Origin of the sequence: Sporosarcina contaminans, assembly GCF_042679045.1 — a bacterium.
GTDB lineage: Bacteria > Bacillota > Bacilli > Bacillales_A > Planococcaceae > Sporosarcina > Sporosarcina contaminans.
Map to the genome: position 1 here is coordinate 1 of NZ_JBHTLT010000125.1, position 50,747 is coordinate 50,747.

General features: G+C 41.1%; 45 protein-coding genes, 2 tRNA genes and 1 other annotated feature. Of the genes, 38 read left to right on the forward strand and 9 right to left on the reverse strand.

The annotated features are described in order from the left end of the window. Positions 1-43 precede the first annotated feature (43 nt). Together ACFQ38_RS15550 and def are read right to left on the reverse strand one after the other, a co-directional pair. Complete coding sequence (locus tag ACFQ38_RS15550; protein WP_336824994.1) at positions 44-1,540, reverse strand: catalase; 1,497 nt, start codon at positions 1,538-1,540, stop codon at positions 44-46. Between the two features lie 379 nt (positions 1,541-1,919). Continuing rightward, positions 1,920-2,495: a peptide deformylase gene (def, locus tag ACFQ38_RS15555; RefSeq protein ID WP_336824993.1), complete on the reverse strand. Its 576-nt coding sequence runs from the start codon at positions 2,493-2,495 to the stop codon at positions 1,920-1,922. 445 nt (positions 2,496-2,940) lie between these two features. Here def and ACFQ38_RS15560 point away from each other — a divergent pair, with 445 nt between their 5' ends. The 4 genes from ACFQ38_RS15560 to cydC are packed head-to-tail and all read left to right on the forward strand — an operon-like array spanning position 2,941 to position 8,795. Continuing rightward, positions 2,941-4,344, forward strand: coding sequence for a cytochrome ubiquinol oxidase subunit I (locus ACFQ38_RS15560; protein WP_336824992.1), 1,404 nt, complete (start codon positions 2,941-2,943; stop codon positions 4,342-4,344). Further along, positions 4,331-5,347 carry a cytochrome d ubiquinol oxidase subunit II gene (gene cydB / locus ACFQ38_RS15565; RefSeq protein ID WP_381482047.1) on the forward strand — a complete coding sequence of 339 codons (1,017 nt, stop codon included), beginning with the start codon at positions 4,331-4,333 and terminating at the stop codon, positions 5,345-5,347. The genes ACFQ38_RS15560 and cydB overlap by 14 nt, the downstream gene beginning before the upstream one ends. Further along, complete coding sequence (gene cydD / locus ACFQ38_RS15570) at positions 5,347-7,071, forward strand: thiol reductant ABC exporter subunit CydD (protein WP_336824995.1); 1,725 nt, start codon at positions 5,347-5,349, stop codon at positions 7,069-7,071. Before cydB ends, cydD begins: the two co-directional genes overlap by 1 nt. Next, positions 7,068-8,795, forward strand: a complete 1,728-nt coding sequence (gene cydC / locus ACFQ38_RS15575; RefSeq protein WP_381482049.1) for a thiol reductant ABC exporter subunit CydC — start codon at positions 7,068-7,070, stop codon at positions 8,793-8,795. Before cydD ends, cydC begins: the two co-directional genes overlap by 4 nt. A gap of 163 nt (positions 8,796-8,958) precedes the next feature. On the opposite strand, the gene ACFQ38_RS15580 is transcribed toward cydC, so the two are convergent. After that, positions 8,959-9,444, reverse strand: coding sequence for a DedA family protein (locus ACFQ38_RS15580; RefSeq protein WP_381482051.1), 486 nt, complete (start codon positions 9,442-9,444; stop codon positions 8,959-8,961). 97 nt (positions 9,445-9,541) lie between these two features. After that, positions 9,542-10,321: an archaetidylserine decarboxylase gene (gene asd, locus ACFQ38_RS15585; RefSeq protein WP_381482053.1), complete on the reverse strand. Its 780-nt coding sequence runs from the start codon at positions 10,319-10,321 to the stop codon at positions 9,542-9,544. A 168-nt stretch (positions 10,322-10,489) separates the two neighbouring features. Between asd and pssA the strand changes: the two genes are divergently transcribed. The 4 genes from pssA to recQ all read left to right on the forward strand — a co-directional run bounded on the left by pssA (position 10,490) and on the right by recQ (position 14,530). Continuing rightward, positions 10,490-11,023 (forward strand): CDP-diacylglycerol--serine O-phosphatidyltransferase, encoded by a 534-nt coding sequence (gene pssA, locus ACFQ38_RS15590; RefSeq protein ID WP_336824987.1) that lies wholly within the window; start codon positions 10,490-10,492, stop codon positions 11,021-11,023. Positions 11,024-11,156: 133 nt separating this feature from the next. Continuing rightward, a tRNA-Ser gene (locus ACFQ38_RS15595) sits at positions 11,157-11,247 on the forward strand. 1,037 nt (positions 11,248-12,284) lie between these two features. Continuing rightward, positions 12,285-12,473 carry a hypothetical protein gene (locus ACFQ38_RS15600; RefSeq protein WP_381482056.1) on the forward strand — a complete coding sequence of 63 codons (189 nt, stop codon included), beginning with the start codon at positions 12,285-12,287 and terminating at the stop codon, positions 12,471-12,473. Positions 12,474-12,751: 278 nt separating this feature from the next. Continuing rightward, complete coding sequence (recQ, locus tag ACFQ38_RS15605; protein WP_381482058.1) at positions 12,752-14,530, forward strand: DNA helicase RecQ; 1,779 nt, start codon at positions 12,752-12,754, stop codon at positions 14,528-14,530. Between the two features lie 68 nt (positions 14,531-14,598). On the opposite strand, the gene ACFQ38_RS15610 is transcribed toward recQ, so the two are convergent. After that, positions 14,599-15,759 (reverse strand): MFS transporter, encoded by a 1,161-nt coding sequence (locus ACFQ38_RS15610; RefSeq protein ID WP_381482060.1) that lies wholly within the window; start codon positions 15,757-15,759, stop codon positions 14,599-14,601. 164 nt (positions 15,760-15,923) lie between these two features. On the opposite strand from ACFQ38_RS15610, the gene ACFQ38_RS15615 reads away from it, so the two are divergent. The 3 genes from ACFQ38_RS15615 (at position 15,924) to argF (ending at position 19,502) form a co-directional block, all read left to right on the forward strand. Continuing rightward, a complete protein-coding gene (locus ACFQ38_RS15615) occupies positions 15,924-16,910 on the forward strand; it encodes a diaminopimelate dehydrogenase (RefSeq protein WP_381482062.1) in 987 nt (328 codons plus the stop codon). Between the two features lie 159 nt (positions 16,911-17,069). Next, a complete protein-coding gene (locus ACFQ38_RS15620; protein WP_381482102.1) occupies positions 17,070-18,131 on the forward strand; it encodes a M42 family metallopeptidase in 1,062 nt (353 codons plus the stop codon). A gap of 393 nt (positions 18,132-18,524) precedes the next feature. Beyond that, the gene (gene argF, locus ACFQ38_RS15625) at positions 18,525-19,502 is read left to right on the forward strand and encodes an ornithine carbamoyltransferase (protein WP_381482064.1); all 978 of its coding nucleotides are present in this window, start codon (positions 18,525-18,527) and stop codon (positions 19,500-19,502) included. Positions 19,503-19,714: 212 nt separating this feature from the next. Here argF and sspI read toward each other — a convergent pair whose 3' ends face one another. After that, entirely contained in the window at positions 19,715-19,927 is a 213-nt protein-coding gene (gene sspI, locus ACFQ38_RS15630; RefSeq protein WP_336824979.1) for a small acid-soluble spore protein SspI, read from the reverse strand. Between the two features lie 91 nt (positions 19,928-20,018). Here sspI and ACFQ38_RS15635 point away from each other — a divergent pair, with 91 nt between their 5' ends. The 3 genes from ACFQ38_RS15635 (at position 20,019) to pheT (ending at position 24,578) form a co-directional block, all read left to right on the forward strand. After that, complete coding sequence (locus ACFQ38_RS15635) at positions 20,019-20,783, forward strand: TrmH family RNA methyltransferase (protein WP_381482066.1); 765 nt, start codon at positions 20,019-20,021, stop codon at positions 20,781-20,783. A gap of 49 nt (positions 20,784-20,832) precedes the next feature. Further along, positions 20,833-21,066 (forward strand) — a binding site (T-box leader). A 41-nt stretch (positions 21,067-21,107) separates the two neighbouring features. Next, entirely contained in the window at positions 21,108-22,154 is a 1,047-nt protein-coding gene (gene pheS / locus ACFQ38_RS15640; RefSeq protein ID WP_381482068.1) for a phenylalanine--tRNA ligase subunit alpha, read from the forward strand. Positions 22,155-22,166: 12 nt separating this feature from the next. Further along, complete coding sequence (gene pheT / locus ACFQ38_RS15645; RefSeq protein WP_381482070.1) at positions 22,167-24,578, forward strand: phenylalanine--tRNA ligase subunit beta; 2,412 nt, start codon at positions 22,167-22,169, stop codon at positions 24,576-24,578. A 728-nt stretch (positions 24,579-25,306) separates the two neighbouring features. Here the strand turns inward: pheT and rnhC are convergent. Further along, positions 25,307-26,251 carry a ribonuclease HIII gene (gene rnhC / locus ACFQ38_RS15650; protein WP_381482072.1) on the reverse strand — a complete coding sequence of 315 codons (945 nt, stop codon included), beginning with the start codon at positions 26,249-26,251 and terminating at the stop codon, positions 25,307-25,309. Positions 26,252-26,404: 153 nt separating this feature from the next. Here rnhC and zapA point away from each other — a divergent pair, with 153 nt between their 5' ends. The 12 genes from zapA to uvrC all read left to right on the forward strand — a co-directional run bounded on the left by zapA (position 26,405) and on the right by uvrC (position 39,763). After that, a complete protein-coding gene (zapA, locus tag ACFQ38_RS15655; RefSeq protein ID WP_336824882.1) occupies positions 26,405-26,665 on the forward strand; it encodes a cell division protein ZapA in 261 nt (86 codons plus the stop codon). Positions 26,666-26,674: 9 nt separating this feature from the next. Further along, complete coding sequence (locus ACFQ38_RS15660; RefSeq protein WP_336824883.1) at positions 26,675-27,214, forward strand: CvpA family protein; 540 nt, start codon at positions 26,675-26,677, stop codon at positions 27,212-27,214. A 175-nt stretch (positions 27,215-27,389) separates the two neighbouring features. Beyond that, positions 27,390-29,096 carry a DNA polymerase/3'-5' exonuclease PolX gene (polX, locus tag ACFQ38_RS15665; protein WP_381482075.1) on the forward strand — a complete coding sequence of 569 codons (1,707 nt, stop codon included), beginning with the start codon at positions 27,390-27,392 and terminating at the stop codon, positions 29,094-29,096. A gap of 16 nt (positions 29,097-29,112) precedes the next feature. Continuing rightward, on the forward strand, positions 29,113-31,467 hold the full coding sequence (locus ACFQ38_RS15670; protein ID WP_381482077.1) for an endonuclease MutS2: 2,355 nt from the start codon (positions 29,113-29,115) through the stop codon (positions 31,465-31,467). Positions 31,468-31,564: 97 nt separating this feature from the next. Beyond that, positions 31,565-31,978, forward strand: coding sequence for a DUF350 domain-containing protein (locus ACFQ38_RS15675; protein ID WP_336824886.1), 414 nt, complete (start codon positions 31,565-31,567; stop codon positions 31,976-31,978). Positions 31,979-32,207: 229 nt separating this feature from the next. Further along, positions 32,208-33,905: a long-chain-fatty-acid--CoA ligase gene (locus ACFQ38_RS15680; RefSeq protein WP_381482079.1), complete on the forward strand. Its 1,698-nt coding sequence runs from the start codon at positions 32,208-32,210 to the stop codon at positions 33,903-33,905. A 93-nt stretch (positions 33,906-33,998) separates the two neighbouring features. Continuing rightward, positions 33,999-34,580, forward strand: a complete 582-nt coding sequence (locus tag ACFQ38_RS15685; protein WP_381482081.1) for a TetR/AcrR family transcriptional regulator — start codon at positions 33,999-34,001, stop codon at positions 34,578-34,580. A gap of 35 nt (positions 34,581-34,615) precedes the next feature. After that, complete coding sequence (locus ACFQ38_RS15690; RefSeq protein WP_381482083.1) at positions 34,616-35,389, forward strand: enoyl-CoA hydratase; 774 nt, start codon at positions 34,616-34,618, stop codon at positions 35,387-35,389. Between the two features lie 23 nt (positions 35,390-35,412). Next, a complete protein-coding gene (locus ACFQ38_RS15695) occupies positions 35,413-36,186 on the forward strand; it encodes an electron transfer flavoprotein subunit beta/FixA family protein (protein ID WP_381482085.1) in 774 nt (257 codons plus the stop codon). 278 nt (positions 36,187-36,464) lie between these two features. Next, positions 36,465-37,436: an electron transfer flavoprotein subunit alpha/FixB family protein gene (locus ACFQ38_RS15700; RefSeq protein WP_336824890.1), complete on the forward strand. Its 972-nt coding sequence runs from the start codon at positions 36,465-36,467 to the stop codon at positions 37,434-37,436. A 150-nt stretch (positions 37,437-37,586) separates the two neighbouring features. After that, positions 37,587-37,901 (forward strand): thioredoxin, encoded by a 315-nt coding sequence (trxA, locus tag ACFQ38_RS15705; protein WP_336824891.1) that lies wholly within the window; start codon positions 37,587-37,589, stop codon positions 37,899-37,901. A gap of 74 nt (positions 37,902-37,975) precedes the next feature. Continuing rightward, positions 37,976-39,763, forward strand: coding sequence for an excinuclease ABC subunit UvrC (gene uvrC, locus ACFQ38_RS15710; RefSeq protein ID WP_381482088.1), 1,788 nt, complete (start codon positions 37,976-37,978; stop codon positions 39,761-39,763). 10 nt (positions 39,764-39,773) lie between these two features. Here the strand turns inward: uvrC and ACFQ38_RS15715 are convergent, their stop codons facing one another. Beyond that, entirely contained in the window at positions 39,774-40,187 is a 414-nt protein-coding gene (locus tag ACFQ38_RS15715) for a YslB family protein (protein WP_381482090.1), read from the reverse strand. Between the two features lie 210 nt (positions 40,188-40,397). Here ACFQ38_RS15715 and ACFQ38_RS15720 point away from each other — a divergent pair, with 210 nt between their 5' ends. The 12 genes from ACFQ38_RS15720 (at position 40,398) to ACFQ38_RS15775 (ending at position 49,473) form a co-directional block, all read left to right on the forward strand. After that, on the forward strand, positions 40,398-41,006 hold the full coding sequence (locus tag ACFQ38_RS15720; RefSeq protein WP_336824894.1) for a succinate dehydrogenase cytochrome b558 subunit: 609 nt from the start codon (positions 40,398-40,400) through the stop codon (positions 41,004-41,006). A 53-nt stretch (positions 41,007-41,059) separates the two neighbouring features. Then, complete coding sequence (gene sdhA / locus ACFQ38_RS15725) at positions 41,060-42,814, forward strand: succinate dehydrogenase flavoprotein subunit (RefSeq protein WP_336824895.1); 1,755 nt, start codon at positions 41,060-41,062, stop codon at positions 42,812-42,814. Between the two features lie 5 nt (positions 42,815-42,819). Then, positions 42,820-43,617 (forward strand): succinate dehydrogenase iron-sulfur subunit, encoded by a 798-nt coding sequence (sdhB, locus tag ACFQ38_RS15730; RefSeq protein ID WP_336824896.1) that lies wholly within the window; start codon positions 42,820-42,822, stop codon positions 43,615-43,617. A 565-nt stretch (positions 43,618-44,182) separates the two neighbouring features. Continuing rightward, positions 44,183-44,638 (forward strand): acyl-CoA thioesterase, encoded by a 456-nt coding sequence (locus tag ACFQ38_RS15735; protein ID WP_336824897.1) that lies wholly within the window; start codon positions 44,183-44,185, stop codon positions 44,636-44,638. Positions 44,639-44,711: 73 nt separating this feature from the next. Beyond that, on the forward strand, positions 44,712-44,924 hold the full coding sequence (locus ACFQ38_RS15740) for a helix-turn-helix domain-containing protein (RefSeq protein WP_060204861.1): 213 nt from the start codon (positions 44,712-44,714) through the stop codon (positions 44,922-44,924). A gap of 232 nt (positions 44,925-45,156) precedes the next feature. After that, positions 45,157-45,564 carry a MarR family winged helix-turn-helix transcriptional regulator gene (locus tag ACFQ38_RS15745; RefSeq protein ID WP_336824905.1) on the forward strand — a complete coding sequence of 136 codons (408 nt, stop codon included), beginning with the start codon at positions 45,157-45,159 and terminating at the stop codon, positions 45,562-45,564. Next, on the forward strand, positions 45,561-46,367 hold the full coding sequence (gene racE / locus ACFQ38_RS15750; protein WP_336824898.1) for a glutamate racemase: 807 nt from the start codon (positions 45,561-45,563) through the stop codon (positions 46,365-46,367). Before ACFQ38_RS15745 ends, racE begins: the two co-directional genes overlap by 4 nt. Positions 46,368-46,503: 136 nt before the next feature. Next, positions 46,504-47,262, forward strand: coding sequence for a ribonuclease PH (rph, locus tag ACFQ38_RS15755; protein WP_336824899.1), 759 nt, complete (start codon positions 46,504-46,506; stop codon positions 47,260-47,262). Further along, positions 47,255-47,866 (forward strand): XTP/dITP diphosphatase, encoded by a 612-nt coding sequence (locus ACFQ38_RS15760; protein ID WP_381482094.1) that lies wholly within the window; start codon positions 47,255-47,257, stop codon positions 47,864-47,866. Before rph ends, ACFQ38_RS15760 begins: the two co-directional genes overlap by 8 nt. Continuing rightward, positions 47,863-48,360, forward strand: a complete 498-nt coding sequence (locus ACFQ38_RS15765; protein WP_381482096.1) for a metallophosphoesterase — start codon at positions 47,863-47,865, stop codon at positions 48,358-48,360. The genes ACFQ38_RS15760 and ACFQ38_RS15765 overlap by 4 nt, the downstream gene beginning before the upstream one ends. A gap of 75 nt (positions 48,361-48,435) precedes the next feature. After that, positions 48,436-48,509 (forward strand) — tRNA-Arg (locus tag ACFQ38_RS15770). A 487-nt stretch (positions 48,510-48,996) separates the two neighbouring features. Beyond that, positions 48,997-49,473, forward strand: a complete 477-nt coding sequence (locus ACFQ38_RS15775) for a hypothetical protein (RefSeq protein ID WP_381482098.1) — start codon at positions 48,997-48,999, stop codon at positions 49,471-49,473. A gap of 1,094 nt (positions 49,474-50,567) precedes the next feature. Here ACFQ38_RS15775 and ACFQ38_RS15780 read toward each other — a convergent pair. Beyond that, a partial coding sequence (locus ACFQ38_RS15780; protein WP_381482100.1) for a hypothetical protein occupies positions 50,568-50,747 on the reverse strand: 180 nt, incomplete at its 5' end.

Here is a 50,747-nt window from a genome sequence, read left to right on the forward strand (position 1 = left end):
CCACCTGTTCTATTTTAGGGACTTATTGGACAGCCCCTTTTTTTTATTTGACTAATTCTTCGATTTGCACTTCGCTCATTGGAATGCCCAATGCAGCTGCTACGCCTTCGCCATATGCTGGATCTGCAAGGAAGCAGTGGCGGATATGCTTGATTTTAATTTCTTTTGGCGCGTCACCCATATTGCGGGCAGTATTGCCGAATAGAGCTTCTTTTTGTTCGATGCTCATTAAGTTGAATAGTTTGCCAGGTTGTGTGAAGTAGTCATCGTCATCTTCACGGAAGTCCCATTGAGTAGCGTCGCCATTAATTTTTAGTGGTGGCTCTTTAAATTCAGGCTGCTCTCTCCATTCGCCAAAGCTGTTTGGTTCATAAGATGTTCTTGCCCCGTGGTTGCCGTCTACACGCATTGCACCGTCGCGGTGGAAGCTGTGGAATGGGCATTTAGGTGCGTTTACCGGAATTTGGTGATGGTTGACACCAAGGCGGTAACGTTGTGCATCACCGTATGAGAATAAACGTGCTTGAAGCATTTTATCAGGTGAGAAACCGATTCCTGGAACGATTGCTGCAGGTGTGAAAGCGGCTTGTTCCACTTCTGCAAAATAGTTTTCAGGGTTTCTGTTTAATTCGAACTCACCTACTTCGATAAGTGGGAAATCTTTTTTATACCAAACCTTTGTAAGGTCAAATGGGTTATAAGGCATGTTGTTTGCTTGTTCTTCTGTCATTACTTGGATGTACATTTTCCATTTCGGGAAGTCACCGTTGTCGATGCTGTTCAATAGGTCGCGTTGATGTGTTTCACGGTCTGTTCCGATCAACTCAGTCGCTTGCTCATCCGTTAAGTTTTCAATTCCTTGTTGGGAACGGAAATGGAATTTCACCCATACACGTTCGTTATCAGCATTAATCATGCTGTACGTATGGCTACCGAAACCATGCATATGACGATACGATTTTGGAATGCCCCGGTCACTCATAACGATTGTAATTTGGTGCAATGCTTCCGGTAGGGAAGTCCAAAAATCCCAGTTATTCGTTGCGCTTCTCATGTTTGTGCGTGGATCTCGTTTTACAGCATGGTTTAAATCTGGGAATTGCATCGGATCTCTGAAAAAGAAAACGGGTGTATTATTTCCTACAAGATCCCAGTTGCCTTCTTCCGTATAGAATTTAAGAGCAAAACCGCGAATATCACGTTCAGCATCAGCCGCTCCACGTTCGCCAGCTACAGTAGAGAAGCGTGCAAACATTTCGGTTTTCTTGCCGACTTCAGAGAAGATTTTTGCTTTCGTATATTTTGTAATGTCGTTTGTAACTGTAAAAGTTCCATATGCACCAGAACCTTTCGCATGCATACGGCGCTCAGGTATTACTTCACGATCAAAATGAGCTAATTTCTCGATTAGCCAAACGTCTTGCAAAAGGACAGGACCTCTTGGACCAGCTGTCATGGAGTTTTGGTTATCTACAACTGGTGCACCTGCAGCGGTTGTAAGTCTTGGTTTTTGTTGAGAATGATTCTCATTATTTTTCATTGATAATACCTCCTGATTTATATGTTAATGAACCTTCCATGAACACTATAGCACAGCTGTTTAATAAAAAACAAGCTTATTTATAATAATTATTGATAAAGAATTTCTATCTTGTAGTTATAAGTCGTTTTATCAGATAACTTCAGGAGAAATGTCGTAAATTGTCGAGGGTGGAAAAAACGAAAGATGTTAAGTAATCCGGGGTGTAGCTGTGTGAAAAAATGCTGTGCACTTTTACATCCTTTTATGGAACTCAATTGTTCAATTTACTATATCAGAGTCCGCGGGGACGTCTGCTGAAATGTTAAAGGGCTATGCTCAAAAATCATTTCTCATGACTTTTATGCATAGCCCTAATCTTCAACATTTACATAAACGTTTATGATAAGCTTCTACAGTTTTCCGGTAGTTTAAAAGGGTTTTCTTTGTTAATACGCTCATAAAACATTATTCCATTTAAATGATCAATTTCATGTTGAATTACAATAGAAGGATAGCCTTGAAGTTCAACTACAACTGTTTCTCCTTCTATATTATATCCTTTCACTTTAATCCTTTCATATCTTGGGACAAATCCATTTATTTCCCGATCAACAGAAAGACAGCCTTCGCTTGGCGGTAAATATATCATTGAAACTGAATGACTAATTATTTTTGGATTAATAAGCGTATATTCATGCTCTTTACCTTTCTCATCCGTTAAGTAAGCTACGAACATACGCTTATTCAACCCGATTTGGTTTGCTGATAAGCCAACTCCTGCACGCAATTTATATTTTTGCGATAAAAAAAGATCCTGACTGTTTTTCAAGAAGTTCATCATACATATTAACGTTTCTTTATCTTCTTTAGATAAAGGTATCGTCACTTCTTGTGTTGGTCGATGTAAAATTTTATTGCCATCTCTGACAATATCCTTCATCGTTAACAAATAATTCGAATGAAATTTACTCATAGGTAAAACACTACCTTTACTTTTGGTATTTTGAACATTTGAAAGCAGTGATTGTGTGAAGTCCTATTTATTATATTCTCTATTTCTCGTTATTTTCACTGTCTACACTTTTGAACATACTGCTTTTGGTTAACTATAATTCTTTCAGCAGTTTTTTCGTATTCTATTTTAAAACTTTACTATACGATATTGGACATTATTATAACAACCGCATGTCATATGTCAATAACTACAGGGAGTTCTCAAATGTTTACAGGACGGTTTTGGATATTTGTAGGATTGGCTTTCAATCGCTGCAACTAATTGTGTCCAAACCTTTACTAATTGGTGACTTTCCGTACATAAGTTTGCTGTTTTGTAACAGGAAGTCCGCAAATTGTTCACGAACTTCTTCTCAATACCAGATAGAGTTATAGGTAAGAGAAGAGGAAGGGTGAATGAATGTATGGAAGAAGTTTTATTAGCGAGAATCCAGTTCGCTTCCACAACTTTATTCCATTTCATATTCGTACCATTGTCGATCGGATTGGCATTAATTATCGCCATCATGCAAACGATGTACGTCGTGAAAAAGGAAGAGATCTACATGAAAATGACGAAGTTCTGGAGCGTCTTTTTCCTTATCAACTTTGCCATTGGTGTAGTGACAGGAATTTTGCAGGAATTTCAATTTGGCATGAATTGGTCTCAATACTCCCGGTTCGTAGGGGATGTTTTCGGGGCTCCTTTGGCAATTGAAGCATTATTGGCTTTTTTCCTTGAATCGACTTTCATTGGTATTTGGATCTTTGGTCGTGATAAATTGCCGAAGAAATTACATCTGTTCTCCATATGGATGGTATCGATAGGGACGATACTTTCGGCATTTTGGATTTTGGCAGCTAATTCATTTATGCAAAACCCGGTAGGCTACACATTGCAAAATGGCCGTGCTGAGATGAATGATATCATTGCCTTACTGACAAATGAAAAACTGTGGGTCGCTTTTCCACATACCGTTTTCGGCAGTTTCGCAACAGGTGCCTTTTTCATAGTCGGTGTTAGCGCATGGTATTTATTGAAAAAAAGGGATGTTGATTTTTTCAAACGTTCAATGACCGTTGCGATGGTCGTAGGTTTGCTATCAAGCTTCGGCTTAGCTTTTTCGGGCCACTCTCAAGCACAATATTTAATGCATGCCCAGCCGATGAAAATGGCAGCTGCTGAAGCGCTTTGGGAAGATAGCGGAGATCCGGCGGCTTGGACCTTGTTTGCAAAGATTGACGTGGAAAATAGGGAGAGCCATGGAAGAATTGATATTCCTTATCTATTAAGTTACCTAACATACAATAAATTTTCTGGAAAAGTGGAAGGCATGAATACACTTGAACAGAAAATGATCGAGCAACATGGAGAGGGCAACTATGTTCCTCCGGTGAAAACAACATTTTGGAGCTTCCGTATTATGGCGGCTACCGGAGGCGTCTTAGTGGGGATTAGCTTACTTGGCTTGTTCCTAATCATGCGGAAAAAAATAAAAAATAGTAAATGGTTTTTGCGTATCTTAATACCGGTCATTTTCTTTCCTTTCATCGGAAACTCGTTCGGTTGGATTATGTCCGAAATTGGGCGACAGCCGTGGGTTGTCAACGGATTGATGAAAACAGCAGATGCCGTTTCTCCGAATGTGTCGGCTGGCCAGATTTTATTTTCACTCATTTCATTTTCGACAATTTATACGATCCTCGGAATTATTATGGTCGTGCTATTTGTAAAAGTCATTCAGCGCGGCCCCAATGAAAAGATAGAAGAGGATGTTTCGGCGACGGATCCATTTGAGATGGGAGGCGTTGAGCATGCAGTTAAGTGAAATTTGGTTTTTATTGATCGCGATTCTTTTCGTAGGATTCATCTTTTTGGAAGGCTTTGATTTTGGAGTTGGAATGAGTACAAGGCTATTGGCGAAAAATGATTTGGAAAAACGCATTTTAATGAATACAATCGGGCCTGTTTGGGATGCCAATGAAGTTTGGCTTATTACGGCAGGTGGAGCGATGTTTGCTGCGTTCCCGCATTGGTATGCAACGTTGTTCAGTGGGTACTATTTACCTTTCGTGTTCCTTCTACTGGCGCTCATTGTAAGAGGAGTTGCATTTGAATTCAGAGGCAAAATGGAATCCGTGAGATGGAAAAGAATTTGGGACGGGGCAATTTTCATAGGCAGTGCACTGCCTCCGTTCCTTTTCGGAGTATTATTCACAAGTTTGATCCGCGGGCTGCCGATTGATGCGGATATGAATATGCACGCCGGATTTTTCGATATTGTGAACGTCTATACTGTAATCGGTGGATTGACGTTCGTTGCTCTCTCTTATTTGCACGGTTTACTGTTCATCACGATGAAAACAGTCGGTGAGCTTAGGGAAAGAGCGCATAATGCGACACGGAAGACTTATTTGGTGACTGGTGTACTACTCGTACTATTCATTGGCATGACCGCAATTGAAACGGAAGCATTTACGGTACATCGTGGCATACTATTGCTGGTATATGCGGTGGGCGTTTTGCTTTTTGCTGCACTGTTTTTCTTCTTGAAAAAGAAAAAGGAAGGGCTCAGTTTCACGATGACAGGTCTTTTACTCTCCTTGATCATGTCTTCTTTTTTCATTACATTGTTCCCGAATGTCATGATCAGTTCTATTGATCCGACTTATCATATGTCTATCCATGAGGCTGCCTCCGGAGAATATTCACTTCGCGTCATGACAATTGTGGCGGGCACAATGATACCGATTGTAATGGCCTATACAATTTGGAGCTATTATGTATTCCGGAAACGCCTCACGGGTGAAAAGGAGCATTTGGAATATTGATGGATAAACAATTGCTTCATTATAAGGGAAGCCGTTCGGTAATCGTTTGGATCGGGGTACTGACAGCGCTGCAATCGGTAGCGATCCTATACCAGGCAATCTACCTATCGAAAGCAATTACGCAAATGTTCTTAGGAGATGGGTGGTCTTCTGTGTCCGTATCCTTTGCCTTGTTTGCTGCGGCGCATGTTTGCAGGCATTTACTGCAATGGATGAAGGAAAGAATAGCTGGCCGATTTGCTGAGCGTACAGCGCTCGAACTGCAACAGCAATTGATCCAAAAGATTTTCGGTTTAGGCCCCCGCCGGGCGGTTGGTAAATACGGCTCGGGAAACTTAGTGACACTCTCCCTAGAAGGCGTGCCGAAATTTAAAAAATATATTGAGCTTCTTATTCCAAGAGGACTTTCAATGGCTTTAACGCCAATTGTCATTTTGATTTATACATTTACATTGGATATCACTTCCGGTGTTACTTTGCTGCTCGTCATGCCGATTTTAATTGTTTTCTTAGTGCTCATTGGCCTCGTTACAAAAAAGCGGACAGATGCACAAATGGAAACGTACCAATTGCTATCGAGCCATTTCGTCGATTCGCTAAGAGGGCTTGTAACGCTAAAGTATTTAGGCAGAAGCAAATCGCATGAAAAAGCGATTGCCACAGTAAGTAGAAAATACCGCATTGCAACGAACCGATCGTTGCGTTATGCATTCCTTTCCGCGTTTTCTTTGGATTTCTTTTCAAGCTTGTCCGTCGCGGTAGTTGCCGTTCAATTAGGATTGCAATTAATCGAAGGAAATATGGCGCTTTTCCCAGCATTAACGATTTTAATATTGGCCCCTGAATACTTTTTGCCAGTGAGAGAGCTTGGAAATGATTTTCATGCAACGACGGATGGCAAAGAAGCTGCCGAGCAAATTCAGGGAATTTTGCAGGAGGAAACAATTGATGCTAATGACGCTCCTACATTGGAAGACTGGTCTGCAACGAGCAAATTAAAGTTGTCTGGGATCCAATATAGTTCAGAGGAAGGTCAGAAACTGTTGAGTGATATCAATATGTCTGTGACAGGCTATACGAAAGTTGGCGTAGTCGGAAGCTCGGGGGCGGGAAAATCGACATTGATTGATCTTTTATCAGGGTTTGCAGTTCCACAAACTGGCAAAATCACGATCGATGGCAACGAAGTGGATCATTTATTCATCCCTGACTGGCAACGTCAACTGACGTATATTCCTCAACATCCAACGATTCTGTCGGACAGTATAGAAGCCAATATAAAGCTTTATTCGCCTATGGCAACTGATGAGGAAGTTGAAAATGCAGTGCATAAAGCTGGTCTTTCTCGATTAGTGGCTTCGTTTCCTAACGGCTTAAAAGAAAAAATCGGGCAAGGGGGAAGAGTGTTAAGCGGCGGGGAAGAGCAGAGGGTAGCTGTCGCAAGGGCAATGCTTCAGGAACGTCCTATTCTTTTATTGGACGAACCGACCGCCCATCTTGATATTGAAACTGAGCATGATTTGAAAGAGTTGCTCTTGCCCCTAATGGAAAATAAACTGCTGTTTTTCGCAACACACCGTCTTCATTGGATGAAGCAAATGGATAGGATCATTGTCATGATGGATGGCGGCATTGCAGAAGTTGGGACGCATGATGAATTGCTGAAAGCGGGCGGCGTTTATACGAAACTTGTCCAAGCGCATCGAAAGGGGATGTCAGGATGAACAATGTACAAACTTATATCGTTCCCTATATGAAGAAATATAAGAAATTGATGGCTACGACAGTTTTATTAGGTCTATTAGCGATTCTGTCTGCGGCTATGTTGACATTTACGTCAGGATTTCTTATTTCAAAGACATCCCTTCGGCCGGAGACAATTTTATTAGTATATGTACCAATCGTCGCAGTGCGCGCTTTCGGTATTTCTCGTGCTGTGCTCCGCTATTTAGAGCGACTTGTCAGCCATGATGCGGTGCTTAAAATATTATCCGATATGCGAGTTGCACTTTATCGGGCTTTAGAGCCGCAGGCGCTGTTCATTCGTTCACGGTTCAAAACGGGCGACCTATTAGGAACGCTGTCCGATGATATTGAACATTTGCAAGATGTGTATATTCGAACGGTTTTTCCAACTTTAATCGGTCTATTTTTATTTGCGTTTGCCATCGTGACATTGTCGATTTTTGACTGGCTGTTCGGCCTGTTTTTAGCGATCTGCTTAGGCATTATCGTTTTTGTCTATCCGATGTTGTCATTGAACATTATGAAGAAGAGACAGCTTCAGGCAAAGGAATTGCATAGTATGTTATATGCCACGTTAACGGATGCGATCTTTGGCATTCGAGATTGGATTAGTAGTGGCAGAACGAATGAGTTGAGCAGCAATTTCATGAAGGCGAGCAAAGAAAGCTTTCATGCGAAACGAAAATTGACAGAGTATGATCAATCTCGTACATTCCAAATGCAATTGATTTCCGCGGCAATTGTTATTATTGTCGGAGTATGGGCAGGATTGAAAGCAGGTGAAGGCGTTATAATGCCAGTTTACATTGCGGCGTTTACATTAGTAGTGATTCCAATTGTAGAAGCGCTCATGCCCATTTCTCACGCGGTAGAGAGGATTCCTCATTATGACGAGTCTTTGAAGCGTTTGGAAGCAATCGATCAGCATAGTCCTGAGGTGCAAACAGAACAAGAGGAAAATAAGCTGTTGCGATCGATTGATATTCGTTTGGACAGCGTCTCTTATCGCTACTCGAATGAACAAGCAGACGCTGTTCATAATATTTCTTTGTCAATTCCTCAAGGACGGAAAATCGCTATTTTAGGGAAAAGTGGTGCAGGTAAATCTACACTTATGCAGCTGCTTTTAGGTACTTTGCAGCCAACAAATGGAAAGATAACGCTAAATGGGAAAGAGGCAGCTTTAAAAGGTGATCGTATTTTCGATCAGATTGGAGTATTGGAGCAAAAACCTTATTTATTTGCCACGACTGTCGCAAACAATATAAAGCTTGGCAATGCTTCCGCAACTATGGAAGAGATTGAAAAGGTTATCGGGCAAGTCGGCTTAACAAAGTATATGCAATCATTGCCAAAAGGCTTGCATACACAAATGGAAGAAACCGGGCAGCGTTTTTCCGGGGGAGAGCGGCAACGCATTGCGCTGTCTCGAATCCTATTAAAAGATACTCCTGTCGTTATTTTGGATGAACCGACAGTCGGCTTGGATCCAGAGACGGAAAATGCTTTAATTGAGACGATCTTTGATGCACTTGCTGGAAAAACAATCATTTGGATTACACATCATCTTTCTGGCATGGAAAAAATGGATAGCATTCTTTTCATGGAAGAAGGATCGATTGTTATGGAAGGTTCGCATGATGAGTTGTTAGCAACGAATACACGATATCGAAAGCTGTATGAGTTAGATAAAGGCTTATAATAAAGGATACGACCGAGAGTGTCTGCCAATAAAAGTTGTGCAGCAAAGTACTGTATTAAAATGACGTATGTTGAAGTTTGATTTGTTTTAAGGTTTTCTGTATATCCACAAAAATAAAGTTGCTGCCAAATGTCTAATAAACTTTGTCAGCAACTTTTTATTTTCAAAAAGGAAGTTTGATGAAATAGCCTATGGATAGACAAATAATAGAAGAGATAAACGTACCAATCGCGGCAAACAGCAAGTATGTTTTCATCTCCATGTTAGCTGTGCCCGATAAATAACAAACGATATGCCGCATGCCCGGTACGAAATAGCCGATCGTAACCGTCAAAGCACCGTATTTTTCAAAGTATCGTTCGACAATTTTCAACCTTTTTGGTGAAAGACTAATCCATTTGCCATATTTCTGAATAAGTGGCTTACCAATTTTCCTTCCTAACGTATAGGTGAATATGGTGCCTGTCATAACACCTAAAATTGTAAGAATCATGGCGATGAAATAATTAAACGTGCCAATTGCTGAAAGGTGGCCGATAAACGCGACGATAATTTCGTCGGGCACTGGCAAGCCGAATATGCCAAGTGCCAAAAAAATAAAGGTGGAAAAGTATCCATAATGGACGATCAATTCTTGAAGCTGTAACATTTTCATTCCCCATCTGTTTGTAATCTCGTAGTAAACATCTTTTGGATGTGTAATGCACATCTTTTATTCAGAAAGCAATCAGAAAGCATGAAGTTCACTATACACTCCATTCTCCGACTGCCTGCCCCAATTTCACTTCCGTATTTGCGGAAATTAAAGGTGTAAATGAGTCATTACGCTCCATAAACAAAATGACGGTCGATCCGAAAGAAAAATATCCGAAATCCTCGCCTTTTTTACATTCCTTCGATGAATCGTTTATATGGATACTATTGACGTTCAAAGCACCGACTTTGACGACAGCAATTCTTCCGAAAGAAGTCATCATTTCGGAAATGAGACGGTAGTTCGTTGCAAAAGGTCTATTGCCTAAGCGTAAACCTAAATCATTTACCGGAAATGAGGTCGTGCCTAATGCATATCTTGATAGCAATTCACCGTCTATCGGGTAATGAAAATGATGATAATGGCTTGGAGAAAGGTAAAAAATGAAAAAAAATCCGTTTTTATAAGGGATTGCCCTCTTTTCATCCCCAAAAATATCTTTTATACTATATAGATGGTCCTTAATTTTAAATGATTGGTTAGGGCCGATTTTTTCAGCGGCGCTCACAAAGCCATCGACCGGAGAAATGATAATATTGCTTCTTTCATCAATATGGCGGGAACCTTTTTTCAAGTTGCGCGTAAAATATGCTTGAAGGCTGTCATAATATGCCACCGGAAATTCTGCTTCATCTTGATTGATGCGGTATGTTTTTGCGAAAGGCCTAATCAGCTTGCGGCTGAAGCGTGAGCGGGTGATAAATTGCAACATCGATGAAGACACTGGATGACCAGTCAATTCGACGAAATAGTTGAATAGCGCTTTTTTCATGACATCATTCTCCAATGCTTAAATATCCGAATTGGATAAGTATAATGAAGTACAAATAGTTTTAGAACTTCCGTATACGATAATAGCTGATTTGTCGATATTTATCTACCATATTATAGACAGAAACTGTCATGCAACATAAATAAAATATAGAATGGAGGGAATCTTATGTTTTTATCGAGATATTTTGATTATACGAAGTTAAAAGGACAAATGGCGAATGCAATTACATTGCTGAATCTCAGCTTCGGAATTATTGCTATTATTCTTATTGCGAAAGAACTTAGTCATATGAGCCTTGTTTTTATTTTCTTGGCGGCTTTGTTTGACCGGTTTGACGGCCTCGTTGCAAGACGCTTCCATTGTGAATCCTTATTCGGGAAAGAATTGGACTCGCTAAGCGACCTCGTATCGTTTGGTGTAGCACCGGCGTTATTGATTTACATGACTGATTTATCGTCGATGCTTTGGGTCGGGATCGGAGCGACCGTTTTCTACATTCTATCTGGTGCTGTTCGTCTCGCACGTTACAATGTAAAAGAGTTTGACGGATCTTTCTATGGCCTTCCAATTACAGTCGCTGGCGTTATATTGGCATTATGTTATTTCTTAAGCCCTTATATGGCAGCTCCTTATTTCGTTATCATCATGGTCGTATTAGGCATCATGATGGTGAGCAATTTCAGGATCGCAAAAATATAAATATGCGAGGTGGTCACTGTCGTGGAAAGTACAAGCATCTTTCCCGACAGCTTGATCATTTCATATCTTTTTTCAAATTAAAAACTTTACAGGATCGATTGAAATTTTATATAATAAATTTTGTGATCCATACGGAGATGTACCCAAGAGGCTGAAGGGGACTGACTCGAAATCAGTTAGGGCGTTCACGCGCCGCGGGGGTTCAAATCCTCTCATCTCCGCCATACATATTCAAGCTTTGATATGACAACCTTTCTGAAAGTACTAGCATACTTTTGGAATAAAAGGGTTGTCATTTTGTTTTAAAATGCACAATTTGCGCTGGTCGTCAGTCGATTTCAGCTTTGTTTTCATGATCCTCAAGTCTTAAAAAAACAGCAGCTGTAAACAAACGTTTGGAATGTTTCAGGCGAATTAATGATTGTCAATCCATTTTTCACCTGTAATTTTTTCAAATAGTTCTGCTGACTTACTATTTGTTAATTGTGCGTATTTGCTTTCACCTTCTATAATAAGTTCCACTTTATCTTAGTCTGGACTAATCCATAGGTCATAAATTAACTTTTTTGAACCAGATTCTTCATTTTCCTTTAAATAGAATTTGTAATGTGGATAGCTTGCCATTTCTACTTTTGAATTTTCTCATCTAATGTCACTACGTATTTCTTTGATTTTTTGTATTTCATGATCATTAGTTATTTCTTTGATATGTTCATATTTATCTCTTCTCCTAAACGTTTTTCTACTATAATCTTTAATTCCTTATTCTGTTCTATAATCCCATTTTTCTCATTTTTAATTCAATTGGAACACCCTGCAATAAGAATTGACAATACACTAATACATGCAATGAACTGTTTGTAATGTTTTAGTACGGTCACTCCTCGCATAAAATTTGACGAGTATTATTTAGAGAATTTTCGGGGAGTTGCTTGCATGTATAAATCACAATGCCCTTAATATAATAGTCAATTCTTGCTCGCCTGGGAGTGGGACTTTCGGATAGGTTATCGATTGTAAGCAGCATTCAGGAACATCCAGCATAAATTATCAAATTGTAAATAATACGCCTGCTGCATAGGTTGGTTATATTAGGGAAGAGGCTAAAAAAATTCTGCAACGCTCTCATATAGGTAACTAATAGGGTTTGAACTCGGAATTGTGTACCGGGATCAGACCTTTTGCATTCTTCACCGAAACATTTCATTTTCTTTGGATGAACTGCCGCCTCTCTGTTATTCTATAAGAAGGAATGATGTAAATGTCCGGACCATCTTCAAAGCAATTGCAAGCTTATCCCGCAATCCATAAGGGCAGACTTTCCGGTGCTGTCAGCAAGATGGAACTGCCGTTCGACTATTTGCAAATATATAAACTGCTAACCGTACCGCCGATGAGCGGATCGATTTTTGGAAAACGAGAGCAATTGGCCATGGAGATGCGGAATTAGAAGGTTTACATAAGGAAATTACAGCCTAGCCTATTGAAACGATCGTCGACTGACAAAGGACGATGATTTACAGCGCGTCAATTTGAAAAATGTAAAGAAGTATGGGGGCTAAGCCCATCTGTGCTACGGGAGTTTTATGCAACGATAGAAGTGAGTGAATTCCTTAGCAGGGAAGAAGTACGTTTGTTGTTAGAGTAAAGCCCGCACCGCTTTTTGGTGCTTTTTTCTTTGAGTATTTCGTTAGACAGACGCTATTACAAAATCTATTAAAAAAAGAGGTGATTTCAATCGAACGTGCATTATCTGTTCTCTCATCCTATTTTGGTTTTTCTTCATTCCGAACAGGTCAGGAAAATGCTATCCGCAACGTTTTGAATGGAAAGGACACGCTCTGTGTCATGCCAACTGGGGGCGGGAAGTCAATATGCTATCAAGTGCCTGCCCTCATAATGGAGGGAACTGTATTAGTCGTTTCTCCCCTTATTTCATTAATGAAAGACCAAGTGGATGCTCTCCATCAAGTCGGTATTCCAGCTGCTTATATTAATAGCACGTTATCCAGTGAGGAGTATTTTGGTACGTTGGAAAATGCGCAAGCAGGTATGTATCGGCTGTTATACGTTGCTCCTGAACGTTTCGATTCCCCTTCCTTCATTCAACAGCTCAGCAAAATGGAAATACCGATGATCGCAATTGATGAGGCGCACTGTATTTCCCAATGGGGACATGATTTCAGGCCGAGCTATCGGATGATGAGCAAAGTGATTGGAGCATTTGAGAAAAAACCGATTGTCCTTGCGTTGACCGCGACTGCAACCCCAGCAGTGCGTGATGATATATGTGAACAGCTTCGCATTGATCCGGAACATACCGTAATGACCGGCTTCGAACGAAGTAACTTAACCTTTTCTGTCATTAAAGGACAAGACCGGGAAAAATATGTGAAAGATTATGTAAAGAAAAATGAAGGGGAAGCTGGTATTATTTATGCGGCTACCCGCAAAGCGGTCGATCAGTTGTATACCGTCCTGAAAAAAAGTGGAACGCCTGTTGCAAAATATCATGCGGGGCTTTCTGATTTGGAACGTCAATCTGAGCAGGACCGATTTTTGATGGATGAGGCAAAAGTGATGATTGCAACGAATGCATTTGGAATGGGCATTGATAAATCGAATATTCGCTATGTGATCCATTATCAAATGCCAAAAAATATGGAGAGCTATTATCAAGAAGCGGGGCGCGCAGGAAGAGACGGACTGGATAGTGAATGCACATTGCTTTTTTCTTCGCAGGATGTGTTAACCCAACGTTTTTTAATTGATCAATCGCAGGAAAGCAATCGTATTCCTGCCGAGCTTGAAAAATTGCAGTCAATGGTAGATTACTGCCATACGGAATCATGCTTGCAAAAATTCATCATTTCTTATTTCGGAGAAACAGACTTGGAAGATTGCGGAAAATGTGCAAATTGCACAGATACGAGAGAAGCTTTTGAAGTAACAGTAGACGTACAAAAGGTGCTATCTTGCGTCATCCGCATGGGTCAGCGCTTCGGTAAGACGATGATTGCGCAAGTACTGACTGGCTCCCGCAATAAAAAAGTGTTAGAATTTAACTTTGATCAGCTGTCGACATACGGTTTAATGAAAGACCGTAATACGAAGGAAGTCTCCGATTTCATTGAATTCATCATTTCCGAAAATTATTTAGGTGTAGAAAATGGACAGTTTCCTATAATATATGTAACGGAACAAGGAAAAGATGTGTTAACTAATAAAGTGAAAGTATTCCGAAAAGGATCAGTTGAAACGAAGCAAATAACGAAGGAAGATCCGCTGTTCAATCAACTCCGTGCCCTTCGTATGCGCATGGCACAGGAGGCTGGAGTTCCACCATTCGTTGTTTTCTCCGATAAATCGTTGCATGACATGGTTGTGAAAATGCCGAAAACCGAAGAGGAATTTTTACAGGTGAACGGCGTTGGAGCAGCTAAATTGGAAAGGTATGGAGAAGCATTCATAGAAGAAATAAAATCTTTTGCAGCTCAGTCTGTGTAGCAAGACTGATTGTCCGCATAATCGAAAAAGCAGAGATGGAGCATATCGCCCGATCTCTGCTTTCTTTTTTATTTTGATGGATCAGTTAGCTGCAAATTCCTTTTCATCCCGAAAACCGTATAAAGGGCAACCACCAACAATACGATACCTGTTACGATAAATCCACCGTTATAGGATAGATCCAAATAGCCGATAATACTTGAGCCTACAACGACTCCAATTGAAAAGAACGCATAAAAATAACCATATGCTTTACCACGGAATTCTGGAGATGAAGAATCGATCAGCAAAGAGTTGATGGATGGGAATAAAAAGGCAAAGCCAACCCCGTATAATGCCATTGCGAAGTATAATAAGCTCATATCATCAGTTTGGCTTAAAAACAGCATGCTGACGCCCATTACGGAAATGCCGAAAGCCAAGGTGAGCATCGGCCGCGCCTTATCAAAAATCCGATTGATCGGCAAAAGAAAAATTAATATAGCAACGATTCCAAAAGTGCTCAGCAACATGCCACTCGTTTTCGTATCAAACCCCAAACCTTCTACTTTTAAAGGCAATACAAGCGCTAAAACACCTTGAGAAAACATTAGGAAGAATGCTCCAGCGAACGCACGAACCATACCTGGACTCTTGAATAAATACCGGACTCTGAAGTTTTTAGAATCGGCCTCCTGCTTTTTCTTTGCTACTGTAAACGAACGGAGTAAAAAGAACGCAAAAATAGCTAAAATAAGCATAATGGCTCCGTTGACAGCCATAATGAAGGGGGCGCCTGTTTTTGCAGCGACGATGCCGCTATATGCTGGCCCAATAATTGCCGCTGATCCAACGAAAGCTCCTGAAATAGCGACGCTTCTGCCACGCTTGGATTCCTTTGCACGATTCGCCAAAAAAGTAAACGCTGCTGGAACAATTAATCCTTCCATAAAGCCGTGGACTAATCTCACTATGAGCAAGGAGAGTGGATCATTCGCAAGCATATAGCAAAATAGTGAAAAGGCTGAAGCGAAAAGCCCGATCAATAGAACGATGAAAGGACCTCTCTTATCTGTTAAAAAGCCCGATATGACATTGCCGATCGTATTGGAAAACGAATACATGCCAACGACTAGGCCTGTTACGAAAGAGGAGGCACCTAAAGAAAGGGCTAAAGGACTCATAATGGGCAGTTGTGAAAACAGATCGAAAAATGAGAAAAAGACAATAAGATAAACAAAAATACGCATCGTAAAGCCCCATTTCAATTAATATACACTTCTTCTACTTTATCATGTTCTATGATTTAGGGAAAAGAAAGAGTCTGAACAGAAACAGAAATTATGGCAATCTGTCATCTATCAATATAGAATGAAAAATAGGCAATTAATTTCAGTTGAAGGATGTGGTTCGCATGGTAAGGAAAATAAAAATCGGAATTGTCGGATATGGAAATTTAGGAAGAGGCGTAGAATCAGCAATTGCACAAAATGATGATTTAACAATTGTTGGTGTATTCACAAGACGAGCCCCTGACCAGCTCCAATTATTGAATACCGATATACCGATCATCCCTTATGATGATATTTTACAGTACAAGGAAAAAGTAGATGTTTTAATTCTATGCGGCGGGTCGAAGGATGATTTACCGAAACAAGGCCCAAATCTTGCCGCACATTTTAACACAGTCGATAGTTTTGATACACATGCGAAAATCCCTGAGTATTTTGAGGCAGTGGATGCTTCCGCTAAGCCGAATGGAAAAACAGCAGTCATTTCCGTCGGATGGGATCCAGGACTATTTTCTCTGAACCGTCTTTTCGGTGAAGCAATTCTTCCAGAGGGGGCAACCTACACGTTTTGGGGAAAGGGTTTAAGCCAAGGTCATTCGGATGCAGTTCGTAGAATCGAAGGTGTTAAAGGAGCCGTTCAATATACAATCCCGGTGGAAGAAGCAGTCGATAAAGTACGGAGCGGAAAACTGCCGGAATTAACGACGAGAGAGAAGCATACGAGGGAGTGCTATGTTGTTTTGGAAGAAGGGGCTGTTGCAAAAACAGTTGAGCAAGCAATCAAAACGATGCCGGATTATTTTGCCGATTACGATACGACCGTACATTTTATTACGGAAGACGAGCTGTCGCGTAATCATAGTGCGATGCCTCATGGCGGATTCGTTATCCGGAGCGGTAAAACAGGAGAATCAAACAACCAAGTGATGGAATATTCTCTGAAATTGGAGAGCAATCCCGAATTCACTTCAAGCGTTTTGGTCGCCTATGCAAGGGCTGCTTATCGTCTAAACGAACGTGGCGATACAGGCGCTAAAACAGTGTTTGATATTGCACCCGGACTGCTTTCCCCGAAATCACCAAGCGCATTGCGAAAAGAAATACTATAACGTATTCATCAGAGTGATGAAGCTATTCTAAAAAGACATGACTCCATTGGAATGAAAGATTGAAAATGCTTTCAAAACGAAATTTATTCAATTATAATGAAACCTGTAGAAATTATTTAGGAGGTCGAAATAGTGCCGAAAAATGACGAAACACTTACAATGTTGAAAGACTTGACGGATGCGAAAGGCATTCCGGGAAATGAACGCGAACCTCGTGAAGTAATGAAAAAATATATCGAGCCATTCGCCGATGAAATTGATTATGATGGGTTAGGCTCCCTTATTGCTAAGAAAACAGGTGATCAAAACGGACCAAAAGTAATGATTGCTGGCCATTTGGATGAAGTTGGTTTCATGATCACGAAAATTGATGATAAAGGTTTCCTTTCATTCCAAACAGTCGGTGGCTGGTGGTCACAAGTTATGTTAGCGCAGCGTGTGACGATTGTTACACGCAAGGGTGATACAATTACAGGTATTATCGGATCAAAACCACCGCATATTCTATCTCCTGAAGCACGCAAAAAACCGGTAGACATTAAAGACATGTTCATTGATATTGGCGCAACTTCTAAAGAGGAGGCAATGGGGTGGGGCGTGCTGCCAGGCGACATGGTCGTACCGTATTTTGAATTCACAGTGATGAATAACGAAAAATATTTATTGGCAAAAGCTTGGGATAACCGTATTGGTTGCGCAATCGCGATCGATGTCATGAAGGCGTTAAAAGATGAAAATCATCCGAACATCGTATTTGGAGTAGGGGCTGTCCAAGAGGAAGTCGGCTTACGTGGAGCGAAAACAGCTGCTATGAAAATCCAACCGGATATCGGTTTTGCAGTTGACGTAGGCGTTGCTGGTGACACACCAGGAATAACTGCAAAAGAATCAACAAGCAAAATGGGCGATGGTCCACAAATCCTCCTTTACGATGCTTCTATGGTATCCCATAAAGGACTGCGCGATCTTGTCGTCGATACAGCTGAAGAGCATGGCATCCCATATCAATTTGAAGCAATGCCTGGGGGAGGAACAGACGCTGGATCGATCCATTTAAGCGGAAACGGGGTACCTTCATTAGCAATCTGTGTTGCAACACGCTATATTCACTCACATGCAGCGATGCTTCATAGAGACGACTACGAAAATGCAGTGAAGCTTATCGTAGAAGTCATTAAAAAATTAGACAAAGACACAGTCCACGAAATTAAGTTTGCATAATATCGAAAAACCGCATCTTTTAAAGGTGCGGTTTTTCGTTTACTTGATTCAATTAAGAAATAACGCATAATCCACTGTTTCAAACGCATAAATGACACTTTCGGCGCATAATACGATGGATCCAATGCATAAATGAATTGCGCAGCGCATACCTCAACGCTTCGATCGCATAACTGCATCATTCCACGCATAAATAGTCGTCTGACGCATAACTACCTCTTCACCCCTATAAATCCAATAAACTACGCAATTCCACGTTCTCGATTCACCTTTCTTCAATACTCTCATCCTAATAATCAAATAAATACACAAATTTATAATAATTCATTTGACTTTATATTTATGCAATCATATAATGTTTTATACAAACTTAAACAGGACGGTGATGATGGTATGATAAAACTCCCTTTATCTGCATTGAACATAGAAGAGAAGATTGAGAAGAGTTTGAAGGGAAGAGATTTTTTAACGTTATTGGATTTTACAACAGAAGAGATAACGTATTTATTGCATAAAGCGTATGTTATGAAACAAGAAGCAACAAAAGGGAACTTGCCCCCCGCATTGGCGGGAAAAACTTTAGGAATGATTTTTGAAAAGCATTCAACACGTACACGTATTTCTTTCGAAGTAGGCATGATTCAATTAGGTGGTCACGCGATGTTCATGAATGCAAAAGACTTGCAAATCGGACGTGGTGAGTCTGTATATGATACAGGTCATGTTCTTTCAGAATACTTGGATGGTGTAATGATTCGAGCCAATTCCCATGAAATGGTGAAAGAATTGGCAAAACATACGTCAGTTCCTGTTATAAATGGATTGACGGATTTATTTCATCCTTGCCAAGCGATGGCGGATTTATTAACGATGATTGAATGTAAGGGAGCAATTGCAGGATTGAAATTGGCCTATGTCGGAGATGGCAATAATGTCGCGCATTCGCTAATAATTGGTGCGGCACATATGGGGATGCACGTTGCAGTAGCGACACCGGCAGGCTATGAATGCAACGGAGAAATCGTTGTAAAAGCAAAGGAACTTGCGTCTCATAACGGAGGTAGCATAGTCGAAACAAATGATCCAATTGAAGCTGTGATAGATGCTGATATCGTTTATACAGATGTATGGACTAGTATGGGGCAGGAAGATGAAACTGAAAAACGTTTGCAGGATTTTGCAGGTTTCCAAATTAATGACGAATTGATTGTCCATGCAAAATCGGACTTCGTATTTTTGCATTGCTTGCCAGCTCATCGTGAAGAAGAAGTTTCAGCATCAGTAATTGACGGGCCGAATTCATTTGTATTTCAGCAGGCCGGAAATCGTCTGCATGCGCAAAAAGCGATTCTTGCGGCAGTAATTGAATGATTTAGATAAGCCTTTTTATGCGCATAAAAAGGCGGAATCTTCGGAGTTTATGTGTACTTGGTTTATGCGCTAATTATGACAATTAATGTGCGCTAACAATTATTTATGCGAGAAATGGAAGGTAGATGCGTATAGAGAGGTATGATAATCGTTTTATTGACACATAAAACATTAAAAGCCACCATATTCTCAGGTGGCTTCTTTTTAAAACTTTAGCGTCCGGAGAAGGCTTGTGCTAATTCTCCTGTGATTTTTGTTCTTTCTTGCTCATCTGCGCTATTCCACAGTTTTTCGAAAAAGACGCCGAGACCAGGCAATAGATGTTCTTCGCCACGTTGAATCGCATCGTCCACTACATTTCTAATATCTTCGGCCGAGTTGTTCGTCATATTGGCCGTGATTGCATCCCGAATTTGAAAATTCATGTAGATCAACCTCCTACTATTATTTTGTACAAAACATCGCCAACTATACCGCCATTTGTTACACTGAAAAGAAAAAGGAAGTCAACTGAACATGAAAAGAATTGAATCTGCACAAAATGGACTCGTTAAGCATTGGAAAAAGCTTGCGACTTCTAAAAAAGATCGTGACAAATCAAATGAGTATATTGTAGAAGGGTTTCATCTGATTGAAGAAGCGATGAAGGAAAAAGGTAGTTTGCTTCATTTAATAATCCGCGAAGATGTCCAATTACCGATTGACTGGGATGTCTCCAACATAGTCACCATTGAAGTGACGAGGGCAATTGCAAAAGAATTGTCGGAAACAGAGCAGTCTCAAGGCGTATTTGCCCATTGTAAGCAATTTACTTATTCCGAAGAGAAGATCGAAGGATGGAGAAAGTACTTATTCATCGACTCGGTACAAGATCCAGGAAATGTCGGAACGATGATACGGACAGCAGATGCAGCAGGGTTGGACGCTGTTATTTTAGGAAAAGGTTCAGCTGATCCGTATAATCCAAAAACGATTCGTTCAGCGCAAGGCTCTCATTTCCATATACCGATTGTCAAAGGCGATTTGATGGAGTGGTGCGGTCGCGTGAAATCAAAAAAAATTCCTGTTGTTGGAACAGGTCTGAAGCAAGCTGAAAATTATCATTCGATCAAGCGATGTGAGCAATTTGCGCTTATTGTAGGAAATGAAGGAAGCGGAGTCGCGTCAGAATTGTTGGAACAAACGGATAAAGTTGTAAAGATCCCATTGCATGGTAAGGCGGAATCATTAAACGTGGCCGTAGCAACGGGCATATTATTGTATACTTTAATTGAACCCTAAGTTGAACAATTATTTTGTTTCGGGTATACTACTGTAGTATATAAATTATTGAAATGCGATGATCGGGAAAAGTAGACAATTTGCGAACCGACAGGAAATCGGCACCAAGACTGAGAGTGCCGAAAAGGTGAGAAATTGTTGAAGTTCACCCCGTTAGCAGCCGCCAGGACCAACATGCTGTTGTAAAGGTGCGCCGGTAGAGGGCCGTTATTCCAAATGAAGTGATTATGCGCTATTTGCATAATAATCAGGGTGGTACCGCGAACTCGTCCTCGTCCCTTTTTTAGGGGGCGGGGATTTTTTATTGATGAAAGGAGAATTGGCATGGAAGAACAGTTGAAAGAATTGAAAGAATTGAAAGAACAAGCCCTTGCGAAAATCAAGGAAGCGACAAATGTAAAAGAATTGAATGAAGTGCGCGTTGCTTATTTAGGAAAGAAAGGTCCGATTACGGATCTTTTAAAAGGCATGGGAAAACTGCCTGCAGAAGAACGCCCTAAAATGGGTGCACTCGTTAACGTCATTCGGGAAACCGTAACAGAAGTGCTTGAAGAACGTATGGCAAAGCTTGAAGAAGAGGCGATCAATGAGCAGCTGTCTAAAGAAGCAATTGACGTAACATTGCCTGGACGCCCTGCACGCACTGGCAATCACCATCCGCTAACACGAGTTGTTGAGGAAATTGAAGACTTCTTTATTAGCATGGGGTATGAAATCGCAGAAGGCCCGGAAGTTGAAAAGGATTATTATAACTTTGAGGCGCTTAACCTGCCGAAAGGCCATCCTGCCCGTGATATGCAAGATTCGTTCTATATTTCGGAAGAAGTGCTGCTGCGTACACATACTTCACCTGTTCAAGCACGGACAATGGAGGCGAAGGGCGGAGAGTCAATCAAAATTATTTGCCCTGGAAAAGTGTATCGCCGCGACAATGATGACGCGACACATTCTCACCAATTCACGCAAATTGAAGGTCTTGTCGTCGGTGAAGATATTCGCATGAGCGATTTGAAAGGAACTTTGGATTTATTTGCAAAAAAAATGTTTGGTGCAGATCGTGAAATCCGTTTGCGCCCGAGCTTCTTCCCATTCACAGAACCTTCCGTTGAAATGGATATTTCCTGTTTCAAATGTGGGGGAGATGGCTGCAATGTTTGTAAAAAAACAGGGTGGATCGAAATTTTGGGAGCGGGCATGGTGCATCCGAATGTCTTGAAAATGGCTGGCTATGACCCGGAAACCGTTTCGGGATTCGCATTCGGAATGGGGCCTGAGCGGATCGCAATGTTGAAATATGGAGTGGAAGATATCCGTCAATTCTATACGAATGATGTACGGTTCATATCACAATTCCACCGGACGGAAGCGTAAGGAGGAGAATCCATGTTAGTATCTACAAAATGGTTAAATGAATATGTCAATATTAAAGGGATCGATCCAGCTGAGTTGGCGGAAAAAATCACTCGTTCCGGGATTGAAGTAGATTCCATTATCCACCGCGGAGAAGGGCTCTCCAATATTGTCGTCGGCTATGTAAAGGAATGCATCAAGCATCCTGAAGCAGACAAGTTAAATATTTGCCAAGTGGATGTCGGAGAAGAGACGACACAAATCATTTGCGGTGCACCGAATGTAGCGGAAGGCCAAAAAGTGATCGTTGCCCGCCCGGGTGCTGTACTCCCTGGAGGCATAAAAATTAAAAAAGCAAAACTGCGCGGAGAAGAATCGAATGGCATGATCTGTTCATTGCAAGAGCTTGGCATTGAAGGAAAGTTAGTGCCAAAAGCATATGCTGAAGGCATTTATGTATTGCCTCAAGATGCTGTGCCCGGTGAAGATGCATTGCCGCTAATTGGATTAGATGATACAGTGTTGGAATTCGATTTGACGCCTAACCGTTCCGATGCTTTAAGCATGTTAGGAGTTGCATATGAAGTCGGTGCGATTTTATCCCAAGGCATTGCCCTTCCGAACATTTCTTTCAAGGAAGCAGATGAAAAAGCTGGAGAATTGTTGAAGCTTCGTGTAGAGGCTGCCAATGACAATCCGATGTACGTTGCCAAAGTGGTAAAGAATGTAAAAGTGGAAGAATCACCTTTATGGTTGCAAAATTACTTGATGGCTGCAGGTGTTCGACCGCATAATAACGTCGTCGATATTACGAATTATGTCCTTATGGAATATGGTCAACCGTTGCACGCATTCGATTATGATCGGATTGGTACGGGTGAAATCGTTGTTCGTCATGCTGAAGAAGGTGAGAAAATCACGACTTTGGATGACACAGAACGCACGTTAAAAGCGCATAACTTAGTCATTACAAATGGCAAGGAACCTATAGCGCTGGCAGGTGTTATGGGCGGCGCGAATTCCGAAGTGCATGATGGAACGACAACGGTCGTTATTGAATCAGCTTATTTTGCACCATCATCTGTCCGTACAACATCGAAGGAAGTTGGATTGCGCAGTGATGCGAGTACTCGATTTGAAAAAGGCGTAGACCCGAACCGAGTGGCTGATGCAGCAGAGCGTGCAGCGCAAATGATGGCTGAAATTGCAGGCGGGGAAGTATTATCCGGTTCGGTCATTTTTGATCAGTTGGATAAAACAGCGGAGCGCATTACGATTTCGCCGGATTATATTAATAGCCGTTTAGGCATGAAAATATCTATGGATGAAATGTTATCGATTTTGGAGCGTCTTCAAATACCTACAGATGCGGTGAACGGCCAGCTTGTCATAGATGCACCGACGCGCAGGCAAGATTTGCGTATTAAAGAAGATATCATTGAAGAAATTGCGAGAATGCACGGCTATGATGAAATTCCAAAAACATTACCTGTCTCAGAATCTATCCCTGGCGGATTAACACCTTACCAAGCGAAACGACGTATCGCGCGCCAATTCCTTGAAGGAGCAGGTTTGTATCAAGCAATTACGTATTCGTTGACATCGAAAGCTCAATCTCAAGCTTTCGCACTTGAAACGGCACCAGTGACGGAGCTTCTCATGCCGATGAGTGAAGAACGCAGTGTATTGCGTCAAAGTTTGGTCCCGCATTTATTGGAAGCAGTCACATATAATGTAGCCCGTCGGATCGATTCAGTCGCGTTATATGAAACAGGCTCCGTTTTCTTAGGAACAGAAGAGGACGGCTTGCCAAAAGAAGTAGAACATCTATCAGTGGTCATTACCGGCAAATGGGTTGACCAACCATGGCAAGGTGAAACGAAAAAGGTGGACTTCTTCGTAGTAAAGGGCATTGTCGAAGGTCTAATGGATCGTTTAGGTCTTGCACATCTTGTTGCATTTGAACAAGCGGTTATTGATGGTATGCATCCGGGCCGCACAGCGAGCATCTTGCTGGATGGAGAACGTGTCGGTTTAATCGGTCAAATTCATCCGACTGAGCAGAAAAAACGCGATTTGAAAGAAACGTATGTGATGGAGATGAACTTATCAAAAGTGCTTTCTGTCGAAACTGAAGAATTATTGTATCAACCAGTCCCTCGATTCCCATCGATTTCAAGAGATATTGCACTCGTTGTAGCGAGCGAAACATCTGCCGGAACGCTTGCACAAATTATTCGTCAAGCAGGTGGCAAGCTGTTGAAAGATGTGAAACTGTTTGACTTGTATGAAGGGGATAATGTTGAGGACGGCAAGAAATCGATTGCTTTCTCTTTAACATACTTCGACCCTGAACGGACTCTAACCGATGAAGAAGTTGTTAAAGCGCATGAAAAAGTGCTATCTGCTTTAACGAATGAAGCGGGAGCTCAATTAAGAGGATAAAAATAACGGGGTTCATTGGCTTTCGATTCCAATGAACCCCGTTTTATTCGACTTGAAATCCAATATGAACATGCAGATCATAGCTTTCTATATGTTTTTTCTCTGAAAGTGGTTTTTCTCGTGTCGACGTTTAAAGATCAGCAAGAAACTTGTAGTATTTTTTTGAAAAAACAATTCAAAAAAACTAACAATTTCACCCCTTGCTAATTTACAATTTGCCTGTTGCAATTTGTGTACTGAAAGCCGTGCACAGCAAATTTTATCGTCTTTCGGTTAGTATAACGGACAAAAACACTCAAAAATCTACTGCATCTTTTTTGTTCAACAATCGCGCCGTTAGTTTAATATTGGTATCACGTTAATTATTGGCTCTTCATAAAGATGAACACTTTTAATCACCCTTTTTACCTCTTCAATATTCTTAAGAAAACATCTAAATTCCATTTTACATTCAGTTCCAAACGATATTTCTCCTTTAGTACCTTCATATGGTGTTGCCTTTTCTAATGGCCTCCAATAACCACTTACGTGAGAATTAAAAATAACATTATCGTAATTTCCTACTGTTAGCACACCAATTTCATTTAGTTGATCTCTGACCTTTTCTATTTACTCTTCTGGTAACAGTACTTCTACCTTTACAAATTTATACTTCAATTTGATCCCCTTGAATTCATCTTTAGATAATTTTATTCTCTTTATATTCATTAGCCTACCTGTATTCAAAATTATAACCGTTTCATAGAAGCGATCTTTTTCGCTTTTCCAGAATTGGCAAAATGCCATTTTGTCACCGATTTTAAAAATGGCTCCCCATTCTTCAATAAAATTTTAGCAGCGACCTCATCTACTTTCGGTCCTGCTCCTTTCGGCAAAGAAACACCTGCTATTTCGCTTAAACGATCCATCTCTTCCAAAAAAGCGACTCGAGCGATAATTGATGCCGCGGCAACAGCTACATGTAATCCTTCTGCCTTCGTTGCAAATAGGACATTTTCACGGATAATTTCACGCTGAGATTGAATATGCTTGTAATAGATGCTGCGTTCAGCAAATTGATCGATCAAAATATAATCAGGCTTTTCGCCGTCCAATTTGCGCAGCACATGCCTTAATGCTTGGTTATGCAGCAATGCTTTTATTTTTCCTTGCGACCAGCCTTTGCTTTGCACTTCATTATATCGATCATTTTTCAATGTCAATACGCTATGCACAAGTGTTGCGCGCAAATCAGGCGCTATTTTTCGCATCCAATCGTCTGTCAATTGCTTAGAATCTTTCACGCCCAACTCTTTCACAAGTTCAATTTGGTCAGCGCGGACAAAACAGGCGGCTACCGTTATAGGTCCAAAGAAATCTCCTGTCCCTGTCTCATCCGAGCCTAAGACAGTGAGCTGAGATAAATGGTCCGGAAGTTTATCTCCTTTTGAAGAATTTGTTAGATTTCGCTTTTCCTCGTCGAGCGAAGGAGGGGCCCCCCACAATGCAGCTTCACGCAGAGCACCGCCTCCTTGGAATAAAACCTTTCCAGATTTATATGCCGTGATCGTTGTATCTGGCAATTTTGCTGCAAAAATAATATGAGGTGAATTACGGCTCACTTTCATTTCATGATAATGTTTTATTATATTTTGCATGACGGCATCGCTTGCGACGATGACAGTTTGAGTCATAAGTATCCCTCTTTCTAAAATGCCTATTTGGTTATTCTACATTAAAACGATGTATTCCTGCACCATTTCTTCTTTGCGGCTGCCTTCTCTTTTCAACTAAAACAGTTTCATGGTATGATTGAGTACAGAGTTTTTACTTGGGGGGTCTCATCATTGGCAGACGAGCAGAAGACGCGCCTAACCGTTGATATATATGGACAGACATATACGATTGTCGGAAGTGAATCGAGCAGTCACGTACGGCTCGTCGCATCGATCGTTGATGATCGGATGCGGGAAATCAGTGCCCGCAATCCCTATTTGGATAGCGCGAAAATTGCAGTTCTCACTGCTGTGAATAGTGTCCATGATTACTTAAAATTAAAAGAACGGATTGAGGAATTAGAACAAGAATTGAATAAGATGAAGGGTTGACGGACGTTTATGCTTGATTTATTACTAGTATTCCTTCTATTAGGAGGACTAATCACGGGGTTTAGACGGGGCCTTATCGTTCAAGCAATCCATATGACAGGCTTCATTATCGCAATAATTGTCGCTTACATATATTATAAACCGCTTGCAGATAAATTCGTGCTTTGGGTTCCCTATCCTGGCGTGACAGCTGGCGCCAAGCTTAGCTGGACAGTTGAACAGCTTGATTTGGATCAAACGTTTTACAGGCTTTTGGCATTTGTATTAATTTTTATTACCGTGAAATTTTTATTGCAGCTTATTGCTTCAATGTTTGATTTTTTGAAGTACTTGCCTGTCATAGGTTTTATTTCTCGTTTCTTTGGGGCAGGTTTAGGATTTATTGAGTTTTATATAGTACTATTTTTTATTCTTTATGTCCTTGCGATGCTGCCATTGGATATAATACAAAATGCATTGGATCATTCCATTTTGGCGAATGCAATGTTCAAGCATACCCCGATCATTTCGGAAACAGTAAAAAATTGGTGGTATATTTATAAGCAGTAGCTTCAGACTGTTGAAAGGCGTTTGTGCTGATGAATTCCACAAATACCATTTTGAAAGCAATCGTTTTCATTCCAGTTGAAGATATTTTTGCTGAAACTTTTTGTATATGCATATTCAGCTTCCCCCATTTTCGGAGGAAGCTTTTTTAAAGAAAATGAATGGAGGAGGAACCTTTTTGAATAAAAAAACGATCATCCGTACATTTGAAAAAATTGCTTTATATATGGAGCTATTAGGAGAAAATCCATTTAAAATTGGTGCATTCCGTAAAGCGGCGAATGTCCTTGAATTGGATCCGCGCAGCTTATCTGAAATGGACGATATTCTATCCCTTAAAGGAATTGGGAAAGGGACAGGCGCTGTCATTACCGATTTATTTGAAAAAGGAAAGTCTGATTTATTGGAAGAGCTTGAAGAGAAAGTGCCAAAAGGTTTAATTCCACTCTTGAAAGTTCCTGGCCTTGGCGGTAAAAAAATTGCGAAGCTTAGAGAAGCGATTGGCATCGATTCAATAGAATCCTTGCGTGCTGCCTGTGAATCCCATGAAGTGAGCAAAGTGCCTGGGTTTGGCAAAAAGACTGAAGAAAAGCTTTTACATGAATTAAATTTATTAGGAACGCGCAAAGGAAAGCTTCCTGTTTGGCAAATTGAATCAATTGTTCTATCAATTGAGGAAGAACTGCAAAAAATAAGTGAAATTAAACGTTTTTCAGTTGCTGGAAGTTTTCGGAGAGCAGAGGAACAAAGCAGCGATGTTGATTTCATCATCGTAACGGATGAACCGGCTATTGTAAGGGAAAAGCTGTTGGAAGCATTGCCAATTGAAGAAACGGTTGCCGCAGGAGACTCAAAACTATCGGTAGCACTTGACATGGCAGAGATTGTCGATGCGGATTTTCGTTTTGTAACAGATGAACAGTTTGCGACTGCGTTGCATCATTTTACAGGCTCCAAAGATCATAATGTGCGAATGCGTCAATTGGCTAAGTCAAAAGGAATGAAAATTAGTGAATATGGCATTGAAATGGAAGATGGCACCATTCAAACTTTCGATACCGAAGAGGCATTTTTTAACTTCTTTGAATTGCCTTTCATTCCACCTTCCCTCAGAATCGACGGCACTGAATTGGACCGTATTGATGAAATAGATAAGCTCTTGAAGTTGGATGATATTAGAGGTGATTTCCATATGCATACGACATGGTCTGACGGTGCGTATTCTATACGTGAGATGGTGGAAGCTTGCCGGAGCAAAGGCTATTCGCATATGGTCATTACAGATCATACGCAATATTTGAAGGTAGCGAATGGGTTAACACCTGAGCGTTTACGAATGCAAATAGCGGAAATACGCTCAATTAATGAGGAATACGATGATATTGAAGTTTTTTGTGGAACAGAAATGGATATTTTGCCTGACGCAACATTAGATTTCGATGATGAACTATTGAAGGAGCTCGATTTTGTTATTGCATCAATCCATTCCAATTTCAATCAGCCACAAGAGCAAATCATGGACCGTCTCCATGCTGCAATCAAAAATCCGTACGTCCATATGATTGCGCACCCTACAGGCCGGATCATTGGCCAACGTGACGGCTATAGCCCAGATGTGCCGCAATTGATCGAGTGGGCGAAGCAATATGACAAAATCTTAGAATTGAATGGGAATCCGCACCGATTCGATTTATCGGTGGACTATTTAAAAATGGCGCAAGATGCAGGCGTAAAAGTAGCGATTAATACGGATGCACACGTCATTGCGCAACTTGATCATATGAGAATCGGAGTGCAATATGCACAGAAAGCTTGGTTGAAAAAAGAGACGGTCGTCAATACATGGCCGTTAGAACAATTCATCCGTGACATTATACGGAAGTGAAAGGAAGTGTAAGACATTGGAAAAACGTGTCTTGAAAACACTTGAATTTGATAAAGTACGAGAACTTGTCCTTACTTACTGTACGTCTTCTGCAGGAAGAAGCCATATGGAAAAATTGGTTCCAGTTAGTGAATACACGGAAGTTGTTAAGCTTTTGGAAGAGACCGATGAAGGACTTGCCATATTAAGAGTGCGTGGAAACGTTCCGATGGGTGGCATAAGTGATGTAAGGCCGCATGCGAAAAGAGCGCAGATTGGCGGTATGTTAAGTGCGTATGAATTAATGGAAATTGCGAATACGATTCGAGCAAGCCGAATTCTTCGTCAATTCATCGAAACGGTCGATGAAGATGAAGATATTAGCATTCCACATTTTTTGGCAAAAAAAGAGCAATTGCCAATTCTTACAGGATTGGAACACGAAATTAACCATGCGATCGACGACAATGGCTATGTTATTGATAGTGCATCTAATGTACTTCGTTCAATCCGTCAAAGCCTTCGAATTCAAGAGGGCCGAGTACGAGAAAAGCTTGAAGGCTATACGAGGGGCAGAAATGCGGCAAAGATGCTTTCGGATTCGATCGTAACAATCCGCAATGACCGCTACGTCATTCCGGTAAAGGCTGAATATCGCTCACATTTCGGCGGAGTTGTCCATGATATGTCATCCTCGGGACAAACATTGTTCATCGAGCCGGATGCCGTTGTCCAAGCGAATAATGAAATACGGAATTTAAAAATGAAAGAGCAAGAGGAAATCGAAAAAATTCTACTTGAGCTGTCCGTAAAAGTGCAGGAAGTGGCGCATGATCTATTTGTATTGGTCGATATCCTATCTGAGATAGATGTCATTTTGGCGAAAGCCAAATTTGGCACAGCAAATAAATGCTCTAAGCCAGAAGTAAATAATACAGGATATATCCGCTTAGTGAAGGCAAGGCATCCGCTTATTCCAATCGAAGAAGCTGTTGCGAATACGATTGAATTTGGACAAGACATTACGACGATTGTTATTACGGGACCAAACACAGGAGGAAAGACTGTCACATTGAAAACAGTCGGTCTTTGCACATTGATGGCGCAAGCAGGATTGCCGATTCCTGCTCTCGACGGATCGGAAATTGCTGTCTTTGATTCGGTTTACGCTGATATTGGAGACGAACAGTCCATCGAACAAAGCTTAAGTACATTTTCCTCACATATGGTTAATATCGTAGACATCTTGAAAAAATTCGATTCCCGCTCATTGATCATATTTGATGAGTTAGGATCGGGAACGGACCCGCAAGAAGGGGCAGCTCTTGCAATATCGATTTTAGATGAAGTGCACGGAACCGGTGCGCGTGTCATGGCGACAACGCATTACCCGGAGTTAAAAGCGTATGGCTATAACCGCCCCGGAGTTGCAAATGCGAGTGTAGAATTCGACATTGACACATTAAGCCCAACATACCGCCTTTTAATCGGTGTTCCGGGCCGTAGTAATGCGTTCGAAATTTCAAAACGGTTAGGACTTCACGGTCATATTATCGACAGGGCAAAGAAATTTACCGGTAGTGACCGAGGAGAAGTCGATTCAATGATCGCTTCGTTAGAGTCAAGTCGTGTTCAATCCGAAAAGGACGCTGAACAGACACATGCGATCTTGCTTGAAACAGAAGAACTAAAAAGGGAATTGGAAGCGAAGCTATCAGAGTTTGATGAAATGAAAGAAAAACTGATTGAGAAAGCGAAAGAAAAAGCGAAAAAAATCGTCGAGGAGGCAAGAACGGAATCAGAAGCAGTCATATCCGAATTGCGTGCAATGAGGTTAAATGCCGGAGCGCAAGTGAAGGAACATGAATTGATTGAAGCAAGAAAAAGATTAGAAGGCGCTTCGCCTGCTGAAGATAAGAAAAAAATCAAAGCGAAAGCAGCGCCAAGACCGTTGCAAGTTGGCGATGAAGTGAAAGTGTTAGCATACGGGCAAAAGGGCACGCTTATTGAAAAAGTTGCCGATAAAGAATGGATCGTTCAAATTGGTATTTTGAAAATGAAATTAGATGAATCCGGCCTCGAATATAGCAAGCCGGAAAAAACGAAAGATCCAGTCGTTTCTGCCACAGTGAAAGGTCGGGATTCCTATGTGAAATTGGAATTGGACCTTAGGGGAGAGCGATATGAGAATGCATTGTTAAGAACGGAAAAGTATCTTGATGATGCTCTCCTATCTAATTACCATCAAGTTTCAATTATCCACGGAAAAGGGACTGGCGCTTTGAGGCAAGGTGTCCAAAACTATTTGAAAAACCATCCTCGTGTCAAAAGCTACCGGTATGGCGAAGCCGGTGAAGGGGGACATGGTGTAACAGTCGTTGAGTTGAAGTGAATAATAAACTTTCTCAAACAATTGTTTTTTTGTGAAACCATTTTGAATGTCATTCGTATAGTTAGGAATGATTGAATGGTAAAGGAGAGCCGCTATAATGACTAAGACAGGTTTTTGGAGCCATCCTCTCGTAGAAACGGCGGGCTATTTTAGTGTTGCGATACTTTGCCTTGTTGTTTCTATGGTTCTTTTTGAAATTGTTACGAAATATGGGAACTGGGAGGAAATACGAAAAGGGAATATCTCTGTTGCAATGGCAACCGGAGGAAAGATTTTTGGTGTTGCAAATATATTCCGCTATTCTATTTTGCAGCATAATACGTTGCCTCAAATGATTGGCTGGGGATTATTTGGATTCACTTTGTTAATTATCGCTTATCTTTTGTTCGAATTTTTTACTCCAAAGTTTAATATAGATACAGAGATTGAAAATGATAACCGGGCTGTTGGCTTCATCTCTTTGACAATTTCTGTTGGATTATCTTACGTGATCGGAGCCAGCATCTCATAGGAGCATTGATGTTGTATGGAAAAATTGTCTAAAATATTGATCGTTGTATGTGTTCTTTTTGTTCTTGTTGGAATTTACTGGTTGTTTAAAAATACGCCTTGATCATTCTATGGTCAAGGCATTTTTTATAAGTAAAATGAATAATCTATTTGAAAGCGGATTCATTAACCGATATAATGAACGAAGAAGGAATTTTCTAAGAATTGGAATGGGAAGAGGGGGGTTTATAATGGTTGAAAGGCCTTGGTTGGATCAATATCCGCCGGAAATACGAAAAACGATCAATTACGACAGAATTCCATTACAACAATTTTTGACAAAGGCAAGTGAAAAGTTTCCGGACAAAACGGCGATGCACTTCATGGGGAAAGATATTACATTTAAGGAATTCCATTCATCTGCTTTGAAGTTTGCTAATTATTTGAAGGCGTTAGGGGTCGAAAAAGGGGATCGGGTTGCTATCATGCTCCCGAATTGTCCGCAAAGCGCAATCGCATATTATGGAATTTTGTACTGTGGGGGAGTTGTAGTACAAACAAATCCACTTTATACGGAGCGGGAATTGTCTTACCAAATGTCGGATTCCGGAGCGAAAGTGATCATTTCATTGGATATTCTTTATGCGAGAATATCGAAAGTCGTCAAAGAAACGAAGTTGGAGCACATCATTATTACGGGGATTAAAGATTATTTGCCGTTTCCTAAAAATGTGATTTATCCTTTTATTCAAAAGAAAGAACATGGCATCGTCGTAAAAGTAGAACATCGAGGCATGAATCATTTATTTACCGAGATTATGAAGACTGCAAAAGACGATCCGATAGAATATGAATTCGATTATGATTCGGATATTGCGTTGCTTCAATATACAGGAGGGACGACCGGACCGCCAAAAGGAGTTATGCTGTCACATGCCAATTTGATATCCAATGCGCAAATGTGCAATGAATGGTTGTATAAATGCGAAGAAGGCAAAGAAACGGTTATGGGCATTTTGCCGTTTTTCCACGTTTACGGGATGACGACTGTCCTTGTATTATCTGTCATGCTTGGCAATAAAATGGTTTTGATTCCGAAGTTCGATTTTGATACGGCATTGAAGACAATTGACAAACAGAAGCCGACTTTGTTTCCAGGTGCACCAACGATTTATATCGGCTTGCTTAACCACCCACAATTGCATAAATACGATCTATCCTCTATTAAAGCTTGCATAAGCGGTTCGGCTGCTTTGCCGGTTGAATTACAACAGAAATTTGAAAAGGTAACGGGCGGCAAGTTAGTGGAGGGGTATGGTTTAACAGAAACTTCACCCGTTGCAATCGCTAATCTCTTATGGGACGGTGAGCGAGTAAAAGGTTCAATCGGATTACCGTGGCCGGATACGGACGCATGTATTTTGGGACCGGATTCTTCTGAACCATTGCCGTATGGGGAAGTTGGGGAAATTGCGGTTAAAGGTCCTCAAGTGATGAAAGGATATTGGAACCGACCTGAAGAAACCGCTTCTACTTTCCGAGATGGCTGGTTATTGACTGGAGATTTAGGATATATGAACGAGGATGGTTATTTCTTTGTCGTTGACCGGAAGAAGGATATGATTATTGCGAGTGGATTCAATATTTATCCACGCGAAATTGAAGAAGTTCTTTATGAGCATGATGCCATTCAAGAATGTGTAGTGGTAGGTGTGCCTGATCCATACCGAGGAGAGACTGTGAAAGCATATATCGTTTTCAAGGATGGCAAATCGGCAACGGAAGAAGAGTTGGATAAATATTGCCGAGAAAATTTAGCTGCTTACAAAGTGCCGCGCAAATATGAATTCCGCAAAGAATTGCCGAAAACTGCGGTCGGAAAAATACTAAGACGTTCATTAGTTGAAGAAGAAAAAGAGAAAATGGGGAAAGAATTACAAACTTCGTGACGAAACACTTGACGATAATTGAATAAACGATTAACATGAAAATATGAATGAACAGTCATTCATATTTTCTTCTTTTTATTGGTGGTGATAATAATGAAACGCGATAAACCAAAATACAAACAAATCGTGGATGCTGCAGTTGTAGCCATTGCTGAAAACGGCTACCATCAAGCGCAAGTCTCGAAAATCGCAAAAGTTGCAGGTGTTGCGGATGGAACAATTTATCTTTATTTTAAAAATAAAGAAGACATCCTTATCTCTGTTTTTAGAGAGAAAATGGGTGTGTTTGTCGAAAACGTAAAGGTAATCTTGCAAAAGGAAATAAGTGCGACAGAGAAGTTGTACAAGATGATTGATAATCATTTCAGCCTGCTACATAGTGATCGCCACCTTGCTATTGTTACTCAGCTTGAGCTGAGACAGTCCAATAAAGAGCTTCGCTATAAGATCAATGAAGTATTGAAAGAATATCTAACCTTGTTGGATTCCATTTTGAAGGAAGGAATCGAACAAGGTGAATTCGACGAAGAGATCGATATTCGGTTGGCGCGCCAGATGGTGTTCGGCACGATTGACGAAACGATCACTTCATGGGTAATGAACGATCAAAAATATGATTTGATGAAGTTGGCTCCTGAAGTACACCGCTTGCTTTTAAAAGGAATGAAAGCGTAATCATCAGAGCCTGCAAGTTAGAAAGGGTGGGAGAAATGGAGTTCTTGAAAATTTCTGTTGAAGACGGAGTTGCAGTTGCGACGATCAACCGTCCTCCGGCAAATGCCTTATCAAGGGTTTTAATCCAAGAGGTCGGTCAATTGCTTGATCAAGTGTCGAGCGATCAGTCAGTCAGAGTCGTTATTCTGCATGGTGAAGGGCGATTTTTCTCTGCAGGGGCAGATATTAAGGAATTCACTTCTGTTGAATCCGGAGGGGAATTCACGAAACTCGCTTCTGCAGGGCAGGATGTTTTTGAAAGGCTTGAAAGCTTTCATAAGCCGGTCATTGCTGCAATTCATGGCGCTGCGTTAGGGGGCGGTCTTGAATTGGCGATGGCTTGCCATATCCGTATCGTTACACAAAAGGCAAAATTGGGATTGCCTGAACTTCAATTAGGGTTAATTCCTGGGTTCGCGGGAACACAAAGGCTCCCTCGTTACGTAGGGATGGCAAAAGCTGCCGAAATGCTTTTGACGAGCGATCCGATTACTGGGGAAGAAGCAGTTGCTTGGGGACTTGCAAACCTTGCAGTTGCTGATGAAGAGCTACTGCCGAAGACGATGGAAATGGCGAAGAAAATTGCCAAGAAAAGTCCGATTGCGATGAAAGCTGCTTTGCGCATGCTTCAATATACAAAACCTGCATCTTACTATGAAGGAGTGAAAGCGGAAGCTGATTCATTCGGAGAAGTGTTTGTCTCTGAAGATGCAAAAGAGGGCATCCAAGCATTCATCGAAAAAAGGGAACCAGAATTTAAAGGGAACTAAACAAGCTGAGGAGGTCTGTTAGTATGAACATTTATGCATTGGTAAAACGAACATTTGATACAGAGGAGAAAATTGCGGTTTCAAACGGCAAAATCGTGGAAGACGGCGCAGAATTCATCATTAACCCATATGATGAATATGCGATTGAAGAAGCGATCCAAGTTCGTGATGAGCATGGCGGTGAAGTAACAGTCATTACAATCGGTGACGAAGAGGCTGAAAAACAACTGCGCACCGCTTTGGCTATGGGTGCTGATAAAGCTGTCCTTATTAATACCGAAGACGATTTAGACGAAATGGATGAATTTACTGCTGCAAAAATCATTGCAGAGTACTTGAAAGATAAAGATGCGGATCTTATTTTGGCAGGAAACGTTGCAATTGACGGCGGCTCAGGTCAAGTAGGACCACGTGTAGCAGAATTATTAGGCATAAACTATGTCACGACCATTACAGATTTGAAGATTGATGGTACATCTGTAAAAATTGTTCGTGACGTAGAAGGAGACTCCGAAACGATTGAAACGTCCTTGCCGCTTTTAGTTACGGCACAGCAAGGATTGAACGAACCGAGATATCCGTCATTGCCGGGCATCATGAAAGCAAAGAAAAAACCACTTGAAGAGCTTGAGTTGGATGACTTGGATATTGACGAGGACGATGTCGAAGCGAAGACAGAAACGATTGAAGTATATCTGCCTCCACAAAAAGCAGCTGGTCGCGTCCTTGAAGGCGATCTATCTGATCAAGTAAAGGAATTGGTGGAACTGCTTAATAAGGAAGCGAAAGTGCTGTAAATGCACGTCCTTTCAGATTTTCGTCCGATTTTTCATTGCGAATGAAACAATACTTACATTAGCTATTTTAGAAGAATGTAAGTCAAGTTAGGGACGTAGCACTTTTTCTTAGGAATGGTAAACGTTTAGGGAGCATGATCTCTCGCTCGTTTGAAATGCAGATGCAGTTGACATACCGTAGTTAAAAGTAACGGAGGAATACTGTATGTGCCGCTTCACTTCAGTACAAATAAATTTTTGCTGGATTTAGTTCAATACGTATTAGGAGGGGACTCTATATGTCTAAAAAAGTCTTAGTGCTTGGAGAAGCTCGTGAAGGAGCATTGCGAAACGTATCGTTTGAAGCGATTGCGGCAGCGAAACAGGTAGCAGATGGTGGGGAAATTGTTAGTCTACTGTTCGGTGATGCTGTCCAATCAATGGGGGAAGAATTGATAAAATATGGTGCGGACCGAGTCGTTACTGTCGAACATCCGCATTTAAAACATTATACATCTGACGGTTTCGGTCAAGCGTTCATGGAAGTATATGAACAGGAAAAACCGGAAGCAATTGTCTTTGGCCATACGGCAATGGGCAAAGACCTTTCTCCTAAGATCGCAAGTAAACTGGATACAGGGCTAATTTCCGATGTTACAGCGATTGAAGGGGATGGTGATGATGCTGTATTCATCCGCCCGATCTATTCAGGTAAAGCATTTGAAAAAGTGAAGAATAAAGAAGGATTGTTGTTCTTCACGATTCGTCCGAACAATATTGAATCGCTTACAAAAGATGAGGGCCGTACAGGTGATATATCTTCTGTATCAGTCGATATTGCGAATTTACGCTCTGTCATTAGCGAGGTTGTCCGCAAGTCAACAGAAGGTGTAGATTTATCTGAAGCGAAAGTCGTCGTAGCAGGTGGACGTGGCGTTAAGAGTGCAGACGGATTCAAACCGCTTGAGGAATTAGCGCAACTGTTAGGCGGTGCAGTAGGGGCTTCTCGTGGTGCGTGTGATGCGGATTATTGCGATTATTCATTGCAAATCGGTCAAACAGGGAAAGTCGTTACGCCAGATCTTTACATTGCTGCAGGAATTTCTGGAGCCATTCAGCATATGGCTGGAATGTCCAACTCGAAAATTATCGTGGCGATCAATAAAGATCCAGAAGCGAATATTTTCAAAGTAGCAGACTATGGAATTGTAGGAGATTTATTTGAAGTAATTCCTATGATGATCGAAGAGATTAAGAAAATTAAAGGTTAAGTGTCGGTGGGCCCCTTTTCACTTGGGGCCCCTTGCTTTTGCGTGCATATTTCACAACAGTCGATGTCGTTGGAAGCAGATGTTTAGCCCGCGCGAATCGCCCGTGATATAATGCAGGCATAGTGGTTTTATTAAAGGAGGAAATTACAAATGGCAATCGTTCATGCAACTGACCAAGATTTTAAAGAACAAACAAAAGAAGGCCTTGTCCTTGTGGATTTCTGGGCAACATGGTGCGGACCTTGCAAAATGATTGCACCTGTCCTTGAAGAGTTGGATGGAGACCTTAACGGCAAAGCGAAAATTGTTAAAGTGGACGTGGATGAAAACCAAGCGACAGCTGGTGAATTCGGCATAATGTCTATTCCGACGCTCGTTCTATTTAAGGATGGAGAAATCGTTGACAAAGTAGTCGGTTTCCAACCGAAAGAACAGCTATCAGCTTTGATTGAAAAACACGCTTAATTGCTGTTCGAGCAATCAAAAGACTAAAAACCGGGAGCCTAAAAGGAGTCCCGGTTTTTTGGTAGGTGAAAATGATGAATGAATTGATTGAACATAAATTATCGCTGCTTCCGGACTTACCTGGCTGCTATCTTATGAAAGATCGGCAAGGCACGATCATCTATGTCGGGAAAGCCAAAATATTGAAAAACAGGGTACGAAGCTATTTTACAGGTTCCCATGACGCCAAAACGCAAAGGCTTGTTGGGGAAATTGAAGATTTTGAATATATCATCACGTCATCTGACATCGAAGCGCTTATTTTGGAGTTAAACCTCATTAAGCAATACGACCCGAAATATAACATCATGCTGAAAGATGACAAAACCTATCCTTATTTAAAAATCACTGCTGAACGTCATCCGAAATTGATTGTAACGAGACAGCTAAAAAAAGATAAAGGGAAATATTTCGGCCCCTATCCTAATGCAACGGCAGCACATGAAACGAAAAAGCTATTGGATCGGCTATATCCGTACCGAAAATGCCACTCATTGCCGGATCGAGTTTGCCTATATTATCATTTGGGTCAATGTTTGGCGCCTTGTGTCAATGAAGTGCCAGTGGATACGTATAAAGAAATGATCGATGATATTAGCAAGTTTTTAAATGGCGGGTACAAGACCGTCAAAAAAAATCTACAAGAGAAAATGAATGCGGCTGCCGCCGATTTAGAGTTCGAAAGAGCGAAAGAATATCGTGATCAAATTGCAAATATTGAAGCGGTTATGGAAAAGCAAACGATGATGATGAATGATTTCACGGACCGAGATGTGTTCGGATATGCTGTGGAAAAAGGTTGGATGTGCGTCCAAGTGTTTTTTGTCCGGCAAGGAAAATTGATTGAGCGCGATGTCTCTATTTTCCCGCTATATCAAGATCCACAGGAGGAATTATTGACATTTATCGGTCAGTTTTATGGCAAAAGCGGCCATTTGCTCCCGAAAGAGATTCTATTGCCAGAAGGAGTCGACCGTGAAATTGTCCAGCAATTATTGCAAGTGAATGTTTTCATCCCGCAACGTGGAAAGAAGAAAGACTTGGTCCAATTATCCATAAAAAATGCGAAAATTTCGTTGCGAGAGAAATTCCAGCTTATCGAGCGGCAAGAGCAAAGGACGGTCGGAGCTTGCGAAGAATTGGGAGAAGCGATGGGCATCGCTGTTCCATTGCGCATTGAAGCGTTCGACAACTCCCATACGGGAGGAGTGGATGCTGTGTCGGCTATGGTTTCTTTCGTCGATGGCAAGCCGAATCGGAAAGATTATCGGAAATATAAAACACGAACAGCAGCTGCTCACGATGATTATGGGGCGATGCGTGAAGTAGTAAGAAGACGATATATCCGAGTTCTAAAAGAAGATTTGCCTTTGCCGGATCTTATTTTGATAGATGGTGGGAAAGGGCAAATGGAAATTGCGCGTGAAGTTGTTGAAGATGAATTAGGACTGTCGATTCCGATCGCGGGTTTGGCTAAAGACGATAAGCACCAGACGGCACAATTGCTATATGGCAACCCGACAGAGGTTATTCCATTGAAGAAGACGAGCGAAGCGTTTTATTTATTGCAGCGAATTCAAGATGAAGTTCACAGATTTGCGATTACATTTCATCGTCAACGACGTGATCAAACAGCACTAACTTCTGCTTTGGATAATTTGAAAGGGGTAGGTCCGAAACGAAAAAAGCAATTGCTGAAGCATTTCGGTTCAATGAAGAAAATTCGAGAAGCATCGGTGGAAGAATTGCGGGCTGCAAGTCTTCCGCAAAAAGTGGCGGAAGACGTATTTGCACATTTCCGGGCTGAAAAAACTGAACAATAAGGAAGATGGGTTACATTTTCGTTTTCAAGTCCCATTTGACTTGAAAGCGGACTGCCCGTTCTTTCATAGCTTTTTCTCCGTAACATTCAGTCAAATAGCCATTCAGCTTTTGAAACTGTTCGGCTATGAAACCAGCTTCCAATTGATAGGATCTTTTTTCTAATAAAGTATCAGGAAGATTTTCCAATAAAAAAAGGGCTTCGTCCTTCGAAGACTTTTCAACAGTCCGGAGTGAGCCCCAACCGGCCTCTCTAAAAAAATCGGGGATCTCATCGACTGAGAAGATCGGAAACTTGCGTGCGATATCTTTTCCTGCCCAATATAGGATATCGTCCTCATGTTTTCCAAGGATATTAGGAAGCACATGATCCCTAATAATGTCGTACCCCAATTGGGTAACTGTTTCAGTGTTTGTGTTGTCCAACAAGATGCAGTCCTTTCGGATAAAGTCAAATATTAAAGTTTCTACGGTGAATTTGTCGATAAAAGTTCACATCACCTTGACCTGCTCAAAAGTGAGGAGTACAATGAACATGTTATTATATTGTACCATGAAGAGGCATGCCGTCAACGTTCACAGTTTGTCAAAAATGACACGTTTGGGGCAGACTCATTAATAAGGGAGGGTAAAGACTTGTCGAGAGAATCAGATTTTTACTTGCGCCGTTTGCATTCATTGTTAGGTGTCATTCCGGTTGGGCTATTTGTCACTCAACACTTGGTCGTCAACCATTTTGCAACCCGCGGTGAAGAAGCGTTTAATAATGCATCCAACTTTATGGGCAACTTGCCGTTTGTCCTCTTTTTAGAATGGTTCATTATTTATATTCCGTTAATGTTCCATGCGTTTTATGGTGTGTACATAGCTTTCACTGCGAAAAACAATGTTCAGCGCTACGGAACATTCCGCAACTGGATGTTCTTATTGCAACGTGTGACGGGGGTATTCCTTGTCATTTTTATTGCATGGCATATTTACGAAACGAGAATCCAGAAAGCACTTGGAACTGAAGTGAACTTCGATATGATGGCTGATATCCTATCGAATCCGTTCATGCTCATTTTCTATATTGCAGGTGTGCTGTCTGCGACATTCCACTTGGCGAACGGGCTATGGTCGTTCTGTTACCAATGGGGAATTACTCAATCGCCGCGTTCGCAAAAGATTGTTACATACGTTACAATCATCGCCTTCTTGGCGCTTTCAGTAATTGGTGTAAGAGCATTGTTGGCATTCGTTTAATACGATATCAACTATAATAATTAGATTATGTAAAATTGAGGAGTGAAACAATAATGGCTAAAGGCAGATTGATTGTCGTCGGCGGCGGTCTTGCCGGCTTGATGGCAACTATCAAAGCTGCAGAAGAAGGGGTCGCGGTCGACCTATTCTCTCTCGTTCCGGTGAAACGCTCCCACTCCGTTTGTGCCCAAGGCGGTATTAATGGTGCAGTAAATACAAAAGGTGAGGGCGACTCTCCGTATATCCACTTTGATGACACTGTATATGGTGGGGACTTCTTGGCAAACCAACCTCCAGTCAAAGCGATGACTGAGGCAGCTCCGGGAATTATCCACTTAATGGACCGCATGGGTGTTATGTTTAACCGTACACCTGAAGGACTATTGGATTTCCGTCGTTTCGGTGGTACATTGCATCACCGTACCGCATTTGCTGGTGCAACAACTGGACAACAGCTTCTATATGCATTAGATGAACAAGTTCGTCGCCACGAAGTTGCGGGTCTTGTTCAAAAGTACGAACACTGGGAATTCCTTGGTATCATTATGGATGACGAAGGCATTTGCCGAGGCATCAAAGCACAAAACATGAAATCCATGGAGATCAAAGCATTCCCGGCAGACGCTGTCATTATGGCGACTGGCGGTCCTGGAATCATCTTTGGTAAATCGACGAACTCAGTAATCAATACAGGTTCTGCCGCTTCTATCGTTTATCAGCAAGGTGCTAAATACGCAAATGGTGAATTCATCCAAATTCACCCGACAGCAATTCCGGGAGATGACAAGCTTCGTCTCATGAGTGAATCTGCACGTGGTGAAGGTGGCCGTATTTGGACATATAAAGATGGTAAACCATGGTACTTCCTTGAAGAAAAATATCCGGATTACGGAAACTTAGTACCACGTGACATTGCGACACGTGAAATTTTTGATGTCTGCGTAAACCAAAAATTAGGTATTAATGGGGAAAACATGGTATACCTTGACCTTTCCCATAAAGATCCGCATGAGCTTGATATTAAACTTGGCGGCATTATTGAAATTTATGAAAAATTCACTGGCGATGACCCACGCAAATTACCTATGAAAATCTTCCCTGCAGTCCATTATTCAATGGGTGGATTATGGGTAGATTACGAGCAGCATACGAGCATCCCTGGATTATTTGCAGCGGGTGAATGTGACTACTCACAACATGGTGCGAACCGTCTTGGAGCGAACTCTTTACTATCTGCGATTTACGGCGGAATGGTTGCAGGTCCGGAAGCGGTTAAATATATGCGTGGCATTAAACGTTCAGCAGACGATCTGCCTTCAACACTATTCGATACAGCTGTGAAAGACGAACAGCAAAAATGGGATGCTACATTGAAGATGGACGGCAACGAAAATGCGTACATGCTGCATAGAGAACTTGGTGAAATTATGACGGATAACGTAACGGTTGTTCGTTACAATGATAAATTGCAAGAAACAGACAATAAGATTCAAGAGCTTCTTGAACGTTATGAAAACATTAACATCACAGATACGCAACAATGGTCTAACCAAGGCGCGACATTTACACGCCAGTTGAAGAACATGCTATACTTAGCACGTGTAATCACTTTAGGTGCGTTGAATCGTAACGAAAGCCGCGGTGCCCATTACAAACCAGAATTCCCGAACCGTGACGACGAAAACTTCTTGAAAACGACGATCGCAGAGTTTGATGGGAAATCTGCACCGATCCTTTCTTATGAAGATGTGGATGTATCCTTAATTCCGCCACGTAAACGTGACTATTCTGCGAAGAAGGAGGACTGACACAAATGAGTGAGCAAACAGCTGTTCAAGAACAGCAAGTTGCAAAGAAAACAGTCATTTTCGAGATTCAGCGTCAAGATACGCCGGACTCGAAACCATATATGGAAAGATTCGAAATCCCTTATAGACCGAACATGAACGTCATTTCCGCTCTTATGGAAATCCGTCGTAACCCGGTAAACGCTGAAGGGAAGAAAACGACACCTGTCAATTGGGACATGAACTGCCTTGAAGAAGTTTGCGGCGCATGTTCAATGGTGATCAACGGACGTCCTCGCCAATCTTGTACAGCATTGGTAGATCAGCTTACTCAGCCGATCCGCTTGGAGCCGATGAGAACATTCCCAGTCGTTCGTGACTTAGTAGTTGACCGTGAATTCATGTTTGATTCACTAAAACGAGTTAAGGCTTGGATTCCGATTGATGGCACATACGATTTGGGTGAAGGTCCTCGTATGCCTGAGCGCAAACGCCAATGGGCTTATGAATTGTCGAAATGTATGACTTGCGGTGTCTGCCTGGAAGCATGCCCGAACGTCAATGACAAATCAAACTTTATTGGCCCAGCTTTAATCTCACAAGTTCGTCTTTTCAACTCTCATCCAACTGGAGCAATGAATAAAGACGAACGTCTTGAAACTTTAATGGCAGACGGTGGAATTGCAGAATGCGGAAGCTCGCAAAACTGTGTAGTTGCATGTCCGAAAGGAATTCCTTTGACAACTTCCATCGCAGCGATGAACCGTGCTGCTACAGTTCAAATGTTTAAAAACTTCTTCGGAAGTGACCATATGGTCGACTAATGTCAATAGTAAAACCCCCGTGACCAGATGAACATCTGGTTGCGGGGATTTTTTTGTTTTCTAGATTAAAATGTGGTTTTTAGGAGGGGGGATGTTGACTGTCTATGCGCGTTTGCAGAGGCGGGAGGTGGAGTAATGAGTATCCTTGTCAATTTATGCGATTATGGAACGTTTTATGAGTATGTATCACAGTTTATGAGTTTATATTTCGCTTTATATGATTTCCATAGCGTTTATGCATTCCTTTATTCGTAACGACGTAACGAGCAAACGGACTTTAGTAACAGAAGCAAGGTGTTGAGAGCAAGTCTATAGCGTTAGGGACAGTCTTTGCCTTAAAAGATATAAAAAGAATGGTGTTGTTGGTAGAAGGAATCTATTCCACGTTTCTCTGCATCCATGATTACGAGGTTCAAGGCGGAGGCAATCGTTGGCGTTATAGAGGTTTGTTTAGGAAAATATTAACTGTATGTTTTTGATAATCAATAAAAGGAATGGTACTGTGCAGAATTCTTTGATATAATAGAAAAATGAATAGTCATTCATTTTAAAAGGAGTGGGAGCTATGGGGATTTCTTATATTGAAGATATGCAAAAATGGGTTGAAGAATTTACATTTTCAGTACCGGTATCCGTTTGGTTTTCTGAAACGGATATGTATGGTCACTTAAATAATACGGTTCCGTTCAAATATTTTGAACATGCAAGAATTGAATATTTGAAGCATGTTGGTCAAATGGATGATTGGACAGATCCGAAAGGACAAACAATACCGGTCGTTGCCGATCTGCAATGTGATTTTCTGAAACAAGTATATTTTGACGAGCATCTTGATCTTTACGTTAAAGCAAATTCGATCGGAAAAAGTTCGGTTGATTTGCATTATATGGCAAAAAACCGAAAAAATGAGGTTGTCTTCACTGGACGGGGGACAATTGTCCAAATCGATAGAAAGACTGGGAAATCCTTTGCTTGGAGCGAGGAACAAAAATCTGCGTTTCTTCATAAAGTAATGAACTAGCCGGCACAGCCTAAACCTTCCTCACATATTGTAAAGTGAACGTGGATAGGAGGGGCGCGTCTTGACAGAAGAAATGAAAAACCGTTCGTTGCTGACAGCAAGGGAGCGAGAAATCTTTCATCTTTTAGTAGATGATCATACGACGAAAGAAATCGCGGGACGGCTCGGCATTAGCGAAAAAACCGTCCGAAACCATATCTCCAATACGATACAGAAGTTAGGCGTTTCGGGCAGGGCACAAGCGATTGTCGAATTGTTGCGATTAGGAGAGTTGAAGTTGAACTAATAATGCTATTGACCTTAGCATAGGGGCAATTTCATTATATGAAGTAAATCGGCACGTAATATTTACCGGCTCTCTCTGTTGAAACTGTGATGCCTGCTTGCAATTCGATTAAATTTGTTGCGTTCTATGGCAAAAAAGGTGACAATAAGTAGAAAGTATTCGTTTCAGGGAGCTGGTATACGTGACGGAGAACAACGGATTGAATCTTGGCGGCACCGAGAATATCGCCCGTATGGAGAAAGAGCTGCGATATATCGCTGGCATCATTAAGCAACAAGGTCGGAAAATACTTAGCAATTATACGATCACTCCTCCGCAATTCGTCGCTTTACAATGGCTGTTCGAACACGGAGATATGACAATTGGAGATCTATCAAATAAAATGTACTTAGCTTTTAGCACTACAACTGATTTGGTTGATCGCATGGAAAATAATAATCTTGTGAAGCGAGTACGTGATGATCAAGACCGCAGAGTTGTTCGAATACATCTATTGAGTGAAGGCGAACGAATCATTGAAGAAGTGATTGATAAGCGCAGAATGTATTTAAGTTCAGTCCTTAAAGATTTTGACGAGGATGAATTAGGGGAGTTTTCCCGACTACTGACTAAATTGCATAAAGAGATGACGATAAAGTGAAAAATAGAAAAGCTGCTCCAATTGGAGTGATTGATTCAGGTGTCGGCGGATTGACCGTCGTAAAAGAAATGCTCAAACTTCTTCCTGCTGAACCGATTGTTTATATAGGAGATGATGCACGTTGTCCATATGGGCCACGTTCAGCCGATGAGGTAAGAGAATATACAATGGAAATGGCATCAGCTCTATCAAATATGGGAATTAAAATGCTTGTTATTGCCTGCAATACCGCAACAGCTGTTGCATTAGAGGAATTGCAGGCATGTTTTTCGTTTCCTGTATTAGGTGTCATTGCCCCGGGTGCAAGGGCTGCTGTACAAAATTCATCAAACGGGAAAATAGTCGTTTTAGGTACAGAAGGAACGATTAAGAGCGGAGCATATGAAAACGCAATCGCAGCTATTTCTCCAGAAGCTGACATAATCTCACTTGCTTGCCCGAAATTCGTGCCTTTAGTGGAAAGTGGAGACTACCGCAGGAAAGATATCCTGCCAATCGTCAGAGAAACATTTAAGCCGTTAAGTGAAGTGGATTTCGATACTGCCATTTTAGGTTGCACACATTATCCGCTATTGCATGGACCGATACAATCGATTTTGCCGCATGGGACGACCATCGTCTCATCCGCGAATGAGACAGTACAGGATGTAAAGCGTGTCTTAAACGATCGCGGTATTGCAAATGAATCGGGACAATGCGAAGCCCCGATATTTTATACGACTGGCGAATTGGATCCTTTTATTTCGATAGCGAAAGACTGGCTTGGCTTTGATGATCCTGATGTTAGATTTATAGAATTATAAGAGGCTGCTAACGGGGGACATGACCCCCGTTAGCTTTTTCTTATGCTATTTTCCTAAAATGCAGAAGCGGTTTTTGCTTTGATGAAAATGACTATGATAAGATAAATGTTGATATGAAAAGTGGAGGTTATCCAAGATGAGACATGATGGAAGAACCGCAAATACAGGAAGACCCGTAACGATAGAAAAGGATTATTTATTGCATCCTGAAGGTTCTGTATTGATTTCGGTTGGGAATACAAAAGTAATATGCACAGCGACGATTGAAGAACGTGTGCCTCCATTTTTAAGAGGGAGCGGGCAAGGCTGGGTGACAGCTGAGTATTCAATGTTGCCGCGAGCGACTGGACAAAGGACGCAGCGGGAATCTTCGCGTGGCAAAGTTGGAGGACGTACGATGGAGATTCAACGTCTTATCGGCAGAGCGATGCGCGCAGTAACTGATTTGGAGGCTTTAGGAGAGCGGACGATTTGGATTGATTGTGACGTCATCCAAGCTGACGGCGGAACGAGAACAGCTTCCATTACAGGAGCTTTCGTCGCCATGGCAATCGCAGCCTCCAAATTATTTTCAGCAAAGGAATTGAAAAAGTTCCCGATCCGGGATTTCTTAGCTGCTACAAGTGTAGGTAAAAACGAGGATGGTACTTTGTTGTTAGATTTAGATTATGTGGAAGACTCATCCGCTGCTGTTGATATGAACATTGTGATGACTGGGAATGGAGAATTTGTCGAAATGCAAGGAACTGGCGAAGAATCGACATTTACACGCGCTGAGATGAATGGGTTGATTGATTTGGCAGAAGTAGGCATACAGCACTTAATTGACATCCAAAAAGACGTGTTAGGACCAATAAGCGATATGATTGGCAAGGAAGTGACAGAAAATGAATGAAGTGTTAATTGCAACGAATAATGCAGGAAAGGCAAAAGACTTTGAAGCGTTGTTCAAGCCCTTTGGCATCCGGGTGCTTACGTTAAAAGATCTTGAAGAGGAGATTGACGTTGAAGAGACGGGTACAACGTTTGAGGAAAATGCAATTTTAAAAGCGGAGACTGTCGCCAAACAATTAGACAAGCTTGTAATTGCGGATGACAGCGGCTTGGAAATTGATGCGCTTTCTGGTGCACCAGGCGTCTATTCAGCGCGTTATGCGGGGCTTGAAAAGAATGATGATGCAAACATTGATAAAGCTTTAAAAGAGCTGCAGGGCGTCGCTGAAGCGGACAGAACGGCGCGTTTCCGATGCGTGTTAGCCGTTGCGGGACCAGGTGTTGAAACTGTGACGTTTTCAGGAAGCTGCGAAGGGTTGATTTTGGAGGAACGTCGAGGAACGAACGGTTTTGGATATGATCCTATTTTCTATTTGCCGGAAAAAAGGTGTTCGATGGCTGAATTATCTCCTGAGGAAAAAGGAGAAATTTCGCATAGAGGAGCAGCTTTGGATAAACTGAAAGAACATTTGCCTGTTTTGTTGGGCAAAGGGCGTGTTGAATGATGAAAATCATTGTAATGAGTGACTCGCATGGTGATCGGGAAACGGTGAAAGCCGTTTCCGAATTGCCAGCGGATGCTTATTTTCATTGTGGAGATAGCGAATTGTCAAAAGATGATACGGTTTTAAAAGGGATGCATATTGTAAAGGGTAATTGTGATGTTGACTCTGCTTTTCCTGATACAGTTGTGACGTCGGTAGTCGGGAAAACGATATTGATGGTGCATGGGCATATGCATGATGTGAAACGGACGTTGCTGTCGTTGTATTACGCTGCACTAGAGCACAAGGCAGACATTGTGTTGTTCGGTCATTCCCATTTATACGGCGCTGAGATGAAGGACGGCATTCTGTTTTTGAATCCCGGAAGCACATTATTGCCGAGGGGCGGCAAGCAGGCAACTTTTGCCGAAGTGGAGTGGGGAGATTCAATCCGGATTTCATTCAAAAATATGGCTTTTGAAGAAATTGATAGAGTGGAAATGAAGAAAGTTTAAAAATATCGTTGACATTTCTTCCAAGTATGCCTATAATAAAATTTGTCGTTAGCAAACATTGGTTGCTTAAGACATGTCTCAGTAGCTCAGCTGGATAGAGCAACAGCCTTCTAAGCTGTGGGTCGGGGGTTCGAATCCCTCCTGGGACGTACAAGAATGCGGTGTAAATCCTTTATACATAAAGGGTTATGAGAAATTAGGGATTCTGTTGGGGCTTCGGTCACTTGTGCAGAATCCCTTTTTTCTACCTAAAATATTAAATTAAGACATAAAATTATCTTCCAATTCGATTGAATGGGGGATTTTTTTGTTATGGCTATTATTTGAAGTGGATTTCATTCTGCCGACTAAAAAGCCTACCACTTCTATTAAAGGCAGAAGGTGGGGCAACTCACTACAAGAAGAAGGCTTCTCTGAATTGTAAACAATCCGCTTGTAAGATTAGTGATTAAAGAAGAAAGCTTCATAAGAAAGTTGTATCCGTTATTAAGGTTAGGGGATATTTGGAGGAAGTCCGAAGAAAAGAAATTATGTTCGATGTATAAATTTCTTGCGATCGGTTCAGATATGAATCAATTGTTTTCTATTGTTATAACTGTTCGAAAAATCCGATCACTCATTATATAATGGTGGAAAATGTTAATTTCTTCTAAAGGGGTGGTTATCATTGAAACCGTAATGAAAATTCGAAATGAAAACAAAAAAGGGCTTTGGGTGGTAATAATTACACTGCTATCCTTACTACTACTTTTTTTGCTCACTCACTTTTTCACTATATACCCCGGTGGGTACTCTATTGAAAAACGGAGCGGTGAGGTGTTAATTGAAAAAGGCGCAAATAGTAAAGGTGTCGTATTAAATAACAATGTGCTGGATGAGCTGAAAATAGCTTCTTTAGAAAGTAAAATAACATACATTAAAACTCTTTGGTATGTAGGTTTATTATTTACAGCAACATGTTTAATGGGAACAGTCACTTTTAAAAGATTGATGTTTAAGAAAGTTGCTATTATAACAGTCTCATTATATGTTGTTTTAGCGATCTTGATTATCTTCTCTTATGTAAGCACAATATCATCAATAGAGAATTCAATTATTGATCTAATCAAATAAAATAAAATAAAATAAAAAGAGGTTGGTCTAAGCGTGGCTGCTGAAAAACTTACGTTTATTAATTTTGTTAGGTATGCTGAAATTTAAAAAGGCGATATTTCGTTACAATCCCTTACTCCGCTCCTTTCATTAAGGTGAGAATTCGTTTGAGATTGACGGCAAAGATGGCCATTGCGCATAACATTTGCATGCCAAATAGAGCTGTGAGTGTGGCTAATCATACACCGTAATTATATTTCAATTCATCATTTTTCGTTTCGATTTTGTGGCAAGATTTGGCTTTCCCTTGAAATTCCACACCATTTTAAAGGTTTTGTTTTTAGCACGACAACCGTAGATTGCCATAAATGGACTTAGGTTTAAGGTTTCTTGACCATAGACCATCGGGACACCACCTGAATTTAAGGATTCGGATGAAGTCGCGGATGGTGCAATTGATGTGATGGCTTATTTGGATATTGGTTTGAAGAATTATTTGATTAAAAAAGGAAGGGTGCTGGATTGACTGCTCAGGTTTAGTTGCATATTGGAATACAGTGTGACAGAATTATCTTGACTAACTTCGGGGAATAATAGTCGCAGTTATAGTAGCATTTGTTGATTATTTAGTTCTTGTCAATAGAACGATGGATGCTTACGATTCGATTCCAGGTCCGAAGCTTAATTGGAGATATGTTTGATATGAGATGTAGATGCTATGAAGGATAAAAAATATTTGAAATCAACATTTTTTTCAATTGCTATTATTAGCATACTTTTATACTCATTAATAGGAATTATTAGTCAACTGAAAAATGGAGGATTTCCTAGGGCTACTTCTATTATTTTATTTTTATATTCAGTTTTATTATTTTGGATTTTCTTTACGAAAAAGAAGAGAGAATAAATTATTTTGTGTTTTGGAAGATAAGTGAGTTATGAAAATAGTTTTAAAAGAAGAAGATATTTAGTGGGAATATAGTTATTAAAGGGTGACGTTTTCGTTACTCTCTTTCTTTTTATTAGGCGTTTGTCAATGCCTTTTCGTGGTAGCGGAGCGGAAAGGAGGCAATTTCAGGGGTGATTATATGAACTATTATTTTACGTTTTTATGTTTAGTTTAATCGTGTTTTTAAATTTAGGTTTTTATTTACCGTTTTTAAAGAACAAAGATTAAATACTTGCAGATAAGTAGGGGCTGTCCAGAAAGTCAGTGAAAACTGATTTTCTGTGATAGTCCCTTTCTGGTTGGAGAATAAATGGGGAACCCCTGACAACCGTCGCTTTCCGTTCCA

Bases quoted from the DNA above. Each gene is read 5' to 3' on its own strand.
- rph (WP_336824899.1), top strand. From the start codon at position 46,504: ATGAGACATGATGGAAGAACCGCAAATACAGGAAGACCCGTAACGATA.
- asd (WP_381482053.1), bottom strand. From the start codon at position 10,321: ATGAAAAAAGCGCTATTCAACTATTTCGTCGAATTGACTGGTCATCCA.
- ACFQ38_RS15695 (WP_381482085.1), top strand. From the start codon at position 35,413: ATGAACATTTATGCATTGGTAAAACGAACATTTGATACAGAGGAGAAA.
- ACFQ38_RS15700 (WP_336824890.1), top strand. From the start codon at position 36,465: ATGTCTAAAAAAGTCTTAGTGCTTGGAGAAGCTCGTGAAGGAGCATTG.
- sdhA (WP_336824895.1), top strand. From the start codon at position 41,060: ATGGCTAAAGGCAGATTGATTGTCGTCGGCGGCGGTCTTGCCGGCTTG.
- ACFQ38_RS15620 (WP_381482102.1), top strand. From the start codon at position 17,070: ATGTTGAAAGACTTGACGGATGCGAAAGGCATTCCGGGAAATGAACGC.
- ACFQ38_RS15615 (WP_381482062.1), top strand. From the start codon at position 15,924: ATGGTAAGGAAAATAAAAATCGGAATTGTCGGATATGGAAATTTAGGA.
- uvrC (WP_381482088.1), top strand. From the start codon at position 37,976: ATGAATGAATTGATTGAACATAAATTATCGCTGCTTCCGGACTTACCT.
- ACFQ38_RS15760 (WP_381482094.1), top strand. From the start codon at position 47,255: ATGAATGAAGTGTTAATTGCAACGAATAATGCAGGAAAGGCAAAAGAC.
- sdhB (WP_336824896.1), top strand. From the start codon at position 42,820: ATGAGTGAGCAAACAGCTGTTCAAGAACAGCAAGTTGCAAAGAAAACA.
- def (WP_336824993.1), bottom strand. From the start codon at position 2,495: ATGAGTAAATTTCATTCGAATTATTTGTTAACGATGAAGGATATTGTC.
- ACFQ38_RS15680 (WP_381482079.1), top strand. From the start codon at position 32,208: ATGGTTGAAAGGCCTTGGTTGGATCAATATCCGCCGGAAATACGAAAA.
- ACFQ38_RS15740 (WP_060204861.1), top strand. From the start codon at position 44,712: ATGAAAAACCGTTCGTTGCTGACAGCAAGGGAGCGAGAAATCTTTCAT.
- cydC (WP_381482049.1), top strand. From the start codon at position 7,068: ATGAACAATGTACAAACTTATATCGTTCCCTATATGAAGAAATATAAG.
- pheS (WP_381482068.1), top strand. From the start codon at position 21,108: ATGGAAGAACAGTTGAAAGAATTGAAAGAATTGAAAGAACAAGCCCTT.
- pheT (WP_381482070.1), top strand. From the start codon at position 22,167: ATGTTAGTATCTACAAAATGGTTAAATGAATATGTCAATATTAAAGGG.
- rnhC (WP_381482072.1), bottom strand. From the start codon at position 26,251: ATGACTCAAACTGTCATCGTCGCAAGCGATGCCGTCATGCAAAATATA.
- ACFQ38_RS15775 (WP_381482098.1), top strand. From the start codon at position 48,997: ATGTTAATTTCTTCTAAAGGGGTGGTTATCATTGAAACCGTAATGAAA.
- ACFQ38_RS15685 (WP_381482081.1), top strand. From the start codon at position 33,999: ATGAAACGCGATAAACCAAAATACAAACAAATCGTGGATGCTGCAGTT.
- ACFQ38_RS15745 (WP_336824905.1), top strand. From the start codon at position 45,157: ATGGAGAAAGAGCTGCGATATATCGCTGGCATCATTAAGCAACAAGGT.
- ACFQ38_RS15610 (WP_381482060.1), bottom strand. From the start codon at position 15,759: ATGCGTATTTTTGTTTATCTTATTGTCTTTTTCTCATTTTTCGATCTG.
- ACFQ38_RS15560 (WP_336824992.1), top strand. From the start codon at position 2,941: ATGGAAGAAGTTTTATTAGCGAGAATCCAGTTCGCTTCCACAACTTTA.
- sspI (WP_336824979.1), bottom strand. From the start codon at position 19,927: ATGAATTTTCAAATTCGGGATGCAATCACGGCCAATATGACGAACAAC.
- pssA (WP_336824987.1), top strand. From the start codon at position 10,490: ATGTTTTTATCGAGATATTTTGATTATACGAAGTTAAAAGGACAAATG.
- argF (WP_381482064.1), top strand. From the start codon at position 18,525: ATGATAAAACTCCCTTTATCTGCATTGAACATAGAAGAGAAGATTGAG.
- ACFQ38_RS15550 (WP_336824994.1), bottom strand. From the start codon at position 1,540: ATGAAAAATAATGAGAATCATTCTCAACAAAAACCAAGACTTACAACC.
- ACFQ38_RS15600 (WP_381482056.1), top strand. From the start codon at position 12,285: ATGTCCGGACCATCTTCAAAGCAATTGCAAGCTTATCCCGCAATCCAT.
- ACFQ38_RS15735 (WP_336824897.1), top strand. From the start codon at position 44,183: ATGGGGATTTCTTATATTGAAGATATGCAAAAATGGGTTGAAGAATTT.
- ACFQ38_RS15635 (WP_381482066.1), top strand. From the start codon at position 20,019: ATGAAAAGAATTGAATCTGCACAAAATGGACTCGTTAAGCATTGGAAA.
- cydD (WP_336824995.1), top strand. From the start codon at position 5,347: ATGGATAAACAATTGCTTCATTATAAGGGAAGCCGTTCGGTAATCGTT.
- ACFQ38_RS15765 (WP_381482096.1), top strand. From the start codon at position 47,863: ATGATGAAAATCATTGTAATGAGTGACTCGCATGGTGATCGGGAAACG.
- ACFQ38_RS15690 (WP_381482083.1), top strand. From the start codon at position 34,616: ATGGAGTTCTTGAAAATTTCTGTTGAAGACGGAGTTGCAGTTGCGACG.
- ACFQ38_RS15580 (WP_381482051.1), bottom strand. From the start codon at position 9,444: ATGTTACAGCTTCAAGAATTGATCGTCCATTATGGATACTTTTCCACC.
- cydB (WP_381482047.1), top strand. From the start codon at position 4,331: ATGCAGTTAAGTGAAATTTGGTTTTTATTGATCGCGATTCTTTTCGTA.
- ACFQ38_RS15660 (WP_336824883.1), top strand. From the start codon at position 26,675: ATGCTTGATTTATTACTAGTATTCCTTCTATTAGGAGGACTAATCACG.
- ACFQ38_RS15675 (WP_336824886.1), top strand. From the start codon at position 31,565: ATGACTAAGACAGGTTTTTGGAGCCATCCTCTCGTAGAAACGGCGGGC.
- trxA (WP_336824891.1), top strand. From the start codon at position 37,587: ATGGCAATCGTTCATGCAACTGACCAAGATTTTAAAGAACAAACAAAA.